The sequence below is a fragment of the Fictibacillus sp. NPDC058756 genome, assembly GCF_042746035.1.
Taxonomy (GTDB): domain Bacteria; phylum Bacillota; class Bacilli; order Bacillales; family Fictibacillaceae; genus Fictibacillus.
This window is the reverse complement of record NZ_JBHYPU010000001.1, coordinates 2,421,760-2,479,430: the sequence shown is the minus strand read 5'-3', so window position 1 is coordinate 2,479,430 and position 57,671 is coordinate 2,421,760. Positions and strand designations below refer to the sequence as shown.

The 57,671-nt window shown below is 41.0% G+C and carries 55 protein-coding genes, 2 pseudogenes, 1 riboswitch and 1 other annotated feature (2 of these 59 only partly in view); of the genes and pseudogenes, 37 read left to right on the top strand and 20 right to left on the bottom strand.

Annotation, left to right across the window (positions count from 1 at the left end):
* Together ACFW35_RS12480 and ACFW35_RS12475 are read right to left on the bottom strand one after the other, a co-directional pair.
* On the bottom strand, positions 1–819 hold the 5' portion of the coding sequence (locus tag ACFW35_RS12480; protein WP_379846102.1) for an alpha/beta hydrolase family protein. Its footprint begins 174 nt before the window's first position; 819 of the gene's 993 nt are visible here — the first part of the coding sequence; its start codon is at positions 817–819; the stop codon falls past the left edge of the window.
* A 149-nt stretch (positions 820–968) separates the two neighbouring features.
* Positions 969–2,006 (bottom strand): SEC-C metal-binding domain-containing protein, encoded by a 1,038-nt coding sequence (locus tag ACFW35_RS12475; protein ID WP_379846101.1) that lies wholly within the window; start codon positions 2,004–2,006, stop codon positions 969–971.
* Between the two features lie 194 nt (positions 2,007–2,200).
* On the opposite strand from ACFW35_RS12475, the gene ACFW35_RS12470 reads away from it, so the two are divergent.
* Positions 2,201–3,106: a DUF4349 domain-containing protein gene (locus tag ACFW35_RS12470; protein ID WP_379846099.1), complete on the top strand. Its 906-nt coding sequence runs from the start codon at positions 2,201–2,203 to the stop codon at positions 3,104–3,106.
* 136 nt (positions 3,107–3,242) lie between these two features.
* Here ACFW35_RS12470 and ACFW35_RS12465 read toward each other — a convergent pair whose 3' ends face one another.
* On the bottom strand, positions 3,243–3,473 hold the full coding sequence (locus tag ACFW35_RS12465) for an IDEAL domain-containing protein (RefSeq protein WP_245801995.1): 231 nt from the start codon (positions 3,471–3,473) through the stop codon (positions 3,243–3,245).
* A gap of 371 nt (positions 3,474–3,844) precedes the next feature.
* A riboswitch (TPP riboswitch) is annotated at positions 3,845–3,953 on the top strand.
* Positions 3,954–4,042: 89 nt separating this feature from the next.
* Between ACFW35_RS12465 and thiD the strand changes: the two genes are divergently transcribed.
* The 9 genes from thiD (at position 4,043) to ACFW35_RS12420 (ending at position 10,308) form a co-directional block, all read left to right on the top strand.
* Complete coding sequence (gene thiD, locus ACFW35_RS12460; protein WP_379847489.1) at positions 4,043–4,852, top strand: bifunctional hydroxymethylpyrimidine kinase/phosphomethylpyrimidine kinase; 810 nt, start codon at positions 4,043–4,045, stop codon at positions 4,850–4,852.
* Entirely contained in the window at positions 4,839–5,768 is a 930-nt protein-coding gene (gene thiM / locus ACFW35_RS12455) for a hydroxyethylthiazole kinase (RefSeq protein WP_379846097.1), read from the top strand. Before thiD ends, thiM begins: the two co-directional genes overlap by 14 nt.
* The gene (gene thiE / locus ACFW35_RS12450; protein ID WP_379846096.1) at positions 5,734–6,408 is read left to right on the top strand and encodes a thiamine phosphate synthase; all 675 of its coding nucleotides are present in this window, start codon (positions 5,734–5,736) and stop codon (positions 6,406–6,408) included. Before thiM ends, thiE begins: the two co-directional genes overlap by 35 nt.
* Before the next feature lie 6 nt (positions 6,409–6,414).
* Positions 6,415–6,924, top strand: a complete 510-nt coding sequence (thiW, locus tag ACFW35_RS12445; RefSeq protein ID WP_379847487.1) for an energy coupling factor transporter S component ThiW — start codon at positions 6,415–6,417, stop codon at positions 6,922–6,924.
* 72 nt (positions 6,925–6,996) lie between these two features.
* Positions 6,997–7,236 (top strand): hypothetical protein, encoded by a 240-nt coding sequence (locus ACFW35_RS12440; RefSeq protein ID WP_379846094.1) that lies wholly within the window; start codon positions 6,997–6,999, stop codon positions 7,234–7,236.
* A 168-nt stretch (positions 7,237–7,404) separates the two neighbouring features.
* Positions 7,405–8,007, top strand: a complete 603-nt coding sequence (locus ACFW35_RS12435; protein ID WP_379846093.1) for a helix-turn-helix domain-containing protein — start codon at positions 7,405–7,407, stop codon at positions 8,005–8,007.
* A complete protein-coding gene (locus tag ACFW35_RS12430; RefSeq protein ID WP_379846091.1) occupies positions 8,004–8,213 on the top strand; it encodes a hypothetical protein in 210 nt (69 codons plus the stop codon). The genes ACFW35_RS12435 and ACFW35_RS12430 overlap by 4 nt, the downstream gene beginning before the upstream one ends.
* 17 nt (positions 8,214–8,230) lie before the next feature.
* Positions 8,231–8,812, top strand: a complete 582-nt coding sequence (gene clpP, locus ACFW35_RS12425) for an ATP-dependent Clp endopeptidase proteolytic subunit ClpP (RefSeq protein WP_379846090.1) — start codon at positions 8,231–8,233, stop codon at positions 8,810–8,812.
* Positions 8,813–9,072: 260 nt separating this feature from the next.
* A complete protein-coding gene (locus ACFW35_RS12420; protein WP_379846088.1) occupies positions 9,073–10,308 on the top strand; it encodes an MFS transporter in 1,236 nt (411 codons plus the stop codon).
* A gap of 102 nt (positions 10,309–10,410) precedes the next feature.
* On the opposite strand, the gene ACFW35_RS12415 is transcribed toward ACFW35_RS12420, so the two are convergent.
* Positions 10,411–11,265: a DUF1206 domain-containing protein gene (locus ACFW35_RS12415; protein ID WP_379847485.1), complete on the bottom strand. Its 855-nt coding sequence runs from the start codon at positions 11,263–11,265 to the stop codon at positions 10,411–10,413.
* A 20-nt stretch (positions 11,266–11,285) separates the two neighbouring features.
* On the bottom strand, positions 11,286–12,374 hold the full coding sequence (locus tag ACFW35_RS12410) for an AI-2E family transporter (protein ID WP_379846087.1): 1,089 nt from the start codon (positions 12,372–12,374) through the stop codon (positions 11,286–11,288).
* A gap of 152 nt (positions 12,375–12,526) precedes the next feature.
* Between ACFW35_RS12410 and ACFW35_RS12405 the strand changes: the two genes are divergently transcribed.
* The 5 genes from ACFW35_RS12405 to ACFW35_RS12385 all read left to right on the top strand — a co-directional run bounded on the left by ACFW35_RS12405 (position 12,527) and on the right by ACFW35_RS12385 (position 17,674).
* Complete coding sequence (locus tag ACFW35_RS12405; RefSeq protein WP_379846085.1) at positions 12,527–13,543, top strand: LacI family DNA-binding transcriptional regulator; 1,017 nt, start codon at positions 12,527–12,529, stop codon at positions 13,541–13,543.
* A 90-nt stretch (positions 13,544–13,633) separates the two neighbouring features.
* Positions 13,634–14,356, top strand: coding sequence for a ThuA domain-containing protein (locus ACFW35_RS12400; RefSeq protein ID WP_379846083.1), 723 nt, complete (start codon positions 13,634–13,636; stop codon positions 14,354–14,356).
* Between the two features lie 257 nt (positions 14,357–14,613).
* Positions 14,614–15,651, top strand: a complete 1,038-nt coding sequence (locus ACFW35_RS12395) for a Gfo/Idh/MocA family protein (protein WP_379847483.1) — start codon at positions 14,614–14,616, stop codon at positions 15,649–15,651.
* Positions 15,648–16,709, top strand: coding sequence for a Gfo/Idh/MocA family protein (locus tag ACFW35_RS12390; protein ID WP_379846081.1), 1,062 nt, complete (start codon positions 15,648–15,650; stop codon positions 16,707–16,709). Before ACFW35_RS12395 ends, ACFW35_RS12390 begins: the two co-directional genes overlap by 4 nt.
* Positions 16,706–17,674 (top strand): sugar phosphate isomerase/epimerase family protein, encoded by a 969-nt coding sequence (locus tag ACFW35_RS12385; RefSeq protein WP_379846079.1) that lies wholly within the window; start codon positions 16,706–16,708, stop codon positions 17,672–17,674. Before ACFW35_RS12390 ends, ACFW35_RS12385 begins: the two co-directional genes overlap by 4 nt.
* A 153-nt stretch (positions 17,675–17,827) precedes the next feature.
* On the opposite strand, the gene ACFW35_RS12380 is transcribed toward ACFW35_RS12385, so the two are convergent.
* Entirely contained in the window at positions 17,828–19,231 is a 1,404-nt protein-coding gene (locus ACFW35_RS12380) for a LysM peptidoglycan-binding domain-containing protein (protein ID WP_379846077.1), read from the bottom strand.
* A gap of 192 nt (positions 19,232–19,423) precedes the next feature.
* Positions 19,424–19,637, top strand: a binding site (T-box leader).
* Between the two features lie 45 nt (positions 19,638–19,682).
* On the opposite strand from ACFW35_RS12380, the gene proS reads away from it, so the two are divergent.
* Both proS and ACFW35_RS12370 read left to right on the top strand, forming a co-directional pair.
* Positions 19,683–21,113, top strand: coding sequence for a proline--tRNA ligase (gene proS / locus ACFW35_RS12375; RefSeq protein ID WP_379846075.1), 1,431 nt, complete (start codon positions 19,683–19,685; stop codon positions 21,111–21,113).
* A 129-nt stretch (positions 21,114–21,242) separates the two neighbouring features.
* On the top strand, positions 21,243–22,496 hold the full coding sequence (locus ACFW35_RS12370; protein ID WP_379846074.1) for a dicarboxylate/amino acid:cation symporter: 1,254 nt from the start codon (positions 21,243–21,245) through the stop codon (positions 22,494–22,496).
* Between the two features lie 244 nt (positions 22,497–22,740).
* On the opposite strand, the gene ACFW35_RS12365 is transcribed toward ACFW35_RS12370, so the two are convergent.
* Both ACFW35_RS12365 and ACFW35_RS12360 read right to left on the bottom strand, forming a co-directional pair.
* Positions 22,741–23,391, bottom strand: coding sequence for a YdcF family protein (locus ACFW35_RS12365; RefSeq protein ID WP_379846072.1), 651 nt, complete (start codon positions 23,389–23,391; stop codon positions 22,741–22,743).
* 12 nt (positions 23,392–23,403) lie between these two features.
* Positions 23,404–24,672, bottom strand: a complete 1,269-nt coding sequence (locus ACFW35_RS12360) for an MDR family MFS transporter (RefSeq protein WP_379846070.1) — start codon at positions 24,670–24,672, stop codon at positions 23,404–23,406.
* Positions 24,673–24,774: 102 nt separating this feature from the next.
* Between ACFW35_RS12360 and ACFW35_RS12355 the strand changes: the two genes are divergently transcribed.
* Positions 24,775–26,526: an ABC transporter substrate-binding protein gene (locus ACFW35_RS12355; protein WP_379846068.1), complete on the top strand. Its 1,752-nt coding sequence runs from the start codon at positions 24,775–24,777 to the stop codon at positions 26,524–26,526.
* Between the two features lie 52 nt (positions 26,527–26,578).
* Here ACFW35_RS12355 and ACFW35_RS12350 read toward each other — a convergent pair whose 3' ends face one another.
* Both ACFW35_RS12350 and ACFW35_RS12345 read right to left on the bottom strand, forming a co-directional pair.
* The gene (locus ACFW35_RS12350; protein ID WP_379846067.1) at positions 26,579–27,583 is read right to left on the bottom strand and encodes an inorganic phosphate transporter; all 1,005 of its coding nucleotides are present in this window, start codon (positions 27,581–27,583) and stop codon (positions 26,579–26,581) included.
* An 11-nt stretch (positions 27,584–27,594) separates the two neighbouring features.
* Positions 27,595–28,212, bottom strand: coding sequence for a DUF47 domain-containing protein (locus tag ACFW35_RS12345; protein ID WP_379846065.1), 618 nt, complete (start codon positions 28,210–28,212; stop codon positions 27,595–27,597).
* A gap of 199 nt (positions 28,213–28,411) precedes the next feature.
* Between ACFW35_RS12345 and ACFW35_RS12340 the strand changes: the two are divergent.
* The 4 genes and pseudogenes from ACFW35_RS12340 to ACFW35_RS12325 all read left to right on the top strand — a co-directional run.
* Positions 28,412–28,633 (top strand): annotated as a pseudogene (locus ACFW35_RS12340) (ATP-binding cassette domain-containing protein); the annotation flags it as partial.
* Positions 28,634–28,840: 207 nt separating this feature from the next.
* On the top strand, positions 28,841–29,014 hold the full coding sequence (locus tag ACFW35_RS12335; protein WP_379846063.1) for a hypothetical protein: 174 nt from the start codon (positions 28,841–28,843) through the stop codon (positions 29,012–29,014).
* A gap of 84 nt (positions 29,015–29,098) precedes the next feature.
* Positions 29,099–29,251 carry a hypothetical protein gene (locus ACFW35_RS12330; RefSeq protein ID WP_379846061.1) on the top strand — a complete coding sequence of 51 codons (153 nt, stop codon included), beginning with the start codon at positions 29,099–29,101 and terminating at the stop codon, positions 29,249–29,251.
* Between the two features lie 241 nt (positions 29,252–29,492).
* A complete protein-coding gene (locus tag ACFW35_RS12325; RefSeq protein ID WP_379846059.1) occupies positions 29,493–31,364 on the top strand; it encodes a heavy metal translocating P-type ATPase in 1,872 nt (623 codons plus the stop codon).
* 117 nt (positions 31,365–31,481) lie between these two features.
* On the opposite strand, the gene ACFW35_RS12320 is transcribed toward ACFW35_RS12325, so the two are convergent.
* From ACFW35_RS12320 to ACFW35_RS12305, 4 genes are all read right to left on the bottom strand, one after another.
* Positions 31,482–32,042 (bottom strand): YtxH domain-containing protein, encoded by a 561-nt coding sequence (locus ACFW35_RS12320; protein ID WP_379846057.1) that lies wholly within the window; start codon positions 32,040–32,042, stop codon positions 31,482–31,484.
* Positions 32,043–32,199: 157 nt separating this feature from the next.
* Positions 32,200–32,388, bottom strand: a complete 189-nt coding sequence (locus ACFW35_RS12315; RefSeq protein ID WP_066288434.1) for a cold-shock protein — start codon at positions 32,386–32,388, stop codon at positions 32,200–32,202.
* Positions 32,389–32,455: 67 nt separating this feature from the next.
* Positions 32,456–33,409, bottom strand: coding sequence for a helix-turn-helix transcriptional regulator (locus ACFW35_RS12310; protein ID WP_379846056.1), 954 nt, complete (start codon positions 33,407–33,409; stop codon positions 32,456–32,458).
* A 218-nt stretch (positions 33,410–33,627) separates the two neighbouring features.
* Complete coding sequence (locus ACFW35_RS12305; RefSeq protein WP_379846054.1) at positions 33,628–34,071, bottom strand: MarR family winged helix-turn-helix transcriptional regulator; 444 nt, start codon at positions 34,069–34,071, stop codon at positions 33,628–33,630.
* Between the two features lie 225 nt (positions 34,072–34,296).
* On the opposite strand from ACFW35_RS12305, the gene ACFW35_RS12300 reads away from it, so the two are divergent.
* The 4 genes and pseudogenes from ACFW35_RS12300 to ACFW35_RS12285 all read left to right on the top strand — a co-directional run.
* Complete coding sequence (locus ACFW35_RS12300; protein WP_379846053.1) at positions 34,297–35,139, top strand: DegV family protein; 843 nt, start codon at positions 34,297–34,299, stop codon at positions 35,137–35,139.
* Positions 35,140–35,470: 331 nt separating this feature from the next.
* Positions 35,471–36,367, top strand: coding sequence for a phosphogluconate dehydrogenase (NAD(+)-dependent, decarboxylating) (gene gnd / locus ACFW35_RS12295; protein WP_379846051.1), 897 nt, complete (start codon positions 35,471–35,473; stop codon positions 36,365–36,367).
* A gap of 396 nt (positions 36,368–36,763) precedes the next feature.
* Positions 36,764–37,282 (top strand): acyl-CoA thioesterase, encoded by a 519-nt coding sequence (locus ACFW35_RS12290; RefSeq protein WP_379846049.1) that lies wholly within the window; start codon positions 36,764–36,766, stop codon positions 37,280–37,282.
* Between the two features lie 193 nt (positions 37,283–37,475).
* Positions 37,476–38,264: pseudogene (locus ACFW35_RS12285) on the top strand (GerAB/ArcD/ProY family transporter); the annotation flags it as partial.
* Here the strand turns inward: ACFW35_RS12285 and ACFW35_RS12280 are convergent.
* Positions 38,233–38,463 (bottom strand): hypothetical protein, encoded by a 231-nt coding sequence (locus ACFW35_RS12280; protein ID WP_379846047.1) that lies wholly within the window; start codon positions 38,461–38,463, stop codon positions 38,233–38,235. The pseudogene ACFW35_RS12285 and the gene ACFW35_RS12280 overlap by 32 nt on opposite strands.
* Positions 38,464–38,534: 71 nt before the next feature.
* On the opposite strand from ACFW35_RS12280, the gene ACFW35_RS12275 reads away from it, so the two are divergent.
* Entirely contained in the window at positions 38,535–39,167 is a 633-nt protein-coding gene (locus ACFW35_RS12275) for an SOS response-associated peptidase (RefSeq protein ID WP_379846045.1), read from the top strand.
* A 503-nt stretch (positions 39,168–39,670) separates the two neighbouring features.
* Entirely contained in the window at positions 39,671–42,100 is a 2,430-nt protein-coding gene (locus ACFW35_RS12270) for a DUF6359 domain-containing protein (protein ID WP_379846043.1), read from the top strand.
* Positions 42,101–42,459: 359 nt separating this feature from the next.
* Here the strand turns inward: ACFW35_RS12270 and ACFW35_RS12265 are convergent, their stop codons facing one another.
* Positions 42,460–42,666, bottom strand: a complete 207-nt coding sequence (locus ACFW35_RS12265; RefSeq protein ID WP_066288466.1) for an alpha/beta-type small acid-soluble spore protein — start codon at positions 42,664–42,666, stop codon at positions 42,460–42,462.
* Positions 42,667–43,237: 571 nt separating this feature from the next.
* On the opposite strand from ACFW35_RS12265, the gene ACFW35_RS12260 reads away from it, so the two are divergent.
* From ACFW35_RS12260 to ACFW35_RS12245, 4 genes are all read left to right on the top strand, one after another.
* The gene (locus tag ACFW35_RS12260) at positions 43,238–44,176 is read left to right on the top strand and encodes an EamA family transporter (protein WP_379846042.1); all 939 of its coding nucleotides are present in this window, start codon (positions 43,238–43,240) and stop codon (positions 44,174–44,176) included.
* 83 nt (positions 44,177–44,259) lie between these two features.
* Positions 44,260–45,036: a Cof-type HAD-IIB family hydrolase gene (locus ACFW35_RS12255; protein ID WP_379846040.1), complete on the top strand. Its 777-nt coding sequence runs from the start codon at positions 44,260–44,262 to the stop codon at positions 45,034–45,036.
* A gap of 473 nt (positions 45,037–45,509) precedes the next feature.
* A complete protein-coding gene (locus ACFW35_RS12250; protein ID WP_379846039.1) occupies positions 45,510–47,135 on the top strand; it encodes an SH3 domain-containing protein in 1,626 nt (541 codons plus the stop codon).
* A 130-nt stretch (positions 47,136–47,265) separates the two neighbouring features.
* The gene (locus ACFW35_RS12245; RefSeq protein ID WP_379846037.1) at positions 47,266–48,123 is read left to right on the top strand and encodes a patatin-like phospholipase family protein; all 858 of its coding nucleotides are present in this window, start codon (positions 47,266–47,268) and stop codon (positions 48,121–48,123) included.
* Between the two features lie 336 nt (positions 48,124–48,459).
* On the opposite strand, the gene ACFW35_RS12240 is transcribed toward ACFW35_RS12245, so the two are convergent.
* The 3 genes from ACFW35_RS12240 to ACFW35_RS12230 are packed head-to-tail and all read right to left on the bottom strand — an operon-like array spanning position 48,460 to position 51,007.
* Positions 48,460–49,428 carry an ABC transporter ATP-binding protein gene (locus ACFW35_RS12240; protein WP_379846035.1) on the bottom strand — a complete coding sequence of 323 codons (969 nt, stop codon included), beginning with the start codon at positions 49,426–49,428 and terminating at the stop codon, positions 48,460–48,462.
* Positions 49,429–49,438: 10 nt separating this feature from the next.
* Positions 49,439–50,224 carry an ABC transporter permease gene (locus ACFW35_RS12235; protein WP_379846033.1) on the bottom strand — a complete coding sequence of 262 codons (786 nt, stop codon included), beginning with the start codon at positions 50,222–50,224 and terminating at the stop codon, positions 49,439–49,441.
* A 3-nt stretch (positions 50,225–50,227) separates the two neighbouring features.
* Entirely contained in the window at positions 50,228–51,007 is a 780-nt protein-coding gene (locus ACFW35_RS12230; RefSeq protein ID WP_379846031.1) for an ABC transporter permease, read from the bottom strand.
* A 94-nt stretch (positions 51,008–51,101) separates the two neighbouring features.
* Here ACFW35_RS12230 and ACFW35_RS12225 point away from each other — a divergent pair, with 94 nt between their 5' ends.
* Positions 51,102–52,157, top strand: coding sequence for an EAL domain-containing protein (locus tag ACFW35_RS12225; protein WP_379846029.1), 1,056 nt, complete (start codon positions 51,102–51,104; stop codon positions 52,155–52,157).
* A gap of 144 nt (positions 52,158–52,301) precedes the next feature.
* Positions 52,302–54,392: a peptidoglycan D,D-transpeptidase FtsI family protein gene (locus ACFW35_RS12220; RefSeq protein WP_379846027.1), complete on the top strand. Its 2,091-nt coding sequence runs from the start codon at positions 52,302–52,304 to the stop codon at positions 54,390–54,392.
* A gap of 72 nt (positions 54,393–54,464) precedes the next feature.
* Here ACFW35_RS12220 and ACFW35_RS12215 read toward each other — a convergent pair whose 3' ends face one another.
* The gene (locus ACFW35_RS12215; protein WP_077361959.1) at positions 54,465–54,551 is read right to left on the bottom strand and encodes a YjcZ family sporulation protein; all 87 of its coding nucleotides are present in this window, start codon (positions 54,549–54,551) and stop codon (positions 54,465–54,467) included.
* Between the two features lie 220 nt (positions 54,552–54,771).
* Between ACFW35_RS12215 and ACFW35_RS12210 the strand changes: the two genes are divergently transcribed.
* From ACFW35_RS12210 to ACFW35_RS12200, 3 genes are all read left to right on the top strand, one after another.
* The gene (locus ACFW35_RS12210; RefSeq protein ID WP_379846025.1) at positions 54,772–55,302 is read left to right on the top strand and encodes a copper resistance CopC family protein; all 531 of its coding nucleotides are present in this window, start codon (positions 54,772–54,774) and stop codon (positions 55,300–55,302) included.
* Between the two features lie 399 nt (positions 55,303–55,701).
* Positions 55,702–57,465 carry an ABC transporter ATP-binding protein gene (locus tag ACFW35_RS12205; protein ID WP_379846023.1) on the top strand — a complete coding sequence of 588 codons (1,764 nt, stop codon included), beginning with the start codon at positions 55,702–55,704 and terminating at the stop codon, positions 57,463–57,465.
* Between the two features lie 2 nt (positions 57,466–57,467).
* Positions 57,468–57,671, top strand: the beginning of a protein-coding gene (locus tag ACFW35_RS12200; RefSeq protein ID WP_379846021.1) for an ABC transporter ATP-binding protein. The gene runs 1,605 nt beyond the window's last position; only the first 204 of its 1,809 coding nucleotides appear in the window; it begins with the start codon at positions 57,468–57,470; its stop codon lies beyond the right edge, outside the window.

Here is a 57,671-nt window from a genome sequence, read left to right as displayed (position 1 = left end):
AATAATATGAGTCTCAGAAGGTCCCTTTACTAGTGTGTGAAGCTCCTCTAAAAGGGCAGGGTCAACCAGTGCATCTTTGTCTCCACAAATTGCTATAACAGGATAATTTATCTTTTTTAAGCCATCTCTTGGGTTATAAGCAAAGTGCTCTCTGAACCACTTTGCAGGCTGTTTTAATAGGTAATAAACTTTGTAAACATCTTTATTAGATCCTGTAATTTTCTGTATTTGTTTTCGGGTTTTAATTTCTGCTTTCTTTTCATTAATGAGTAATCTCATAAGGAATCCTTTTAGACCTTTAGAGCTCTTTAATTCTTGGTAGGTAAATAAACGTTGATGTGTTGTGAATTCATCTAAATTACCAACTCCGCCAGATAGGAGCATCAATCCATTGATTGATTGTCTTTCCGATAATGCTGTACCTATTATTGTACCTTCACTGTGGCCGGCAACAATAATTCTATCCGGATCAACAAGAGGATGGTTTTTAAGGGTTTGAAGTGCCTGTTCCGAATCTTCAACAAGCTCCCAAAGACCGGTTGATAACCAGTCTCCTTCACTTTTACCTGTTCCTCTTTTATCGTATCGAAACGTGATAAAACCTAAATTTGTTATGTGTTCAGCAAGTTCTCTATAAACATTTAGCTGATATTTTCCCTTCGGACCATTTCCGTTGCGATCTAGAGGACCAGACCCAGAGATAAGCAGAACGGCTGGATATTTTTCATTGCTGTCGATCGTTTCGGGGATTGTAAGAGTGCCATACAATTTTTTATGCCCTGCAATTTCAATTTCTTTTTCTGTGAATAATGGAATCACATTGAAAACCTCCGCCTCAAAATGGAAAATACTTCTTAATATTGATATTAGTACAAAGGTTTACAAATGCAAACATTTATTTTCTTTAGTGATCCATAATAAAACCCGCCAGGAGAGTCCTGCCGGGAGAATATGAGATATATGATAGCTTATACGCTTAATAGTTCTTTCATTTCACGATAGCGAGATGAAAGGCTTGCTGGTGATACGCCGTATTTCTTAGCTGTTTCAGCTTGTGTGGAATTTATGCCTCTTATATCTTTTGATACGAGGTAGTCCAAAGCTGCAGCATAGATTTCTTCTTTACGAATGGCTGGCTTTGATTCGTTGATGTATTCACTCCAAAGTTTTTCAGCCTCTTTAACCACTTCTGTTTCCGCATTGGCTTTTACAAGTTCTGTTACAGCTGTGTACTTTTCATCCTTCTCTTCTGATTCCGCAGAAGCTTCTGCATTTTCCTCAGCTGCAGGTTTTTCAGTGCTAGCTTGCGTTTGATCTGTTTTAGGCTTTGGAACTCCTGCCGATATATCAATTAAAGAAAGCTGCAGTACAGCGGGGAATTGATTTTTGAAAATCTCTTTTGCGTCTGCTAATGGCTGCAGTTTCTCAATCGCGTTTTTTAGTGGAGGCAATTCAGAAATCGGCATCTCTACATAGCCGATATAAAATTCGTAATTAATGCCGTTCCATACGAGTGTTCCAAGCAATGCGCTGTCTGTTTTTGGCTTATCAGCAGCGTTGATCGTCACATCGTACACTTTCTCTGTCCAGATGTCTTTCACTGTAAAAATAAAGCCTGTTTTTTGTTCAACAACTTTATAAAGTGAAGGCACTGTATTGGTCCAGCCAGCTAAGATCTCAGCAACTTCAGGCTTCACTGAGTTCTTTGCCTTTTCGACATAAAGCTCAACCGCTGTTTTTCCGCCTTTTATCTCAGAACAGAAAACTTCCCAGCAAACAGCGATGTTCGCATACGTTTGTTCTTGGTCTTTGCCAACAGGATATTTTTTCACATACTCTGACGTACGTGCTGCTAAATCCTGCTGAAAGTTCTCAAGGGCAAATTTGATGAGTCCTTCCTGATGAAAGGATACTTCGCGTGTTTGCACTTCTTTATGTAAGCAACATTTCTTATATTTTTTTCCGCTGCCACAATAGCACGGATCGTTTCTTCCTATCATTGACATGCTATTCCTCCAGTTAAACCACTTACTTATTCTGTACATACTAGCATAAATCGGATTTTTTTCAAACAACTAATCACCAGACAATATTTTATCATAAAAAAGGTTAAGAAAAAATCATTCAATAGGTTGGTTTTTCGAGTCCTGAAACCTTTTTTTAGAAAAAAGCGTCTAAGCCAAAAAGGGGGATTTACGATATGTGGAAATTATGGAAAGTGTGGGTATTGATCTGTGTTTTATTATTAGGAGCGTGCAGCAGCAATGGAGGTAGTAAAAAAGAGCCTTCACATGACATGGCAGGAGGCGACAGTTCTGAAGCGAAGACGGAAATTTCTAAGTCTTCTGCTGATGAAGGGACAGCTTCACCAGAGAAAAGCGACAAGAAGCAATCGATTCGAGATCAGCGGAAAGTGATCTATAACGCAGATCTGCGGATTACAGTTGACAAACTGCAGAATGCGATGGAAAAGGTTAGGAAGATGGTTGAAGATAAAGGCGGTTATATCGTTGAATCCAACACGAATATCGGTGAGGAAGGCTATGAGGACGGGATGATGACGGTACGTGTTCCGATGAATGGATTCCGGCCGTTTTTGCAGGAAGTGAAGGATATAAGTGAAGGGACTCCGCATGAAAGTGTGCGAGGGGAAGATGTTACAGAAGAATATGTTGATCTGTCTTCTCGATTAAAAGCGAAGCAGCAGGTGAGAGATCGGCTTGAATCCTTTATGAAAGAGGCTGAAAGAACGGAAGACTTATTAAAAATCTCTGAAGACCTTGCTAGAGTACAAGAAGAAATTGAACAGATTGAAGGAAGGCTTAACTTTTTAAAAAATCAAAGCGATTACTCGACAGTTAGTATCCAGTTTGAAGTGAAGAATCTGAAAGCAGAGAAGCTGCAGACAGGGGATTTAAACACTTGGAAAAAAACGAAGATGCTATTCATGGAGACGGTGAACTTCTTTGTTTCTGCGATTTCATTTATCGTTGTTGCACTATTTGGATTAGCACCTGTGTGGATTGTGCTGATACCCGTTGTATTCTGGTTATGGAAAAGGAAAAAAGGGCAAAAGAAAAAGCCGGGTTCTCCGACATCCATGTAATAAGTAATTAAGTTTTGTTCATGTCAGATAACTGGTACGTCAGAAACACCCTCTGCAGCCCGGATTACAGTCCGGAAGCTGAAAGGGTGTTTTGGCTTTTACGGCACCATTTAATGGTGAACCGTGCGCAAAAGCCTTATCCGAGAAAAGCTTTGTATTCTTCAGTCAGTTTCATAAAACGCTTTTTATCTTTTTGATCCAAGGCATTGTCGATTTCTTTTTCATAATACTCTTTGTAATAACTGTGCAGGGCTTCATCCAGAACCATTTGGGCAATAAGGCTGAAGGCAAATGGGTCTCTTTTTTGTTGTTTGTACTGCACCATCTCATTTTGGTTTTTGTTGAAAGAAGTGTTTTTGTCTTTCATCCTGTTTCCCTCCTTGAAATTATCTCCCTATCCAATTTAACCTTTTATGTTTCTAGGTTTCTACTAGTATACTGAGCAAGGTGCCCAATGACAACCATTTTATTTGAAAATTCTGAAAAAAAATTGATAATCATTCCAATGTACTGCATTTTCACCACCTTTTGGTAATTCTTTAATAGTTTGTGACATTATTACGGTTGGCTTTCCCATTTGTTGCAAGTGTTATAATTTAGTGTTATTTATGTGTTTATATTGTGTTACTTACTATTTCCCCGTATTTTTGTAGGCTTAAACACTGAGAAACAAATATTTGAAAAAAACGTTGACTTTGTAGATGGTATGTGAGTAGGATTGTGTTAAATCAATATCGTCATTTCCGCTAGGGGTGCTTATGTTTTTAAGCTGAGAGAAGGTGATAGCCTTCGACCCTTTGAACCTGATCCGGTTAATACTGGCGTAGGGAAGCGGCGTGGTCCATTACTATCTACAATCGTAATAGCCACCCGCTTTTTATTTGCGGGTGGCTTTTTGTGTTTATAGCTAAGGAGGGGAACGTGATGGGACAATTAATCAAAGTATGCAAAGCACTGACAGTCGCTGGATCTGACAGTGGCGGCGGTGCAGGTATTCAGGCTGACATAAAGACATTCCAGGAATTTGGTGTGTACGGAATGTCTGTACTAACTGCCGTTACGGCTCAAAACACGACGGGTGTGCAAGGCGTATATCCAGTTCCTCAGGATGGATTGGAGCAGCAATTAACTTCAATCGGAAGCGACCTTAAGCCTGACGCAGTAAAAACAGGCATGCTGTTTTCGGGTGAATATATTGAAACAGTCGCCTTTTTTATTAAAAAGTTTGGCTGGAGCAACCTGGTCGTCGATCCTGTTATGGTTGCAAAAGGCGGGGCAAGCCTTTTAGGTGAGGAAGCTCTGGAAGCGATGAAAACGTTTATGCTGCCACTTGCAAAAGTAATCACACCTAATATTCCTGAAGCTGAAGCACTGACAGGGATTGAGATCACGAGTGATGAAGCAAGGCGTGAAGCGGCACGAATCCTGTTTAATATGGGTGCTGATTATGTGGTGATAAAAGGCGGACATATGGAGGAAGAGTTTGTTTCAGACCTCGTCTACAACGGTGTTGAATTGTGGGAACTTGTTGATAAACGTGTTTACACAAAAAATACACATGGTACTGGCTGTACATTCTCAGCTGCAGTTGCAGCTGAATTGGCTTACGGTAAAACGTTGGAAAATGCCGTTCGAAATGCGAAAAAGTTTATCCAGACGGCGATCGAACACGGTATTGATGTCGGTTCCGGACATGGACCGGTAAATCACTTTGCTTATAGGAGGATTCTTCATGAACAGCACTAGAGTACAAGTTTGGAAAGCATATGTGGAACAGATCAGTAAAGAGCGTCCGCTGGTCCACCATATTACAAATAATGTAACGATGAACTTCCTCGCCAACGGTGTTCTAGCTGCGGGTGGGAGTCCTATAATGGTTCACGACTTGATGGAAGTAGAAGACGCAGTTGCGGTGTCAGATGCATTGGTGCTTAACATTGGAACTTTGGAAGAAGCTTCAGCTAAGTCTATGAAACTTGCACTTCGTAAGGCTATGCACACCGGAGTGCCTGTCGTCCTCGATCCCGTAGGAGTGGGGCTGTCTTCATTCCGCCAGGAAACCATTAAAGAATTGTTGTCAGAATATTCACAATTGAAGGGGGTCAGTCCCCAAACAATTCTGACAATTTGCGGAAATGCGGCAGAGATGAAATTTCTCGCTGGTCTTGGCTGGGAAGGCCGGGGAGCGGACGGCGACCTCGGCTTTTCTGAAGGTGATTTACACCAGCTTGCAATAGCTGCAGCAAAACAGACGGGGTGCATTATAGCGATGACAGGTGAGAAGGATGTCGTTTCAGATGGGGAGAGGGTTATCGAACTTTCACATGGTCACCCGATGCTTTCGCTAGTGACAGGAACCGGTTGTTTTGCTACTTCAATGATTGCGCTGTATCAGGCTAATCAAAAAGATGAAACAGAAGACAAGCTATCGATTCTAGAGCGCACAGCTCTTGCGCTTCTGATGCTCACGAAAGCGGCAGAGGAAGCCGTGAAAACATCGATAGGACCTGGAAGTTTTCAAACAAAGCTTTTAGATGATCTCTTTTTATTAGAAAGTACGAAGTCCATCTGGGAGGATGAGATTAACTGGCTGGAGAGCACAGCAGCAATTAAAGAGGTGCACACACATGACAGCACTCTCACAAGTGAACCTGGCTCATAATCTATCACTCTATTTTGTAGCAGGCACGATGAACTGTCAGTCTCCAGAGTCTTTCCGTGAAATACTTCTTCAGGCTGTTGAAGGCGGCATCACAGCCTTTCAATACCGTGAAAAAGGTGCAAATTCTTTAAAAGGTGAAAAACGGTTTGAAACAGCAATGATGGCTAAAGAAATCTGCAGGGATCATGGTGTGCTTTTTATTGTGAACGATGATCTGGAATTGATGAAAGCAGTGAATGCTGATGGTCTTCACGTTGGACAGACAGATGGCAGCTTAGCTTTCATCCGCAAAGAGACAGAAGGCAAGATCCTCGGCGTTTCCGCGCATACCCTTGCTGAAGCAAAAGATGCTGATGGTCACGGGGCTGACTATATCGGAGCGGGTCCCATCTACGCGACTGATACCAAACCGGATGCGCAGGAGCCTGTAGGAACTGGGGTTATCCAAGAGTTCCGGACAAACCAGATAAGCATCCCTGTTGTTGGAATTGGCGGAATATCTTTGAATAATGCTGCATCTGTTATCAGAGCGGGTGCAGATGGAGCGGCAATCATCTCAGCAATCAGTCAGTCTGAAGATCCAAGAAAAACATCTCGTGAATTGCTACTCGGCATATTAAACGCAAAGAGGGGATTGTAAGTGAAGATTTCAGTTCAAAAGCTGACACTTATGGCAATGTTTGCAGCCATCGGCACTCTTGCTTCACATATATTTTGGATACCAGCAGGTGTCGCAAAGGCTTTTCCTGTTCAGCATGCGATAAATGTCATCGCTGGAGTAATATTAGGCCCGCTTCCTGCAGTGATTGTAGCATTCGCCATAGGGCTTTTGCGTAATTTGTTTGGTGTTGGTTCTCTGCTTGCGTTTCCAGGGGGGATGATTGGAGCTTTGTTAGCGGGGTATTTTTATAGAAAAGCTAAAACTTATGGAGCAGCAGCGGCAGGTGAGTGGATCGGAACAGGTCTTATAGGAGGGGTTATTGCAGTTCCGGTCGCAGCCCTTTTCTTAGGATCAAAGACAGGCGCATTTTTCTTCGTCCTTCCGTTTCTCACAAGTTCTGTCGCCGGTGGAATCATTGGATGGATGGTGCTCAGGTTGATTAGAAAAAGTTCATACGTAAATCTCAATGCAGAGTCGCACGAAAAATCTGTTTAAGCTATGCACCGAATAGGCCTCCACGCCGTACACTGAGTACTATCACCCGGTGAAAAGGGGGTCTTTTATCAGATGAAAAAACGACCAAAACAGTGGGTTTATACCGAAATGCTGCTTATGTTCTTGGGGCTGCTGCTCGCCATCTATAACGGAAAGTATTGGGAGAGCCCTTCTGTATTATTCTCGATCTTAATGGCTATCTTTATATTCCGTGCAGTGGAACGAAGAATATTTAAACAAAAAACAGAATTTTGGTTTAACGTCGGGATGGCCGGGATTTTCCTTATCCTTGGCGTCATACCTCTTTTATAAAATGATCAGAATGCAGACTGTTATTGATAGGCAGTCTGTTTTTTATGTTTATAGGCAGGTGTATATTTTGAGTAAATCTTTGACATAATGAAGCCTATCGTAATAAAATAATTTTACGTAAAGTATTATTTTTACGTAGGGTCAAATTCCAAAAGTGAGGTGATGTGAGTGAATAGGAATCAAACCGTACCAGAAACGTTTATCGTCACAGAGCCAGAACAGGCTGCAGCACTTCTGCATCCTGTCAGGTCAGAGATCATAAGCTTATTGAAGGAGCCGAGATCTGCGACAGAACTATCAAAAGTGATGAATGATTCCGCTCAAAAGGTGAATTATCATCTAAAGACACTGGAAAAAGTCGGCCTTGTTATGCGGGCAGGCACAAGGAATGTCAGAAACCTTGTAGAAGTTCTTTATAGAAGTGCAGGAAAGACTTTTCTGTTATCTGATTCACTCGGTCTGTCACAAGAAACCATCCGAAAACTGAAGGATCAGACTGCACTAGCTCATGTATTATCTTTAACGGAGAAAATAAAACGAGACGCCGTATCGCTTATGGAAGAGGCTGAGAATGATGAAATTCCGAGTGCAGTCATGGAGATGGAGCTCTCACTTTTAGGCGTAGAAGAACGGCAAGCTTTTTTACAGGATTACTCAAACATGCTTTCAGAACTGATTAAAAAACACCATGATCCAAAACAGGGAAAATCCAGAACATTTCATGTTTCAATGGCGATGTACCCAAAACCTGAAGGAGGCGGCACAACGTGAAAGAGGAACAGAAGAGTACGGTTACACCAATAAAAAAAGATTATGTTACGGAAGAAACAAATGTGATCCCGGTGAAAAAAGAAGTGCAGGTTGAGGGTGCTGACAGTCAGCAGCAGCCGGCGAAGATTATTTTTATTACATCAGGATTCGGGAAAATAAATGTTCCAAATACAACAAGCACAAGCCCGATGGCAATCGCGGCATAAATAGGAGGAAAAATAGAATGAACTTAATACCAATGGTAGTTGAATCCACGAACCGCGGTGAGCGTTCGTATGATATTTATTCAAGACTGCTAAAAGACCGTATTATCATGCTTGGAAGTGCTATTGATGATAATGTGGCGAATTCAATCGTCGCACAGCTACTTTTCCTCGCAGCTGAAGATCCTGATAAAGATATCTCAATCTACATCAATTCACCTGGGGGCTCAGTAACCGCAGGCCTTGCGATCTATGACACGATCCAATTTATCAAACCAGATGTATCCACGATCTGTATCGGCATGGCAGCATCGATGGGTGCCGTTCTATTAGTGGCAGGCGCAAAAGGCAAGCGTTATGCGCTTCCGAACGCTGAAGTCATGATCCACCAGCCACTCGGAGGTACACAAGGGCAGGCATCAGACATGGCCATCCATGCAAAACGGATCCTGCAGACACGCGAGCTCTTGAATAAAGTCATCTCAGACCGCTCTGGACAGCCGATTGAAAAAGTAGAAAAAGACACAGACCGCGACTACTTCATGTCTGCAGAGGAAGCAGTAAAATATGGAATCATCGACAAAGTGATCGAGAAGATCTAAGCATATATAAAGCTTGTAGTAAGCAAAATTATATAAGAAAAGCCAGCCCGATTCGGGCTGGCTTTTCTTTGCGGGAAATGGGGTCTGACCCCTAACAATTTATTTCCCGCATGCAATATTCATTTTTTCTCTTGGCGGTTTGCTCGATTTCACGTGTCGCAAATCGCTATTTTAGTAATGGACTTGTTTGTTGTGGTAATCTATTGAAAAGATACATAGTCAGGAAGTTTTTGAGTAGATAAAGAAAGAAGGAATGCAGCATGGCCACATCAACTGAGAAGACGCCAAGCTTAGCGTCTTCGCAGCAGAAGACCATTTATTCAATTTTATTTGCTATTAGTTTTGTTCACTTGTTAAATGACTCGATGCAGGCTGTTATTCCTGCGATTTTTCCAATCTTAGAGAAATCGATGGGGCTTACTTTTACACAGCTCGGGTGGATTGCTTTCACACTCAACATTACTTCATCTGTAATGCAGCCAATCGTAGGCTGGTATACGGATCGAACGACCTCACCGTATTTACTGCCTTTTGGAATGATGGCTAGTTTAATAGGTATGCTGGGGATTGCTTTTGCTGATTCGTTTTATATGATAATCATTTCTGTTATTGGGATTGGGCTTGGATCTGCGGTATTTCATCCTGAAGGTTCACGAGTTGCTTATATGGCAGCAGGAAATCAGCGAGGTCTTGCCCAGTCAATCTACCAGGTTGGAGGGAACTCTGGGACTTCACTGGCACCTGTGATGACTGCTCTCGTTTTTGTTCCGCTTGGTCAGTTTGGGGCAGTATGGTTTACTTCTTTTGCGGCGATCGCTATTTTTGTCCTGTTTTATGTATCAGGATGGTATGCTAGACAGCTTGCTCATTTTCCTCGCGTAAAAAAACAGTCCGGTGAGAAAAAAGCGATTGATAAAAAGCGTAAAAATCAAGTCATTATGGCGATGGCACTTCTTGTTTTTCTTGTGTTTGGACGGTCTTGGTATTTCTCAGGAATCAGCAACTATTATCAGTTCTATCTGATTCAAGATTACGATTTGACCATCCGCCAGGCACAAATTTATTTATTTGTATTCATGGCGTCCGGGGTGCTTGGTACATTCTTCGGCGGACCGATTGCAGACCGTTTAGGAAAGAGGAACATGATTTTTTGGTCGATGGTCGGAACAGCACCATTAGCGCTTCTTTTGCCGCATATGGGATTATGGGCAGTAGCGCCACTGTTTTTCATGATCGGATTTATTTTAAACACAAGCTTCTCCGTTACAGTGGTTTATGCGCAAGAATTAGTTCCTGGAAGGATTGGAATGGTTTCAGGATTAATTGTAGGTCTTGCATTCGGAATGGGGGCACTTGGTTCAGTTGTGCTCGGAAAGGTAGCGGATGTTACAAGTATCTCTTACACCATGCTGCTCATCAGCTTTTTGCCTTTGTTAGGTCTGTTGACCGTGATGCTGCCAACTGACCGTACACTAGAGAAGTGGTCTAGAGAGTGATAAAGTGATGGGGTCTGTCCCGGGTCTGTCCCGGGACAGACCCCATACAAAATCCAATCAAACAAAAATCCTTGCCGCGGTATCGGCAAGGATTTTTATTCTTTATTGGTTATTCAATCTTCGATATTTGGCGCTTGCAAACATAAACACGCCATAAGCGATAAAGCCTAGGGCTACGATTGCGAGCAGAACCGGTCCGAATGGCTGGTTAGAAAGCTCTAGAAGAGCACCGTCCAGTCCTCTTGTTTCTTCAGGATTTGCGAGAATAGCGGTGCGTATAAGGAAAAAGCCAATAATCATAAATACAATCCCGCGTGCTATCATTCCAAAGGTACCGATATAGCCGCTCCATTTCCATTCCTTCTTGTTCATTTCGTTTTTCTTAAGGTTCTTTTTGAATTTTCGTGACATGGCTCTGAACAGAAAAACAACTCCGATTATGCCAAAAACAAGTCCGCCGATTGCAACCAATAACTGTCCGAAAGGCTGCGCCAGCATCTGTGCAGATAGAGTCTGATACGTTTTATCCGACGATTCTCCTCTTGCACGGAATAGAATACGCAAAGCACTAATGCACATTGCCGTATAAACACCTGCAATAATTAAATATCCCAGTCTGCTGAACCACCTCTTCCAGCTATGGTTCACGCATTCGGGATCAAAAACCGCTTTCATGATCTGCCAGAACGCATATGCGCTCAAACCAACGGCAAGTATAATCAATAAAACAGGTCCAAACGGCTGCTGAGCAATCGTGTAAAGTGCACCTTGCGAGCTTGCTTCATTCAAATGTGTACCTGTGGAAGTAATCAATGCAAGAATCCCGATTACAACATACACGATACCCTTTGACAGGTATCCTATTCTTGCAAAGCGATGTATCCACGGCTGGAAAGACTCAAAATGATTCTTAATCTTATCCTTATACGTTTCTTTTTTTACGAATGGCTGTTTCACAGTCAAAATCGGCTCTCCTTTCAGAGCAAATCACTTCTCGTCTCTGGTGGGTTATATAACAAATAAATCCGGTACAGATTACTTATGATGGTTTTTGTAACTGCATATGCCGGAATAGCCAGCAGCAAACCGATAAAGCCAAACGCGGCTCCAGACATCAGTACGACCAGGATGATTGTAAGCGGATGTATGCGAAGTTTTCTTCCCATGATCTGCGGAGATAGAATGTTACCTTCCACCTGCTGAACAATAAGTGTTACAAAAGCTACTTTTATCGCCATCATCGGGTCTTGGATAAGCCCGACTAAAAGAGCAGGGAACACTCCGATGAATGGTCCGAGAAAAGGAATAACATTCGTCAAAACAGCAAAAAGAGCAAGAACGAGTGCGAACTTAAGGCCGATTATCATATAGCCGGCATACATAAATACACCGACAAACAATGCGACCAATATTTGTCCTTTTATATAAGAAGACAGCGTAGAATCGATATCCCGCAGAATGGCAGCGACGTCATGTTCCATGTGACGAGGTACTAGCCTTAGAAAATAATTAAAGAACTTTTTGTCATCCAGCAGTAAATAAAATAGTATAAACGGTACCACCAATAGAACGAGAGCGATATTTGTTAAAGTAGTAACGAGAGCTATTACATCTTTGGAGATGGAGCTTGTGAACTTTTCGAGGCGCTCGGTTGCAAGTTTTGCAACCTGTGTGCTGTCTATGAATGATTTGTTTTCACCTGTGACCATTTTTCCTGTTTTTTCAGTGGCTTCACCTATTTTTTTAGGGAAGTCATCTGTAAGGTTTGTTAACTGATCCGCGACTACAGGAATAGCAACACCTGAAATTCCGGTGAATGCTAAAATTAATCCCAGCATGACAAGGAATATAGCTAGGAATTTGGGCACCTTCTTTTTGATCAGAAAACGGATGAGCGGTCGGAGCAAGTAATATAACAATCCAGCGATAAACACTGGAAAGAAGACGCTCGAAATAACAAGATATAGGAAGTCAATGAGATAGTCGATTTTCCCTAGCAAGAATAAAATAGTGAGTACGAGTACGGCACCTGCCCCGTACTTAAAGAATGAGTGCTGATACCACATAAGCAGTGACCTCCATTTCATATTAGTATTCTTTTCCCTTTTTCAAAAACTGTAATCTTTTTATGGAAAATATAATTGACTTTTTTAAAGAGCGCTGATAGATTGAAAGGGTAAATGTAAACGTTTACGTAAGAAGAAAGCAGGTAGATTTTTTGAATCCGACAATTAAAGATGTAGCCAAGTATGCAAACGTTTCAATTGCAACGGTTTCCCGTATCGTTAATGGGCTGCCTGGCTATTCGGAGGACACGAAAAAAAAGGTGCAAGAAGCTATTGAAGTTTTAGGCTATCAGCCGAACGCCATCGCCCGCGGACTGATCAATAAGCGGACCCAAACGATCGGTGTCCTGTTTCCCGAAGTGTCCGGGATGCTTTCATCAGAAGTACTTGAAGGTGTCGAGAATGCCGCTCACGACGGCGGATTCAGCGTCATCGTCTGCAATACGACATCCAGCGGAAAGCGGACAGTCAAGTATCTGCGATTGTTGCAGGAAAAAAGGGTAGACGGCATCATCTTTGCTTCTGAAGATGTGAAAGAAGAGTACTATACTATTTTTCAAGAGATGAAAGTTCCAGTCGTACTTGTCTCAACTGCTTCATCAAACTATGATCTGCCTTTCGTGCGTGTAAACGATTTTGAAGGAGCTTTTCAGGCAACTGAGCACCTGGTAAAAAAAGGACATAAACAGATTGGGATGATAGGCGGCAGCAAGAATGATCCGATTGCGGGAGTTCCCCGAATGAGAGGTTTTAAGGAAGCACTTCAAAAGCATTCCCTGGCCTTTTCAGAAAATCATATCACGACTAATGAAGGCTACCGTTTTCAAAATGGAAAAGAGTCATTGCCTTTGCTGCTGAAGCAGCTGCCGAATATGACCGCTCTGTTTGCTGCGAGTGACGAGATGGCCATTGGAGCTATGTCTGCCGCACATCAGCTGGGCATAAAAGTACCAGAAGAACTGTCGATCATCGGATACGATAATTTGAAGATCGCAGAAATGTGTTATCCTGCACTTACAACAGTCTCACAGCCTTTAAAAGATATGGGGCAAACTGCAGGCGAGATTTTAGTGAAATTGATTAAAGGTGAAGAAAAAGAAGCAGAAAGCCGTTACATGCCATTTACGATTGTAGAGAGGCAGTCAGTCTGTGATTTACATGACAAGTAAAAAACGGAGGCAACATTCGCTTCATTTTTATTTGAGAAATACGTAAACGTTTACGTAAAACGCTTACACATATATAGGAGGCATATACAAATGATTAAAGTTACAGTATGGAACGAGAACCGACATGAGCAGAAGAATCCGACAGTGCAGGAAATCTACCCGAAAGGAATTCACGGTGCCATCGCTGAGTTTTTAGAAGATGCAGGCCATGATGTGAAGACTGCAACCCTTGATGAGCCAGAGCACGGTCTTACAGAGGAAGTGTTAAACAATACAGATGTTCTTGTATGGTGGGGGCACCTTGCACATGACGAAGTTGATGATGAGATTGTAAACAAAGTCCAGCAGCGTGTTTTAGATGGAATGGGTCTCTTAGTTCTGCATTCCGGCCATTTTTCTAAAATCTTTAAAAAGCTTATGGGCACGTCATGTGATTTAAAGTGGCGTGAAGCCGACGAAAAAGAACGTATTTGGATTGTGAATCCTAGCCATCCGGTAGCAAATGGTCTTGGTGAATACATCGAACTTGAAAAAGAAGAGATGTATGGTGAGCACTTTGATATCCCGGCTCCTGACGATCTTGTTTTTGTGAGCTGGTTTGAAGGAGGGGAGGTGTTCCGCTCAGGATGTGCTTACAACCGCGGAAAAGGGAAGATCTTCTACTTCCGCCCAGGGCACGAGACTTACCCGACTTATTACAACAAAGACGTTCAAACCGTAATTACAAATGCCGTGTCATTCTTAGCTCCAACTGGAAGCCAGGCTCCTGTATACGGAAACGCAAAACCGCTTGAAGTAATTGGTGCAAAATAAATTATTTTGGCTGCAGTCTAAAATAGATTGCTGCTTGGGGGTTAAGGCTTCATTGACAAATTGATTGAAGTGCAAGGTGCGAGACTCCTGCGGGACGAGTGTGACAGGTGAGACTCCTAATGGCGCAAAGCGGCAGGAGGCTCACCGCACGCCCCGCGGAAAGCGAGCATCCTGGAACGGAAGTCAATTACCTTCAAGACCATCAAAGTTTGCTAAAAAAGCAATTATTTTTAGAAACCAATCATGAGGAGGAAGTTATTATGACAGTAAAAGTAGGAATTATCGGATGTGGAAGCATCGCCAATCACCGCCACTTGCCGGAGTATGTGGCAAACCAGGATGTTGAGATCGTTGCTGTATGTGATGTTGTAAAAGAACGTGCTGAAGCTGCACAAGCTATTTACGGCGGGAAAATTTTTACGGACTATAACGAGCTGCTTGCACTTGATGAAGTAGAAGCAGTAAGTGTTTGTACACCGAACTACCTGCATGCACCAGTTTCAGTTGCTGCATTAAAAGCAGGAAAGCACGTTTTATGCGAAAAGCCGATGGCCACATCTTTACAAGAAGCTGAAGAGATGATTGAAGCAGCTGAAAAAAGCGGAAAGACTCTCATGATTGGGCATAATCAGCGTTTCGTTCCAGCACATCAAAAAGCGCGTGAGATCATTGCGAACGGTGAACTTGGGAAAGTATACAGCTTCCGTACGGCGTTCGGCCATCCAGGACCTGAGGCGTGGAGTGTTGACGGGAAGAACAGCTGGTTCTTTAAGAAGGATGAAGCATTTATCGGTGCGATGGGAGACCTTGGCGTTCATAAAACTGACTTGATTCGTTATATCCTTGGGGAAGAGATCGCAGAAGTCGGAGCGTTTGTAGAAACAAGTGCGAAGGAATTCGCTTCAGTTGATGACACAGCGGTTTGTGTATTAAAAACAGACAGCGGTATTATCGGAACACTCGCTGCAAGCTGGTCATATACGGCAAAAGAAGACAACTCAACAATTATCTACGGGGAAAAGGGAATCCTTCGCCTAGAAGACGACCCGCAATATTCACTTGTAGCACAATATACAAATGGGTCGATTGTTCGTTATGAGATGGGTGCGATCCAGACGAATGAAAATCAATCAAACTCTCATGTTGTTGACCATTTTATTGAAGCGGTTGAATCAGGTGAAACACCGCTCATCACTGGTGAAGAAGGCAAACGTTCACTTGCAGTAATTCTTGCAGCGTTAGAATCAAACGAAAAGAAGACGATCGAAAAAGTTAAAACAGGAGTACACGCATGAAATTAAGAGTCGGCATAATAGGGGCTGGCGGCATCGCACAGGGCCGTCATATCCCCGCATTTCAACAACTTGGAGATCAAGCAGAAATTACTGCCATAAGTGATGTGAACGTGGAAGTTGCGAAATCGGTTGCTGAAAAATTTCACGTACCGAACTACTTCACAACCTTTCAAGAGATGTGGCCGCATGTGGATGCTGTTGTCATCTGCACGCCAAACAAGTTTCATAGAGAAATAACAGTGGCTGCTCTAGATGCTGGTAAGCACGTACTCTGTGAAAAACCGATGGCGATGACTGTAGAGGAATGCGCCGAAATGGTTGAGGCTGAAAAGCGTTCCGGTAAAGTACTTTCAATTGCGTATCACTATCGTTATATGAAAGAATCTCAAGCAGCGAAACGTGTAATTGAGGCCGGTGAAGTGGGAAATCCATTCGTTGTTCGTGTTCAGGCTCTCAGAAGACGCAAGGTGCCAGGCTGGGGAGTTTTTACGAACAAAGAGCTTCAGGGCGGAGGAAGTTTAATAGATTACGGCTGTCATCTGCTTGATTTAACTTTGTGGCTGCTTGATAACCCGGCTATAAGTGAAGTTTCAGGTCAAACGTATAACACGGTAAGCCGTGAAGCGGAGCAGGTGAATCAATGGGGTACTTTTGATGCCGATACTTTTGAAGTGGATGATCACGTTACGGCTTATATCCGTTTAGCGAACGGCGGAACGATCCTGTTTGAAACGTCATGGGCTGCAAACATTCCAGATGATGCGGAAATGGTTCGGATCTCAGGTGACCGCGGCGGACTTGATGTATTTCCTTTCTCGGTCAATAAAGCAGAAAACGGTATGATGACGACAACTAAGGCAGATTGGATTCTGGGAGAAGATGATCCTGGACTTCCGCAGGCTAAAAATTTTGTAGACAGCTGCCTAGGAAAAGCTGAGCCATTAGTAAAAGCGGAAGAAGCGATGAACACGTCGCGTGTTATTGAGGCAATCTATGCAAGCAGTTTGATGGGGAAAAGCGTCCCTGTTGAGAACGGAAAAGGAGTGGAGAAAGCATGAAACTAGGAGTATTTACAGTTCTTTTTTCGCAAAAGTCATTCACGGAAATGCTTGATTATGTAAAAGAAGCAGGCGTTCAAGCTGTTGAGATCGGAACAGGGAACTATCCTGGCAATGCACATTGTCCGCTGGATGAATTATTAGCGAGTGAAGCAAAACGCAATGAATATCTACATGAAGTAGAAAAGCGCGGTTTAACGATTTCTGCATTCAGCTGCCACGGGAATCCGCTGTCTCCAGATGAGGCGTTCGCGAAAGAATCACATGATACTTTTGTAAAAACAGTAGAACTTGCAGGGTTGATGAATGTACCTGTCGTGAACTGTTTCTCAGGTGTTCCTGGGGATTCTGAGAGCGCGAAGTATCCGAACTGGCCGGTATCACCTTGGCCGAACGAGTACAGCGACGTACTGAAGTGGCAATGGGAAGAGAAGCTCATTCCTTATTGGCGTACATGGGGTCAGTTCGCAAAAGAGCATGGTGTTAAAATCGGTTTAGAGCTTCACGGCGGTTTCTTAGTTCATACGCCATACACGCTGTTAAAACTGCGTGAAGAAACATGTGATGCGATCGGTGCGAACCTTGATCCTTCTCACTTATGGTGGCAGGGAATCGATCCTGTCGCTGCAATCAAAATCCTAGGAAAAGCTGGAGCGATCCATCATTTCCATGCGAAGGATACGTACTTAGATCAAGACAACATCAACATGCACGGCTTAACAGACATGCAGCCATACGGCGCTGTTCAAAACCGTGCATGGAGCTTCCGTTCAGTAGGATGCGGTCACTCTGTTCAGGACTGGTCTGATATGATGAGTGCACTTCGTACGTATGGCTACGACTATGTTGTGAGCATTGAACACGAAGATCCAATCATGTCGATCGAGGAAGGTTTCTCTCGCGCTGTGAAGAATCTGCAGTCGATCCTCATCTCTGAACAGCCAGCCGAGATGTGGTGGGTCTAGTACAAAAGTAGGGGTCTGACCCCAGACAAATACAAATCGCCGATTTGTATTTGTGGGGTGCACAACCCTTTGATTAAGTAAGCATGATATCCGAAGTTGCGGATTTCATGCTTTCTTTTCTTCATTCACTAACCAAAACAATAATGACCCCTTCTAAATCTTCCTTACCCGCATCGTATCACGAACGACTGGCCAGTTCTGCGGGAACGGTATACCCAATACCCAGAAGCTGACTCCGCGGAGGCCGTAATCGATGGCAGTTCGGTATTTTGCCTGAACGCTCCTGGCATCTTCAAACCAGACTTCATGTTCTTTCCCTTGTGCATCGAAATACTTGAACCAAGGTGATTGATCACCCTCATCAAATTCAATGGATACATTCTCTTGGGCTGCCAGATTTACCGCTGCAACTGGACTTAATGTACGTGCGAAAGTGCCTTGTACGAAAGGCAGCGTCCAATCCCGTCCATATGTGGGAACGCCCATCATTATTTTATCGCGTGGAATTACCGTAACGGCATAATCAAGCACTTTTTTAACTTCATCCAAAGGAGCGATAGCCATGGCGCGTCCGCCTGCCCAGCCCCATTCATAGGTCATGACCACAACAAAATCAACAATCTCTCCATGTGCTTTGTAATCGTGGGCTTCATACAAGAGACCAGGCTGTTCTTCCTTGTACTTTGGAGCAACGGCAGAAGAAACAGAATAACCTAAGGGCTTAAACTTGGCGACAGCCTTTCTTAAGAAATTATTGTAGTCCTCTTTATTTTCTGGATATACGTATTCAAAATCAAAGTTTACTCCGCGGAATCCTTTTTTTTGCATCGTGCTAAGAATATTGTTCAGAACGGTTTCCTGTAAGGAATCACTGTCCAATATCGTTTTAATCAAATCTGAATTAAATGCTCCATTTTCAATATTAGTAATCCCCATAAGAGGAGCAACCCGGTTAATTCTCGCAGCTGCAAGAACGCCTTCGTCCTGAAGAGAAGTTAATCCGCCAGACTTCGTAACCGAATAACTAAACGGTGTGATATAGGTTAGATAGGATCCAACATTTCTTACTTCGGTTTGAGCGGCGGTTCCCATATTCGTTATATAAGCATTCACTTCTTTTACAGGTCTTTTATAAGGGATAGAAAGCCGAGTTCCCGTATAGATCAGAGCAGGATTTGCAATGTTATTTTCCCTTTGTATATCAGCCACAGATGTGCCGTATCGATTCGCAATAGCATAAAGGGACTCACCCTGTTTCACGACATGTACGGGTATATCAATCACTTGACCGATATAGATAACGGAAGCAAGAGGAATGTTGTTCCAGCCTATTAAACTTTCAACCGTTGTCCCGAAACGGCTTGCAATCTCGTAGAGTGTATCTCCTGACTGAATTGTATAAGTCGGAAATTCATTTGGTATAACAAGAGCCTGACCAACTACTAAAACATTTTGATTCTCAATTCCGTTAATCTTGACGATAGATGCTATCTGAACACCGTAGCGCTGAGAGATCTGCCAAAGAGAATCACCCCTTTGAACCACATGAATATACATAAACACAACGCCTCCTTTTACCCTGTATCTAATGTATTAAAAATTCACCCATTTTATGAAAAAGACAGAAGGGGGACAGACCCGGGTCTGTCCCCCCTCTCACTTTAAAGCTGTAAAGAGTAATCGCAGAAATTAGAAGTAAAACTCTAATTGACAGTTCATGGCAGTATCAACTATAATTTTCAAAAACAACCAGAAACATCGATGAGGATTAGTACATTGATCCTGTCTTTTCCAGAGAGGGAGCCATCTGCTGAAAGGTTCCTGCTGACAGCCAATCGAACCTGCCTCTGAGTTCTGATTCCGATACTAGTGGAAGATATCAGCGGTTCAAGACCGTTATCATGAAAGAGTGTAAAGCTATGCTTTGAATTAGGGTGGTACCGCCATGCAAATGGTCCCTAATAATAAGCATAGCTTTTTTTATTTACTAAAAAGCGGGGTGCATCTAATGGCAAAGGATTTTGTAAAAGACGTAACAAGTATGAATGATGATTTTGCACAATGGTATACAGATGTAGTAACAAAAGCTGAACTGATTGATTATTCCAGTGTCCGCGGGTCTATGATTCTTAGACCTTACGGCTATGCGATCTGGGAAAACATTCAGAAACAGCTGGATAAACGCATAAAAGAAACAGGACATGAGAATGTCTACATGCCGCTCTTTATCCCTGAGAGTCTGCTGCAAAAAGAAAAAGATCACATTGAAGGTTTTGCACCTGAAGTTGCATGGGTTACCCATGGCGGGGAAGAGAAGCTGACAGAGCGCCTTTGTGTCCGGCCCACTTCTGAAGTTCTTTTTGCTGAGCATTTTAAAAGCATCATCCATTCTTACCGTGATCTGCCTAAGCTGTATAACCAGTGGTCGAACGTAGTAAGATGGGAAAAAACGACGCGTCCTTTCCTTCGTACATTGGAATTCCTTTGGCAGGAAGGGCATACTTGCCATGAAACAGATGAGGATGCCCATGAGGAAACGGTTCGCATGCTTAATGTTTACGCTGAACTTTGTGAACAGTATCTGGCAGTACCGGTCATTAAGGGGCAAAAAACGGAAAAAGAAAAGTTCGCCGGAGCTAAATATACGTACACGATTGAAAGTCTGATGCATGACGGGAAAGCTTTGCAATCCGGAACTTCCCACCATCTGGGAGACGGATTCGCAAAAGCGTTTGGCATCGAGTTCACAAACAGTGAAGGCAAGCTGCAGACTGTGCAGCAAACCTCTTGGGGCTTCACAACACGTATAATTGGAGCAATGATTATGGTCCATGGTGATGACAGAGGACTGGTTGTTCCACCAAAGATCGCGCCAACACAGCTGATGATTGTGCCAATCGCTCAGCATAAGGAAGGCGTACTTGATTTTGCATACGACCTAAAAAAAAAGCTTTCAGCCACAATCCGTACAGGAATTGATGCGAGCGATAAAAAACCAGGCTGGAAGTTCAATGAGTATGAGATGAAGGGAATTCCGCTCCGTCTTGAAGTTGGACCGCGTGACATCGAAAAGCAGCAAGTCGTACTCGTCCGCCGTGATACAGGAGAGAAACAAACCGCATCAATAGAAAACTTAGAATCGCAAATTCAAGAAATCTTAACCGGCATCCAACAAAGCTTATTTGAAAAAGCCAAAAAGCACCGCGAAGAAAAAACATCTGTTGCAGTTACTTTCGATGAATTCAAAGAAAGTCTTACAAACAACGGAGGTTTCATAAAAGCAATGTGGTGCGGGGATGAAGCATGTGAGAACTTCATAAAGGATGAAACAGGTGCAACATCCAGATGTATGCCATTTGAACAGGAAAAGCTGTCAGACAAATGTGTATGCTGTGAACAAGAAGGAGAGCATCTTGTCTACTGGGCAAAAGCATATTGATCTATAGTACAAAAGAAGGGGGACAGACCCGGGTCTGTCCCCCTATCTTTTTATCTCCCCTCTATGCAAAAAAAAATTTCCGTATAAAATAGATAGAGTGACAATGAATCTAGTAAGGGGAGTAGTTTTATGAAAAATACGTGGAAAGCTTATCGTTCTCCGATCATTTTACTCATTTCGATTATTATTGGAAGTGTGATCGGTTCTGTTATGGGCAAGGATGCGGCGGTTCTTAAGCCGTTTGGGGACTTATTTTTAAATGTTATGTTCATGATCGTTGTTCCGCTTGTTTTCTTTTCAATCTCAGCTAGCGTCGCGAACATGGCTGGAGCAAAACGATTTGGTAAGATCATAAGCTCAATGCTGATTGTGTTCACTTTAACAGGTACAATTGCTGCTGTTACAAGTATGGCAGGAATCAAACTGTTTTCACCATCTGAAGGGGTAAATATTGATCTGGTTAAACCTGATGCGGCAAATGAAGATGTTTCGATCGGTGATCAGTTAGTCAGCACGGTTACCGTCCCTGATTTTGTTGATCTGTTAAGCCGTGCGAACATGCTTGCACTTATTCTTTTTTCTGTATTATTAGGGCTTGCTACATCAAAAGTGGGAGAGAAGGCTAAGCCTCTTGCGAATTTCCTCACAGCGGGAAGTGAAGTAACCCTGCAGATGGTGAAATACGTCATGTATTATGCACCAATCGGGCTAGGAGCTTACTTTGCGGCACTAGTTGGAGAATTCGGACCAACTTTGCTCGGTTCCTATTTTAAAGCAGTACTATTTTATTATCCATTCTCTATTATTTATTTCTTTGGATTCTTTACGCTTTATGCTTGGATGGCACATGGAAAGCTTGGTATCCGAACGTTTTGGAAAAACATGCTTTCTCCGTCTGTTACAAGTCTTGCTACATGCAGTTCAGCTGCCAGTATTCCGGTTAACTTAGAAGCGACGAAAAAGATGGGAGTTCCTGATGATATTGCAGAAACAACAATCCCTCTTGGTGCAACGCTTCATAAAGACGGATCTGTCATTGGCGGCGTACTTAAAATCACGTTCCTATTCGGTATCTTCGGGATGGATTTCTCAGGAATCGACACATACTTCCTGGTAGGTGCGGTAGCGCTCTTAGTAGGAATGGTAATGGGGGCGATTCCTCAAGGCGGGTTGATTGCTGAGATGCTGATTCTTTCGTTGTTTGGTTTCCCGGTTGAGGCTCTCCCTATCATTGCAGCGATTTCTGCTATTATTGACCCTCCTGCAACATTGCTGAACGCTACGGGCGACAATGTTGCAAGCATGATGACCGCGCGTTTAGTGGAAGGGAAGAACTGGCTTGCAAAGAAAGTTTCTCCGTTAAAAGAGCAAAAAGGCGCGTAAAATATAAGGCTGTTTTTGTAAACTCTGTTTCTCAAGGATGTTATTGATTTCCGTTCCAGGAGTCTCGCTTTCCGCGGGGCGTCCGATGAGCCCCCTGCCACGTTGCGCCTTAGGGGTCTCACCAGTCCCGCTCGTCCCGTAGGAGTCTCGCTCCTTGCACTCCAATCAACTAGCTAAGAAGCGACTTTACAAAAAGCATCACAACAAAGCCCTTCAACTCAGGTTATGAGTAAAGGGCTTTTCTTTATAGTAATCTCTCTTCTACAGGAATACCTCTTAAGTGGCCTGCATCACCATACTTGCAAATACGCAGATACTCACCCCAAACACGAGATCTTCCTTCATGTGTCAGGTGCCAGTTATCACGCCTGATTCCTTCACCGTTGTAAACAGCAGGGAATCCATATGAAATAAACCTAGTTTCCTCTGGCAAGTATTTCTGCAATGTCCGAATCTGCCGTCCAGCACCATGTGCTTTACTTACAACAAGCAGAGATTTCACCATTGTAAAATCAAATACTTCAAGCGCATGGGCAACATTTTCAGCAGAGTTTCTGGATGTCTCTTCATAAAGAATACATTCCTCTGGTACACCTGCTTCAATCATTTTTCTACTTATTACGAGTGATTCTGGAATCGTTCTGTCTTTCCATGCTGCATGCTTTGTTCCGGTCGGACTCACTCCGCCCGTTACAACAAACGTGCTGCTTAATCCAGTATGATAAGCTTCAATCGCTTTTTCCCAATGTCCGGGATGCGTTCCGCCAAAGACAAACACAGCGTCACACGGTCCTGGCTTGTCATCATAATAAAAAACTATATCAGTGAGCCAGTCAATCTGCTTCTTCGTCAATTCAGGTACATTTTCCGGTTCTTTCGCAATAAGCGGATTCATTCCAATTCCTCCTTAAGCTGTTGCTTTCACGGCAGTTTTACTAGTATAAAACCGGGTGAATGCCATTTGGAACAGGAACATGCCCATTACACCTGACAATAAATACAAACTTCCCATTGTCCATGATGGTAAAAATGCTCCGATTGTAAGCCCCAGAGAACCAGCGATTTTTGCCGCTTGAAAAACAAGCCCGTTCATCGCCATATACGAACTTCTCTTAGTCTCATCAGCCAAATCTGCCAGGAACGCCTGGCGAATCGGAACGTAAAGCAGTTCACCGATCGTGTAGAGAAGAACTGCACTCATAAGAATACTCATAGAGTTGGATGCACCAACGACAGCGTAGCCGGTGGTATATAGGGACAACCCAATAAAGAAAACTTTCATATCATTGAACCGTTTCATCTTTTTTGTGAGCCAGATCGTTAATAGAACGACAAGCACCGTGTTTTCCGTAGATAGCCAGCTCAGCATTCTAATGCCTGTCATCTCAAACGAAAAGCCGTTCCAGAAGGTTAGAGTGCGCACATCAAACTCCTGATCTAACCGGACACCGATATAGTTATGCATCTGGAACTCTAACGACAAAATACAGATGCTGCCTGCTACATAGAGCATGAATGTTTTATCATGCATGACAGACCGGTAGTTTTCAATTACGTCACGCAAGACATTTCGCTTTTCTGAACTGACCGCAGCACGTTTTGATTCAAACGACTCGGTCATCCAATATGTAACAAGAATCCATGTAAAAACAGAAACAAAGGTAAGCACTAAAAACAGCTCGAACCGGTGAGATTTGAACAGCAATCCGCCGACGATAGCTCCTAAAGCAATCGATAAATTAATAGACCAATAATTTAAACTGTACATGAATTTCCGGTTTTCCGGTGTGCTCACATCGATCAGCATTGCTTCAGCTGCAGGATTCATCAGTCCAGAGCTGACACTTGAAACTAACATCATAGAAAATGTCAGCCAGACTGAATCAAGAAAAGGCGAATTTGCCAGTGCCATTACAGCAAATGCAGCTACCTGTATGCCTTGTGCAGTTACCATCACTTTTTTTCTGCCGATCCTGTCAGAAATATAGCCTCCATAAAAACTAACAAATAGTGAAACTAGCACGTTGACGATCAAAAGAATACCAGCCATTACTTGGCCTACCTTCATAGAAAAGTAGATCGCCATAAATGGAAATATCATCGTACCAACAATTCGCGTTAAAAAGGATGTTATGATCCGGATCTTTATATTCCGGTGTAATTCCCTAAACCCCATAAAAGTCACTCTCCTTATTTCCAATTTTATCTAGAAAAAGGAGAAGAAAAAGGGTAAACTTTTTATTATTATTTCCCCTTTTAATAATTTGGAGGTAACCCTATGAAACTGTTGGACTATTATGTGAGTCTTCGGCTGCATCAAAAAGAAAATGACTTTACTGATACAATGAAGATAACCATTCAGGAACTTGCTGATGTTTTGTGCTGTACGGAGCGGAATATTAAGATTCTTTTAAAGCGGATGGCGGCAGAAAACTGGCTCACCTGGCAACCGGGGAGGGGGAGAGGCAATACTTCAACTCTAACTTTCCATAAAGATATGCGTACAAGTCTTCTTGAGATTTTTCATCAAATGCTGCAGAAAGAGGACGTGAACGCGGCTATTAATCTTTTAAAAGAAAATCTTCCAGAGGATATTAAAGAAGAACTTCATCACACGCTCAACACTTATTTTGGCTATCAGGAGAAAGGACCCGAAACGGCGAAAGATGTTCTGAAGATTCCGATGACACGAAAGCTATCCACACTGGATCCTGCCTTTGTTTCAGTATCCTCTGAATCACACTTTGCCCGGCAGATTTATGATACGCTTCTGCAATATGATGAGAAGAAAAAAGTATTTACCGCTCATCTGGCACATGATTACGATGTATCAGCAGACGGAAGAACGATTACCTTTTACTTAAGAAAAGGCGTTATGTTCCACAATGGCAAACACATGACATCTAAAGATGTACTTTATACCTTCCATAGGTTAAAAGACCAGAACGCGAACTCGCCATGTCAATGGCAGACAGCACTTGTATTAGATGTTAGGTGCATTGGTCTTTATACGATCCAATTCTGCCTGAAAAGAAAAACCAGGATGTTTCTGCATTTTATGAGTTCGATCTCGATGGCTGTTCAGCCTGAAGATGAAGAGGAATTGATCGGAACCGGCCCGTTCTCCGTCACGGACTTTCGAGATGATGTCCTCATATTAGAGGCGAATACTCATTATTTTAAGGAAAGAGCATGGCTTGACCGGATCGAGATCTGGCAGATTCCGCAGAATACAAAAGTAGATCTTCATTATGAACTGCCGGAATCGGAGAATGAACAGATTGGTGAAGCTGTTGACCTTTTGCAGATGGGCAGCAACTATATCACGTTTAACCTAAACAAAGATTCTATCGTTCATAATTGGCACTTCAGAAATGCCATCTACCATTTGTTTGATATTCATTTGATGATAAAAGAGCTAAAGAAAGACAAGCTATTAGCCGCAACAAGTCTTTTTCCAGAAAAGAGTCTTGAGAATCCACCTTCTGAAAAAACTTTGAAACAGGCTGCAGAATCCCTTCATGCATCAGGCTATAAAGGTGAGATCCTTAAAGTAAGTTTTTTTGATATGAAATACAGCAATGAAGATGCAATGTGGCTTAAGAAGAGAGCAAAATCAATCGGTCTGAATCTGATGCTTCACCCTTTTCCACTCACGGAATATTACAAAGAGGAAGTGACAGCAAACTCAGATATGATTATTATGGGTGAGATGTTTGAGAACAATATTGTACTTGCTTTTATTAATTTCTTTAAGCATAAAGCAAGTTTCGTTAATCGTTTTTTGGCAGGGCAAGAAGAAGAGCACATTCAGCGAATTGTCGACCTTCTCATGGACGAAGAGGATGAGGATAAACAAAAAGGTTACATGGACGAAATTGAACATTATCTGCATGAGAGGAGACTTGTTCTAAATAGTTATCATACATACCGGAAAAAGAATTTTCCGGCTAGCCTTAAGAATGTTTCCATGAACACGTTCGGATGGGCGGATTTCAGGAAGATTTGGATCAAGCCTGCTATCGAATAGCTCCATCAAATTATAAAAAAAGAAGCTCGGTTTCCCGGGCTTCTTCTCTTTTTTAGAAAAATAAATTCAGTACAAAATATGATAATGCAGCGATTGTTGCAGAAATAGGAAGCGTGATACACCAAGTAATTAACATGGTCTTAGCAGTTCCCCATTTAACGCCTCTTAAACGGTGAGAAGCACCAACACCTAGAATAGAAGATGTAATTACGTGAGTTGTACTAACAGGAATCCCAAGAACTGATGCACCAAGGATTACTGAAGCACCCGTTAAATCAGCAGAAACACCGTTAACTGGACGGATCTTCATAATCTTTCCGCCAACTGTTTTGATAATCTTCCATCCGCCGACTGAAGTTCCAAGTCCCATTGCAAGAGCACAGGAAACCTGAACCCACAACTGAATATCTGTACTATCTGTGTAGCCGTTCGCGATTAAAGCCATAGTAATGATACCCATCGCCTTTTGAGCATCGTTTGTACCATGTGAATAGGCTTGGAAGGCAGCCGTTATAATTTGGACTTTACGGAAACCATTGTTTGTTTTCGATAAATTAGCATTTTTAAAGATGCCTTTGATCAAATGATAGAATACAAAACCAACCGCAAACGCTAAAATCGGTGAAAGCAATAATCCGTAAATAATTTTAAGGAACCCAGAGTAATGCAAAGCTTCAAACCCTGCAGCCGCGATAGCTGCACCAGCGATTGATCCAATAATTGCATGGGAAGAAGAACTAGGAATTCCGTAATACCACGTAATTAAGTTCCAAGCTATTGCTGCGATTAATGCAGCTAAAATTACTACTGAACCGTTTTGAAGAGTAAATGGATCCACGATATCTTTCGTAATCGTTTTTGCTACACCTGTAAACGTCATAGCTCCGACAAAGTTCATGACAGCAGCCAATAGAATGGCTTTACGAGGTGTTAGGGCTTTTGTTGAGACCGATGTTGCAATTGCGTTTGCTGTATCATGGAAACCGTTGATAAAATCAAACGCTAGTGCACCGATAACAACGAGAATAGTAAGGATTAATATAGAATCAAATTCCATAACAAATACCGTTACGCGTTTTTCATGATAATGGATTCTAGTGTGTTTGCAACGTTCTGGCAGCTGTCGGCGATGCCTTCAAGTACATCATACATTTCTTTGTACTTAATTACTTTAATTGGATCCGTTTCAGTTGCAAACAATTGACGCTGTGCTTCGCGATAAAGATCGTCACATTTTGATTCATAATCTTTAATCTTGATAGCATGTTCACGCATATCAAGAAGTTTTTTATCAGCAAGAAGATTTACTGTCAGCAAAATCTCGTCTGCACTTAATTTAATGTTTTCAACAAACTTAACCATGTATTCATCAGGATTCGTGATTGCATAAATATCAAAGAGGGCAGAAGCCTGTTCGATGCCATCTAAAATATCATCCATGCTCATAGCCAGTGATAAAATGTCTTCTCTTTCAATTGGTGTAATAAATACTTTGTTCAGTTCCATGATAACGGTATGAACATAAGAATCGCCTTTTGACTCAAGTTCTTTCAAATGGTCAGCAAACTCACGCAAGTCATTTTCGTTATTGATCTTGAAGTCGTAAAAATAACCAGCAGATTCTTTAAGATTGCTCGCAATATCAGTTAGCATTACAGCAAACTTATCCTTTTTCTTTGTAAACATAAGTACCCTCCAAAAGAAATGTCTTTTATCCTTTTTTTTTAACCTTTATATAGGCAGTTATTTTTTGTCTTTTTTAACCACCCAACACATTATACAAAAAAATGAGAGTTTTTGTCGAAAAAGAATGAATTGTAATGAATAATTTACAAAACTATTACTGGTTCATTGTTTTTTTTAGATTTCCCTAACTTATCATAAGATACACCTTCTTGTTAAAAAGCTTACTAAACGTTTTACACCTGAAAAAGGCTTGTTTGATTTGAATTTTGAAGTAAAAAAAGGTGAAGTATTTGGCTATATCGGACAGAGCGGAGCAGGCAAGTCTACAACGATCCGCCATTTAATGGGCTTTATGAAACCGGATGACGGAAGTTCCCGTATCAATGAATTGGATTGCTGGACAAAGTCAGCTGAAGTTCAAAATATGCCATGGAACCTTGATCCACTAGGCGCGCCATTAACCGGGTAGAGGTTAGGATGACATAGATCATAAGAATGATTAAAACAGCATACCGTAAAATTCGCCTGCAATATAATCAGCCAGTGAGTTGATCCCATTTTCCATGCCGATCAGCTTGCGAATTCCTTCTGGGCTACTCAAGCTGCAGTAATCATTACCGGGCTTGGATTGATTGTTGCTTTTACAACACTAAGCGGTATTGCCGCAAGTGAATGGCTGATTTCAGGTTATGAGCTTGATATTGCATCATTTATTACACTTAATGTTTTAACGTTCCTCATTTTTCTGGTGATCGCCGGATATTGTTTCTTCATTTCATCTTCGTTTAATGATGAGAAGTAGGCGCTTGGTATTTCTGCAGGGTTAACCCTGTTTTTTTATATGCTGAATATGGCCGGAAAGCTGAGTGAAGAAACGGAGTGGCTATTGAACTTTACGATATTCAAATTGTATGACCCTATTAAAATGATTAATAATGAAACGGATGCCATGTTAACCGGTTCAATGCTTGGACTGGCAGCGATACTTTTATTTGCTGGAAGCTTAATTGTCTATAAGAGAAGAAATCTTCCCTTGTAAATCCTGAAGCGGAAATCAACCACTTCTAGACAGAGGAATTCATTTCAATCTTTGAAATAAAGAAGTATAATAAAAATAACAATTTATGTGTAACATTTTTTAACAGTCCCACATAGAATAGTAGGGCTAGGAACCGAATATTGGATAGTTTTCAGGCTGCTGTCGTTTAGACGGCAGCATTTCTGCTTTTATAAGGGTAATGAGGATGATTGTTATTATCAATACGTAGGAGGGAAGTTAAATGGAACTCTCTGCACGGACTCAGCTTATACTTGCTACCACGGCCGGATTTTTGATTCTATCCGCCTGGCTGGTCGAAACTTATACCCAGTCACCATTCTATGTACTGTTCTATATACTGGCTTTTATTGTTGGAGGTTATGCAAAGGCTGTTGAAGGCATACAAGGAAGTATCGAGGAAAAGCAGCTGAATGTTGAACTATTAATGATGTTTGCAGCGATTGGATCGGCGGCCATTGGCTATTGGGGAGAAGGAGCTGTCCTCATACTGATTTTTGCATATTCTGGTGCGCTCGAAAGTTACACGCTTCAAAAAAGCGATAAAGAAATCAAGTCACTGATTTCCCTCCAGCCTGAAGAAGCATGGCTTATCTCAGGAGATAAAGAATCTCGGGTAAATGCATCCAGTCTAGAACCTGGTAATGTGATTAAAGTAAAACCTGGAGAAAGAATTCCAGCAGATGGCGTCGTGCTGAAGGGCAACTCATATGTTAACGAATCAGCTTTAACAGGTGAATCATTTGCAAAAGAGATTGAGCCCTCATCAGAAGTATTGGCGGGTACACTAAATCAAACAGGACTTCTCGAGATTTTCGTAACGAAGCATATGAAAGATTCAGTTTTTCAAAGAATGATTGACCTTGTAAACAGGGCTCAGAGCGAAGCACCACCGGTTCAGAGGAAGATAGAAGAATTTGAAGCGAAATATGTTTTATTTGTACTATTAGCTGCAGCATTGACGGTGCTAGTACCTGGTTCGACGGGAATATGGAGTTATTCAGAATCGTTATACCGTGCGTGTGTGTTATTGGTTGTAGCATCACCATGTGCGCTTGTTGCCTCGACTATGCCGGCATTGCTGGCTTCACTTTCAAATGCAGCCAAGCAAGGGATTCTTTTTAAAAGCGGTGTGTTCCTTGAGAAGCTAAGTATGGTTAACGTGATTGCATTTGATAAAACAGGAACTCTTACAGAAGGTAATCCCTCCGTGACGGCGGTAAAGTACGTCCATCCTTCAATAAAAGAAGAAATCTTGATCCCGATTATTTATACGATAGAAAAAAACAGTACTCATCCATTAGCAAAAGCGATATTAAACAAATTAGAACCGGACTATAAGGATAACGAGAAAGAAATCATTTCATATGAAGATATCCCAGGCTTAGGTGTTAAGGCGGAAGCTGCAGGTATTCATTGGAAGATCGGCAGCAGGGAACTGACAGGTATAAATGATAAAAGGGAGTCAAAGTTAATCGCGGATCTAACGGAAAATAATGAAGTTACTGGTCAGACGGTGGTATATGTCACCGCTGATGATGAACTTGCGGCGTACTTTTTAATAGGGGATACCGTTCGCGATGAGACAATTGATGCTATTGAGGCTCTGAAACAAAAGCAAATATTAACGCTGATGTTAACTGGTGATTCCAAACGCGGAGCCGAAATGATAGGAAGGCTCGCAAAAGTAGATGAAGTGGGCTACTCCTGCATGCCTGAAGATAAAGTGAATACGGTCATGAGATGGAAAGAGCGCTCGGCTGTAGTGGCTATGATCGGTGATGGTGTGAACGATGCTCCTGCTCTGGCAGTTGCAGATGTCGGTGTTGCGATGGGAATGGGAAGTGACGCCGCGATTGAAACAGCAGATGTTGTTCTAGTGAAGAATGATCTTAGCAAGTTGTTATATGCCATGAGTTTATCAGAGCGGTTATCAAAAATCGTTAAACAGAACATTGTATTTTCGATTGGTGTCATACTATTCTTGCTGTTTGCAAATTACTTTCAAGTTCTGACACTGCCATTTGGGGTGATCGGACATGAAGGGAGTACAATACTTGTCATTTTAAACGGGCTCCGGCTGTTGAAAGGATAAATATTCTTTTCAATGCTTTGTTGCATGTGAAACGAGGGTTAGTTGATTTCCGCTCCAAGGGCACAGTCCAAAACATAAAGAAAAAGCCGGACATCGCGTCCGGCTTTTTAACCTACATTAAAATTTATTATTTACATCACTTTGTTTTTTCTCATAGGAAGTGGAGTCTGTTCCTGTCATTGTACGGGGTTTTACTACAGCAGTTGTTTTTGTTGAAGATTGAGTGCTGTATCCGTCTCGTTCAGCTTCCTTTTTTGCTTCATCGATCGCTGTTTTTGTTTCGCTCTTTGCTTCTTTAATCGTATTTTTCGCTTCCTGCAGCTTTTGTCGGGCAGAAACTGACATGCTGCTTGATTTGTCTTTCATAGATTCAACAGCATCTTTTGCGTCCATCTGGCCTAGCTTAGCTTTTAGCATCGTTTCGTCTTTCTTTTGCAATGTACGCTCTTTAAGTTTGATAGAAGTGTCACGCAAATCGTTTCTGAACTCATTACCTTTCTTTGGTGCATATAAAAGTGCTGCAGCAGCACCTACTAAACTCCCGACTACAAGTCCAGTTGTAAAGCCTGATCCAGAACCTTTTTTGTTATCATATGTTTCACGTGTTTGGAAATCGGAATGCGTAAATACCGGCTCCGCTGTTGTAGTATATGTTGTGTGTGTATTTTCGTTATGCATAATCAATTCCTCCTTTTTTTGCTTGTATATAAAACGTACCCGGATGTGCTATAAGTTAAACACTTTATGCTTAATTGTATAGGAGATTGAAGGGACTTGTCCAAATGAGGGCATAGAAAAAGCCGGGATATACCCGGCAGGTTTTCTATTTATTTCATTAGCTTTTGAGTTCAGGAAGCATTCGGATTTCCTCATTCATTGCTGATTTACAAATGGGGCATTGAGGTTCTTTTTGCAAAGAAAAGTCAGCGCGCATCCAGCATGAGCAACCGTCACTCGAACATGCCCAAACCTTCGTTTCTACGTCTGGAATCGGCTCTGCAGGTTGTTTTGAAAAAAAAGCCATAGATATCCCCCTTTTCTGTTCTACTTATAGTATACGCCTAAAAGAGGAAAAATATGTATCAATTTGATTACATATTTAAAATAAGTTCATTTTTTGCTGAGATTTCTTTCGCCCAGCGAGCGTGAATCGCCTTTATTTCATCGGGTGAGTGAATGGTTATATCTGATTTCAATAACCACAAATAGTCTGCTATTTTATTTATGTGATTCAATAAAACACGACCCTTTAACATGATGTTGCCATCTTCAAGTTTAACGATAAACTGTTTAAGAAATGGATGTGAGATGCAGTAATCCGTTTTTTCAGGTGCAATTTCAGCAACAAGCTCTACATAGGAACGCGGAGTAATCTTTGCTGCCCAGTTATGGATTGTAATATCAGTAAAGTCTTTTATATCCATAGGTTCATAATTAATCACGGCTTGATGGATATCCGAAAGGTTAAATACATGAAAATCTGTAAGTGAGTAGCAATAGGCTGGACAGAACCACTCTCCATTTTCATTGTAGATACCTATAGGCTGGACGTTGCAATATGTCTTGGAATCTTGTATATGATAAAGAACAGTAACGATTTTTTGTTTTATTGCAGCTTCAAGCATTACGGGTGCATGCAAACTTTGTTCGGGAATGGGAAGTTGAACAGAAAGGCGTTTTTGAACGTGTTCCCAATTATCTTTAGCATCTGCTGGCAAGTATTGAAGAAGTTTATTAGAGACAGATCTGCTTTGAATTTGAAAAGGGAAACTTTCTGCCTCATATGAGTGAAGACCATATAATATAGCAGAAGCCTCCATCTCAGTAAATCCGATAGGCGGAAGAATCCGATCGTTTTCAATCCGGTATCCGCCATGTGGACCAAACTCAGAAATGATCGGCAATCCCATCTCCATAAGTCTTATTAGATCACGCTGTATGGTACGGGTAGAAACTTGAAATTCTGCCGCTAATTCTTTTAAGGTAAATTGTTTTTTAGTATTAATAGAAAGTAGTAGTCTTTCTAATCTTTTTATCTTTGACATGTTTGACCCCTATTTGTTGTATTCAACTATTGTACTACTCGGTTGTTTTTTATATCGTACATAATTACTGAATTGTTAGTGTTTCACCGAATAAAGTCGAAATAAGAGCTTGAAAACAAAATAACACGTTATCCATTTCAGATAACGTGTTAAGTGTATAGTATGAAAAGTAGTAAGACTAAGCTGCGATAATTGGTTAGGGCAGGGTGATTGAAGGATTAGTTTTTTACGATGGAAGAAAGATGTTCGATACATTCAACCATGTCAGCCAGCTGCTTATCCGTAAGCTGTGACACGTATTTTGATAAAACACCATTTCTTTTTTCCTGAATCATCTCGAATGCATCTAAACCAGCTTCATTCAGATGAACATAAACGATTCTGCGATCTAATTCCGAACGATACCGATCAACTAATCCTCTTTTAACAAGTCTGTCAATGATGACGGTAGTAGCACTTGCACGAACTTTCATAGCGTCGGCAATTTCTGAAACGGTCCATTTTTCACGAGTAGAAAGTGTTTTCAAAATTTGAAACTGAGTAGAGGTAATCTCTTCTTCTTCCCAAATTTCGGGTTTTAAAACGTCCATGATTTCTACAAAAGCCTTCTCTATCCGCTCTACTTCTATTAAAACATTTCTACTTTCTGCTACCACTTTCACAGTGCTGCCTCCTTAGCTTACATTACTCCTATTTTAATATAAATTTCCGATAAGTTCCATTAATATGTAGTATAAAGTATCTAGTTCCCAATGTGTATCTCTGCGCTAGTATTTAAACTATTGAAATATAGATTTAATTTAGCAATAAAAATATATTCCTGTCAAATTAGAGGAATTCTTTCATGAATATCTAATAGAAAAAGAGAGAAAAAAGGGGGAAGAATGATGGCACGTATTGCTTGGATAACAGACAGTACAAGCTGTATTACACAGGAAGAAGCGAAGCAGCTTGGCATACATATTATACCAGTATCGGTTATTATGGGAGAAGAGGTATACAAGGATGGTGTTGACATCACACCAGATGAATTTTATACAAAATTGGAAACAATTACCAAACTTCCGAAAACAAGCCAGCCAACTGTTGGTGAATTTTCTGATTTCTATGAAGTGCTTAAGCACGATTATGACTGTGGAATCGCTGTACACGTATCAGAGAAATTCAGTGGTACTATTAACGGATCTAGGCTTGGAGCAGATATGGCAGATTTCCCTGTACATATCGTAGATTCGAAAATCACTTCTGAAGCTATGAAACAACTTGTTTTAAAAGGAAAACGATTAGAAGAAGAAGGACTTGCCCCAGAAGAAATCGCTTCACAATTGAGAGAATCTGCAGATCATGTTAAAGGATATGTGTGCATCGGAAGTTTAGAGCAGCTGAGACGTGGAGGCAGATTATCTGGTGCAAGTTTCTTGGTTGGAAACCTCCTGCAGATCAAACCAATCCTGACATTTGATGATGGATCACTTGTACCTTTTGAAAAAATAAGAACGCTAAAAAAAGCAGAGTCCCGTGTGCTAGCTCTGTTTGAAGAGGCAGCGGCAAGAACATCTGTAAATGGAGTAAGTGTCGTTTATAGCGGTTCATCTGAAAAAGCAGAAGATTGGCTGCACCTTTTAAAAGAAAAATATCCAGACATTACGATTAACCTGGGACAGCTTAGTCCTGCGATCGGAGTACACGTGGGAGCAGGTACTCTTGGCATCCTCTGGTTTGAGGGATAAGATTAAACCACAAAAGGCATAAGAGTGTAAAAAGTAACAGGGGACAGACCCGGGTCTGTCCCCTGTTACTTTTTACGTATTGTCCTACAACAAACCGATATATCATTTAGATTATGTGGACAACAAACGTGATTCTGTTTAGGCAAGACCTTGAGAGTGATCAGATTCCTTGTAAAATAGATAAAACACCCGTAAAACATGATTAAATAATTGTTTTTTTGATCATTTTTCGATAAGGTAGTAGACAGTGTTGCAAGTAAAGGTTAAGAGCCTTTATTTTGTGGAATAATACCAAAGAGTACGAAATACATAAAATGGAGTGATTAGAACAATGGAAATCGGATTAATCGGCCTAGGTAAAATGGGCTTTAATATGGCATTGAACATGAACGATAAAGGCTATACCGTTATCGCTACTGATGTTAACAAAGACACAGTTAAAGAGATTTCTGAACAAGGGGTTAAAGGAGTAGAATCAGTAGAAGAGCTCGCAAACTCATTCTCAGGAAGAAAGGCTGTCATTCTTCTTGTACCGGCAGGTGAAATTGTTGACCAAGTAATCAACGAGCTTAAATCGCACCTTACAGAAGGGGATATTATTGTTGATGCTGGGAACTCCATGTACAAGCATACACTGCGCCGTTACGAAGAGTTAAAGGCTGATGGCATCCACTTTGTTGACGTTGGTACTAGCGGAGGAACAGATGGAGCTCGCTACGGTCTTTGCGCGATGATGGGCGGAGATGATGATGCAGTAAATTATCTTGCTCCACTCTATGAAAAAATTTGCGTTGAAAAAGGTTTCTTAATAACAGGTCGCGCTGGTTCTGGCCATTTCTTAAAGATGGTTCATAACGGTATTGAGTACGGTATGATGCAAGCGATCGGTGAAGGATTTGAAATCCTGGACAAGAGTGATTTTGATTATGACTATGAGGCTGTTTCGAGAGTATGGAACAACGGATCTGTTATCCGAAGCTGGCTTATTGAATTGATGGAGAATGCGTTCAGCAAACAACCTAACCTGGAGGATATCCGCGGCGTTATGAACTCATCGGGTGAAGGGATCTGGACAATTGAAGCTGCACTTGATTATCAGGCATCAGCTCCAGTTATCGCGCTTTCACAATTCATGCGCTTCCGTTCATTAGAAGATGACACGTTCCATGGTAAAGTAGTTGCTGCACTGCGTAATGAGTTCGGCGGACATGCTGTCGTGAAAAAATAATACTTTGTTTAAAGACCTCTGTGCCCGGGAAAAAAACAGAGGTCTTTTACTATTTTTAATTAAGGCTCTTCTCTAAAAGATTGTTGTTTTTGAATAATTTTTTGAAATGCCTTCATTGATAAGTTGATTGGAGTGTAAGGTGCGAGACTCCTCGAAGATAAAAATCAATTTTCTTCGTGCGATGTAATGCTGCCGAAGCCTTCCTTGTCCTGCGGGATCAGCGTGACAGGTGAGATCCCTGAAGGGCTTGAATAGCCTAGGGGGCTCACCGCACGCCCCGAGGAAAGCCAGCATCCTGAAGCGGAAATCAACCACTTTCAAGAGCAACAAAGTTTGCGTAAACAGCCTTAATAAACATATACTATCAATGACCTGAAAGGGATAGGAGTTTAGATTATGGAAAAGAAATATGTACGCGAGTCACGCACTGTTAAATCATCAGTTGTTCTTCCACCTGATTTAAACAATCATGGAACGCTCTTTGGCGGCAAGCTTATGGCTTATATTGATGATGTTGCTGCCATTTCTGCGATTCGTCATGCGCGCAAACATGTAGTTACAGCCTCTACTGATTCAGTGGACTTTCTACAACCAATTAAAGAAGGTTATTCCGTTTGCTTAGAATCGTTCGTGACATGGACGAAAACCACTTCGATGGAGGTTTTCGTTAAAGTCATTGCAGAGAACCTATTAACTGGAGAACGTAAAGTGTGCGCCGTTTCTTTTTTAACGTTTGTAGCCATGGGAGAGGATGGAAAGCCTACACCTGTGCCAAAAGTCATACCTGAAACAGAAGAAGAGAAATGGCTGCATGAACACGCGCCAGAACGAGCGATTGCAAGAAAAAAACGCCGTGAAGAAAGCAAAAAGTTAGCAAAAGAATTCGGTGTGAAAAAGCCGTGGGATTCAATTTGAGCATAAAGATATATTTTTAAAAATTATATATGTTAAGATTCGCAAAATGAGAATAAGGTGATATAATAAAGTTAACCTTTTTCCAGCCAGGGATACAGAACCCTGGCATTAATCTTGTTAAATTGTTTTAAGCCCTTAATTTGTTGATAAAAACGAATTAGGGGCTTTTTAGTGCTGTAATGTTTTTGTACAAACACCAATTATCGTAGTGAACACCTTAATGATTGCAACGGTCGTGTATGTTTTAAAGCTGGGATTTGAGGTCCTGGTTCGGACAGGTGAAATATTTTTTGGCTTGGTTGCATTGTTAGGGATTACATTGGCCGTATTGGTGTTATCGGCAGATCTTATGGAATACAACTACTTGCTTCCTATTTTTGGAGATGGAGTTTTGCCTGTATTAAAAGCAGCTTTCCCTGTAACACCGACCTTTCCGTTCGGGGAGATGGTTGTTTTTACAATTCTGCTCCCATATTTAAAAGTGAAAAACAAAAATAAAGCATTAAAGGTAGGTTTATTAGGGATGGGAGTAAGCGGTGTGGTATTAAGTACAACAATCGCAATGGATATTGCAGTTCTAGGCGGACACGTCGCAAATCATGTTTACTTCCCTTTTTTAGCAGCAGTAGCAAAAATCAATCTCGGAGAATTTATACAGAGACTTGATGCATTAGTTGTATTTACATTAATCATCGGTGGATTTTTCAAGGTTGCTGTCTTCTTATATGTATCTGTAAAAGCCGCGCAGGATGTATTTGGAGTGAAGGAAGAAACCACGATCATCGGACCAATAGGAGTTGTAGTCATTTTATCTTCAATTGCGATTGCATCTAATTACGTAGAACACATTAATGAAGGTTTGAATGTTGTGCCGCATTTTATACACATTCTTTTTCAGGTTGTTTTACCTGCAATCTTTATTATTGTATTCTTAATTAGAAAAAAGCAGCTTAAGCATTTTGCTTCTTCTTCATCCAGTTAGACCACATGAAAGTAAGCATTGGAAGAACGAACAAAACGATCACCAGGAAAAATTCGACTTTATCCACATATTTAAAAAATGAAAAAAATGATCGTTTTAGGACGGATAAAGGCGGTGTGCCCATAAACCAGTCAATGCCAATTAATACGGCAATCATTGCAGTAAGTGTTATCAAGTAGATGGATACGGGGTTTTTCATTTCTATCGCCTCCTGAAGAATAGTTTTTACAGTATTCTTCCGCTTATCCATCATTAAAAGGGAGTGGGGAAATGTGCGGCAGGTACTTTCTTTATTATGACAAGGATTTTATCATTGATGCTTTTAATATAGTAAATGAGTTTGATTATGAAGACCGCTTTAACATCGCTCCCAGTCAGGATGTGCTTGCTATTGTTAAAGGCAGCTCAGGTAATCGGGCAGGGTATATGAAATGGGGGCTTATCCCGAAGTGGGCGAATGACCCTAAGATCGGCAACAAACTAATCAATGCCAGAAGCGAAACAATAGAAGAAAAACCAAGCTTTAAAGAATCTTTCTATCAAAAAAGATGCCTGATCCCTGCAAGCGGCTTTTACGAATGGGTAAAAGAAGGCAATAAAAAACAGCCTTTTCAGTTTACCTTGGAAGATAACGAGCCTTTTGCTTTTGCAGGAATCTGGTCCAGGTGGAATCAAGGACCAGCTGGTGCGGGTGTTGAGAAAATAACGTGTTCGATCTTAACAAAGGAATCTAATTCGTTCATGGGCAACTATCATCACAGGATGCCAGTGATGCTGAAACCAGAACAAGGGGATTTATGGCTAGAGCGCGGAACAGATAAAGACATACTCCTGGCGATGCTAAGTGAAAATAACCCTGAACTTTTAGCAGAACCTGTGACAAGGAATTTAAATACGAGATAAAACCGGCTTCTTAAAGGCTGCACCAGCTTTTTGGGATGCCGATTTTTTGTTCTTTTTTAAATGCTGTTTTTGCAAACCTTGTTGCTTTTAAAAGTAGTTGATTTCCGCTCCAAGCTGCTCGCTTTCCACGGGGCGTGCGGTGAGCCTCCTGCCGCTTTGCGCCATTAGGAGTCTCCACCTGACCGCTCGTCCCGTAGGAGTCTCGCACCTTGCGCTCCAATCAACTTGCAAATGATGAGAATAGAAAAAGCTACTAAAAGCAACAATCCTTTAGAAAAGAAACTACATTTTTCTAGAGCAAAAAAAATTGTGAGAAAGTTCTTGTATTTAAAAGTCCCGAAAACGGGACAGTGGTTTTGGTAAAACAGAACTATATTGTAAATTCTTTGTAAGTCTTTCTAACTGTTTTAACATAAAACTAACAATTGAACCGACAAACTTGTGTTATATTCTTCATGGATTTACTAAGTTTTACATAATAAAACATAGGCAGGTGGACGGTTGTGTTAAAAAGAAAGACGAAAAAACTCACAAATATAAGTATCATCTTTGCTATGGTAATCAGTTTAATATTACCTATGCAGCAAGCATCAGCCGATAACGTAATTTCCGTAAGCGAGGCTATTGCAAATAACAGTGGTACTGCAACTGTTGAAGGTTATATTGTTGGGATCGTAAAAAGTACAAATAATTATCAATTCGAGGGAACTTTTACAACTGCAACAAATTTAGCTCTTGCTGATTCAGCAGATGAAAGAGATCCGAAGAAAATACTACCAGTTCAACTGAAAAATGGGACCGATGCAAGAGCGGCTCTAAATTTATATGATCATCCTGAAAACTTAGGTAAAAAGATTCGAATTGCTGGAACATTAAAAGCATATTTTAGTGTGCCAGGTCATCAGGAAAGTACAAGTTTCTCTTTCGTAGATGCAGCACCTCCTGAACCTCAAGTAGAAGAAGTAAGTTCTTCAGTAGAAGGACAAGTTATTTCTAAAGGAACTCAAGTAACACTTTCAACTGCAACACCTGATGCAGCAATCTATTACACAGTAGATGGGTCAAACCCAACTGCGGACAGCACACTTTACACTGCTCCAATTACGATAAATGAAGATATAACAATTAAGGCGATTGCTGTAAAAGAAGGTCTTAAGAACAGCAGCATTGCTGAATTTAAATATCAAGTAGCACTTTCAGGACTTCGCATTCATGATATCCAAGGTGCCGGTCACAATTCTCCAGTTGCAAATAAAGTAGTTGAAGGTGTAGAAGGCATCGTTACAAAAGTGGTAGATGACAGGAACTTCTACATGCAAGATCTACAACCAGATAACAATTCTAATACATCTGAAGGAATTCTTGTATATCAGCCAAATCATGGACAAACGGAAGGCAATGTCGTTTCTGTAAATGGACAAGTTAAAGAATGGGTGCTAGAAGGATACTCAGATAAATTGAAAACTGATTTAGCAATGACTGAAATTAATGCTCAATACGGAAGTATCTCAATTTTAGAAGAACAACATGTACTTCCAAGTGCTTTAGTAATCGGCATGTTCGGTCTGCAGCCACCGACAAAAGTTATTGATAACGATAAATTTACAGAGTTTGATCCTCAAGAAGATGGAATCGACTTTTATGAAAGTCTAGAAGGTATGCTTGTAGAAATTAATAACCCGGCTGTTATTGCGCCTCAAAAATATGGAGAGCTAGTTGTTCTTCCAGATCGCGGAGAATACAGCAGACTTAATTCTGCTGGCGGGTTAAACATTACTGAATTCGATTACAATCCTGAACGTATTTTTGTAGATATGGGCGATGAAGATTTTGTTGCCAAATCAGGTGATTATTTTGAGGGTGCTATTACTGGTGTTGTAAGCTATGGTTTTAGCAACTATAAAGTATTAACGGATGTGGAAGACCTTCCAGCGTTTGTTGAAGGCAACACAGAACGAGAAATCACTCGTATTCACGAAAAACATAAAGAACTAACAATTGCGAGCTTCAACGTTGAGAACTTCTCGGCAAATGAAGAGGGCAGAGATGGTACATCAGATGAAAAAGCAGAACGTATTGCTGTATCAATCGTTCATAATTTAAATGCGCCTGATATTGTAGGGTTGGTTGAAATGCAAGATGGAAACGGCCCAACGAATGATGGGACTACAGATGCAAAAGAAAGTGCTGATCGCTTAATTGCAGAAATCACTGTACAAGGCGGACCAGAGTATGTATACACTGATATTGCACCTGTTGATGGAGAAGATGGTGGAATTCCAGGCGGTAATATTCGTGTAGGTTTCATCTATAACCCTGAGCGCGTTTCACTTGTTGAAGGAACAAAAGGGACGGCAACAGAAGCTGTAGGTTACGAGAATGGAAAACTTACACTTAACCCAGGGCGAATCGATCCAATGAATCCTGCGTTCGAAGACAGCCGTAAACCTGTAGCTGCTCAATTTGAGTTTAACGGTGAAGATGTAATCGTGGTTGCAAACCACTTTAACTCGAAAGGCGGTGACCAGCCGCTGTTCGGTAAGAACCAGCCTCCTGTTTTAGGAAGTGAAGTTCAGCGTAAAGAAATCGCAGCAATCGTAAACGGTTTTGTTAAAGATGTAAAAGAAGAGGACAAGAATGCAAAAGTAGTTCTTCTAGGAGACTTCAACGATTTTGAATTTACAGATTCACTTGAAATATTAAAAGGCAATGAGCTTACTAATATGATTGAAAAAGTACCGTTTAATGAGCGCTACACATATTCATACCAAGGTAACGCACAAGTACTTGATCATATTTTAGTAACGAACAATATGGCCAAGAAAACAAAGGTTGATATTGTTCATATCAACTCACAGTTCATGGAAGAACACGGACGTGCGAGTGACCATGACCCTGTACTGATTCAAGTTAAGCTAGATAAAGTAAAATAACAAAGAAACTGGCCAAACAGGTAGAAATACTGCCTGTTGGTCAGTTTTTTTTGATATTTTGTTAAGTTTTGTACGTTCATTGGCTTAAAATGTTGGGATGCAATCATATTAGGGTGGTAGTCGGGGAGAAACTCAGCGTTTCACGGGTGAAACTCCGTATGGTTGGGGTGCAGTTAAGGTGTTATGGAGTGAAACGATTGCTATACGGGGTGAAACGGCTTCATTTTGGGGCGAACGTGTAATAAAAACACGTACCTTAAAACAACCTAACGCCTAAATCATCTAACTTCAAAAGCTTTCTAAAATATGAAAAGGACTGTCTCTTTGGAGAACAGTCCAATGTAAATTAATAACTGCGATTAGCGACGGTATCCGCCACCTAGTTGCTGCTCAGCCATTTGAACAAGACGTTTAGTGATTTCACCACCAACAGATCCATTCGCACGGGATGTTGTGTCTGGTCCAAGTTGAACACCAAACTCAGAAGCGATTTCATACTTCATTTGATCCAAAGCTGCTTGTGCTCCAGCTACTACTAATTCATTAGAGTTGTTGTTACGTGCCATATGTATCACCTCCTTGTAATACTAGTTTGTATATCTTTTGCAAAAATATGCATCTATTGGAAAATATTTTTATATGTCATCAATTAGATAGGTATTCGCATATTTTTTGAATTACCGACACAAAAACCCTAGGAATTCGTATGATAAATCATCCCCCTATTTTTATTTTCAAGAAGAGCACTGTACTGGTTTCCAGTCAGTGTTTTTCTTTCGCTCTTTTCTAAAGGATTGTTGCTTTTGCATTTTCGATTCTCATCATTTGCAAGTTGATTGGAGCGCAAGGTGTGAGACTCCTCGAAAAATAAACTACAATTTTTCTTCGTGCGATGTCTCGCTGCCGGAGTCTTCCTTGTCCTACGGGACGAGCGGACAGGTGGAGGCTCCTAATGGCGCGGAGCGGAAGGAGGCTCACCGCACGCCCCGTGGAAACCGAGCACCTGGAGCGGAGAATCAACTACTTTCACTAGCAAATATTTTACACCTGCTATTTTATGATTTTGGATTTATAATAGAGAAGGAATTTTACAGATAGGTATAGAATATCGATGCATTTAAGAGAGCGGGTGGAGAGATGGGACTTAAGAACAAAGAAAACATCACGAAATGGAAAGGAATTGCATTAGCTTTAGCCGGTGCTTCGCTTTGGGGATTTTCAGGAAATGCAGCAGAGTGGATTTTCTCTCATACCGCAGTTACAGCGACATGGCTTGTATCCGTTCGAATGGTGATGGCGGGGCTGCTGCTTTTAATCTTAGTCTCCCTCAACAATAATATTTTTTCAGTTTGGAAGAACAAAAGAGACCGCTTCGATTTGCTTGTTTTTTCTTTAACCGGAATGCTTGGTGCACAGCTGACGTTTTTCTTAAGCATTGAGGCTGGAAACGCACCGACAGCGACGCTTCTTCAGTTTTTAGGTCCTGTATTTATTACGGTTTATTTTGCTTTAAAGTTATTAAAATGGCCGAAGCGTAAAGAATGGATTGCGGTATTGATGGCACTGACAGGGACATTTCTGTTATTAACAAATGGAAAGCTGGACTACATAACTGTTTCTAAAGAAGCGATTTTCTGGGGTGTGCTTTCCGGTGTTTCAGTTGCCGTTTATACGGTATTTCCAGTCAGGTTATTAAAACTTTACCCATCTGCTGCAATTACGGGCTGGGCGATGCTTTTAGGCGGTTTAGCTGTTTCGGTATGGACACAGCCTTGGCAAGCGGGATACATTGATTGGACACCATCACTTTTTTGGATGCTTGCTTTCGTCGTTATTTTTGGAACGTTGTTGCCGTTTTATCTATATTTAGATAGTTTGAAATACATTTCTTCAACCGAAACAAGCCTGCTAGGAAGTGCTGAACCATTAGTAGCCACAATTGTTTCAGTTGTCTGGCTCGGTACCGCTTTCGGCAGTTTCCAATCTGCAGGCGGTATGCTGATCATATTAACTGTGTTCCTATTATCTATGCCGGAAAAAGGAATTCTCAAAATTAATCAGACGGTCAATAAATAGCTTTTTTGTATCGCATTATTTGACTTTTTTTCTGAATCGTACCACTATGGTAGGGTACGACTTACAACAGGAGTAGATGCGAAATGAACGATAAAATTGTATTTTTTGATATAGACGGAACATTAGTAAACGATGAAAAAAAGATTCCGGAAAGCACGAAAGAAAGCATCAGCCAGCTGCAGAAAAATGGTGTGCATGTAGCGATTGCTACCGGACGTGGACCATTCATGTTCCAGCCTATTCGAGAGGAGCTAGGTGTTGATTCATTCGTTAGCTTTAACGGTTCATATGTTGTTTTTAAAGATGAAGTGATCCATAAGACACCGCTGCCTGCAGAATTCATTACTAAAATTGAAAAAGAAGCAGAAAGTGCAGGTCATCCTCTTGTATATCTTGACCATCAAAAAGCAACATGCAACGCAGATGATCATGAAATTATTAAAAGCTGTACGTTTAACCTTATGCCAAATTATCCGCTCTATCAACCTGGCTTTTATAAAGACAATGAAGTCTATCAAGTGCTATTATTCTGTCAAGAACAGCATGAAAAAGCTTATCGTGAAGGGTATAAAGGAACGTTTGATTTTATCCGCTGGCATGAGGATGCACTGGATATCCTGCCTACTGGCGGATCAAAAGCAAAAGGGATCGAAGCCTTTATTAAACAGATGAACATGAAACCTGAAAATGTATTTGCATTCGGTGATGCATTGAATGATATTGAGATGCTGAATGCTGCAGGCACAGGTATTGCGATGGGAAACGGAATGAAAGAAGCGAAAGAAGCAGCTGACTTTGTAACAAAATCAGTAGATGAAGACGGAATCTATTATGGACTCAAACATTTTGGACTCATTTAATAGTAGGTAAAACCTTTGCAGATGCAAGGGTTTTTTCTTTTGTCTGGGCTGCAGACTTTGTTGCTATTGGAAGGTGTTGATCTCCGCTCCAGGTACTCGCTTTCCGCGGGGCGGGCGGTGACCTCCTTGGCACAAGATTTTTATTCATTGAAGCATTTGTGCTCCTGCGTCTACATGCAACTCCTGTCGATGCGGGCTTCCTCGTCGCATGCCTTTCGAGATGATTATTCTGGTAGTTGGCACGCTCCAAACAACTTGTCAACGAAGTGTTTTCACAAAAGAATCATAAGCAACTATCTTTAGAAAAAAGCCTGTGTCTAACAATGTTGAAATATATTGAAAAAAGTATAAATTTTGGTAAATGTGTTGAAGGGATTTCTCCTATTTTGGCGAAAAAAGGCTTTATGATAGCTGGAGCAGTGTCGATATAAGCTATACAGCAAGAAAACACGTCCAAATAGGAGTTGAAACAGGTGAAAGCAAACGTTAAACTGGTAAACTTGATTTTGTGTACCTTCCTCATACTGTCATTGATTCCGGCTATTTCGGCATCTGCTGAGAGTAAAGCAACTGTAAATGCTACGAGCTTGAATGTTCGTTCAGAACCAACTCTTTCAGCCAAAAAGATAGGTTCACTGAAAAACGGAGATACCGTAACAGTGCTGAAAACGGAAAAGGGATGGGCAAACATAAACTTCAACGGTAAAAAAGCGTGGGTGAGCGCAGAATTTTTGAAGATGAAAAAGGATTCAGCATCATCAGCTCAGCCGCCAAAAACAGAGAAGCCTGCAGCTAAACTAGCAAAGGTAACAGCTACTTCTTTAAATGTAAGAAAAGGTCCAAGTCTTCAGCATACTATTGTAGGATCACTTAAGAACGAAACAGTCGTAACGATTCAAAAACAAGATGGCAAATGGTCATCGATTACATATGGAAAGATATCCGGCTGGGTAAGCAGTGCATATCTGCTGGAGCAAACCTCACAGCCTCCTGCTGCCCAAAAACCGGTCAACAATAATTCAGGAAACGCCAGCAATAATAAGAGCACAAAATGGGGAACGGTAACCGCTACCTATTTAAATTTCCGATCTTCTGGAAACTTAAATTCACCTATCATCGGTTCATTAAAGTATGGGACAGCGGTTCAAATATTATCTGAATCAAATGGATGGTCTTCTGTTCAAACTTCTGACAGAAAAAAAGGCTGGGTTTCTTCAAAATATATTTCGATTCAGAGCGGAAGTTCACCGGTTGCACCAGCACCTAAGCCAGAAACAAAACCGCCTTCCGCACCGCCTGCTTCGGTACTGAAAAAAGTAGTGGTTATGATTGATGGAGTGAACATTCGCCAAGGTCCATCTACAGCTTACCTCATTGTCGGGAAAGCCAATCAAGGTGATGAATATGCTTATATTCAATCAAAGAATGATTGGGTGCAGCTGAAGCTGCCTAATGGAAACTCTGCATGGATTGCAGGATGGCTCGTTGCCATTCAGCAGAACACGTCTTCACCTAACAGCAATTCAGGAACAACAGCACCTAAACCTTCAACTAACGGATTAAAAGGAAAGCGCATCGTCATTGATCCTGGTCATGGAGGGCACGATCCAGGTGCTCTTGGGAAAGCTCATGGAACGCATGAATCAGAACTTACACTCATGAGTGCAAGACTATTAGCAACAGAGCTGAGTAAAGCGGGTGCTGTGGTTATTCTTACACGAAGCGACAGCAATTATCTTTCTTTAAATAAGCGTGTGGAAATAAGCCATTATCACTTTGCAGATGCTTTTATTAGTCTTCATTATAATTCAGCACTGGATGCAAGAGCTTCGGGCCTTTTAACGTTCTATTACGGTCAAAAAGACATCAAACTAGCAGATTCCGTTCATTCTGGGCTCCTGCAAGCAGGTACTGGTCTTCCCGGCGGGAATGTCAGATTTGGAAACTTCCATGTATTGCGCGAGAATAAACAGCCTGCAGTATTAGTTGAGTTAGGATTTCTTTCAAATTCATTCGACGAAATGACAGTTAGAACTGATTCCTTTCAATCTAAAGCGGCTTCTGGTATTACGAACGGACTAGCAAAATATTTTCAGTAACACATTCAGCTGTCTCTAATTTTAGAGGCGGCTTTTTACATTCAAACTTTTCGCTGGATTTTACAGGTGGATTTTTTCTATAATTAAAAGCACAAATAATAAAGTTTGTTAACAATAGGTGGTGCAGGGTTTGGAAAACTCCGGATTAATTCTTGAAGGTGGGGGAATGCGCGGCGTTTATACCGCTGGTGTTCTCGATGTATTTATGGAAAACGATCTTTATTTTCCTTATGTGATCGGGGCTTCTGCAGGAGCTTGTAATGCGGTGTCCTATTTATCCAGGCAGCATGGAAGAAATCGTACGGTGAACCTGGAATATAGCTCTCATCCAGAGTATATTTCTTATAAAAACTGGCTGTTTAAGAAAAAAGGTCTGTTCGGTATGGATTTTATTTTCAATGAACTTCCGAACCGTCTTGTCCCATTTGATTATGAAGCGTTTAAAGTATCCCAAGAAAGATTTGTGGTCGTTGTTACGGACTGCAGAACAGGTGAACCGGTTTACTTGAGCAGAGAAGATTACAATAAAATGGACATTTCAATGGTACTAAGAGCATCCTCTTCCATTCCGTTCATTGCCCCTATAGTTGAGCTGGAAGGTAAACATATGATGGATGGCGGTATTGCGGATCCGATTCCAGTTCATAAAGCGATGAAAGATGGAGTTAGAAAAGGTGTAGTCGTTCTTACTCAAAATTATGGCTACCGAAAGAAAAAGCCTAAAATGACGTGGGTCACTAAGCGCTTTTATCCAGAATACACAGGATTGGATGAAAGTTTGCGAGGACGCTACCTCAAGTACAATGAAACGCTGGATTACATCGAAGAAGAAGAGAGAAAAGGAAACCTGTTCGTACTGCGGCCTATAGAAAAGATGAAAGTAAAACGTATAGAGCGTGACCCGAAAAGGCTCGGAGTTCTTTATGAACATGGCAGAAAAGACGCAATCGACCAGCTGGACAACTTAAGAAACTGGCTTAACAACTAGTCGCTCTTGTAATTGGTTGATTTCCGTTCCAGAATGCTCGCTTTCCACGGGACGTGCGGTGAGCCCCCTAGGCTAATCAAGCCTGCCAGGGTCTCACATTCAAAGAAGCATTTGTGCTCCCGCGTCTTCAAGTAAACTCAGCGAAGCGTGGTTCCTCGTCGCATGCCTTGCGAGAAGTAATCTCAGGTGGTTGGCACGCACCTTGCACTCCAATCAACTTGTCAATGAGGAAGGCTGCAAAATACTTAGAAGCAATAATCTTTTAAAAGAGCCATTAAATAAGAAAGCTGGCATGCGGGGTTTCTCTCAGAACCTTGCAGCCAGCTTTTGTTTTTCTTAATATATTTTTTGAATCACTTCTTCTATATCCGGTTCTTTCATCTGAATATCAACCGGTTCGCCCCACTTTGCAACCTCTTGAAGTAATGAAGGTGAAGAAAGAACAGACCGGTCATACATGAGTATAAGTTTGTCATCTTCCCAGCGCATCTTTTCAATACCGTCTAATTCAGCCGGCAAATGTTTGGGCTTCTCCCTGTATTGTACTTCAATCACACTCGGTAATCCGATATTATGTCTTAGATCTGCAAGAGAACCATCAAGCACAATCTGACCATGATTGATCACAATTACCCTGCTGCACAGCTGTTCAATATCATCCATATCATGTGTCGTTAATAGAATGGTTTTGTTTTCATTTGTGTTGAGTTCTTTCAAGAATGACCGGATGCTTGTTTTGGCATTTACATCGAGACCGATCGTCGGTTCATCCAAAAACAGTACATCTGGATTATGAATCATTGCCGCAGCAAGATCTCCCCTCATGCGCTGTCCGAGGGAAAGCTTTCGCACAGGGGTATTTATAAACTGTCCGATCTGAAGCATATCATCATACAGCTTTAAAAATTCTTGATATTTTGCATCAGGTACTTTGTACATCTCTTTTAAGATATCAAAAGAATCCCGTAGCGGAAGATCCCACCAAAGCTGTGTCCGCTGACCGAAGACGATGCCAATCTTTTTGGCCACTTCTTTTCTTCTTTTTTGAGGACTGAGACCTGCCACCTTGATGCTTCCGCCAGTTGGATGCAGAATACCAGACAGCATTTTAATTGTTGTTGATTTTCCTGCACCGTTCGGACCAATGTAGCCGACAAATTCACCTTCTGGGATGTTAAAAGATATATCGTTTACGGCTTTTACAACATGATGTTTGGTAGATAGAAGGGAAGTAAATGAGCCGAGGAATCCTTTTTTTGTTTCATAGATTTTAAAGTGCTTGTTTAATTGATCTGCAACTATCATATGTTCCTCCTTAACTGCCTGTACTGTGGTAGTGCCGAATTCCGAAATGCCAGAAACGTAATGATAAAAATAAAAAACCGAGAGCAACTGCCGGCGGCCATGCCAGGTTCCAAATGCTGCCGCCTTTATCTAATAGGAAAAGGATAGGCGTGTAGTTCATAAACCCAACTGGAATGACAGTGAAGAAAATAATCTTTAACCATCCGGGATAGATGTTCATCGGATAGTTTGCTGCGTTAAAGGGTGCATAAAGTGTGAATGTCTGAAAATCCTTTATTCTCTGCGTCCAGAATGCGAAAGTTGCTGTCAGGAGTCCAAGAGAAAAACAGATCACTACACCTGATGCAATAGAAATAGGCAAGTACAGCAGCAGCAAGAACATATCAAAACTATCCATGTTGAGTCCGATAATAGAAATAACCAGAATGATAACCCCTTGAGCGGTTCCTCCGATCCGTGACAGGTCAAGGTTCTTGGTTAAGAGCAGTGAAAGTGGAGAGACAGGGCGAATGAGGAGGCTATCAAACTCTCCTTCTACCATGTATCTTTCAAAATTATGAATCTCTACACCAAACACCCTGTAAAGCGTTATTGCTACTGAAGAAATGCCGTAAAGCAAGCCTACTTCATAAAGATTCCAGCCTTTCACATCATCAAAACGCTGTAAGATTGCCGCGAGCAAAACGAAATCAACGGCCATGATCAATCCATATGAAAGCGAGGATACGAGAAAATTCATTTTATATTGCATACGTGAACGCAAGCTTCCTGATAACAGCTTCAAATAAAGATTCATAGCTTACCCTCCTTGAATCTCTAATTTTTGGCGTGCTCTTTCGGTAATCCATAGATTCAGCAAAGTTAGTACTAAAGCCCAGAAAAGCTGAATCCAGATGACATCATGGGATGCTTTTTCAAGGAAAACCATGACTGGATAATAAATGGCTCCTGCAAAAGGCAAGTACTGTGTCAAAGTTGATAAAGGTGCCGGAAGAAAATCGATAGGTACCATCTGTCCGCCTAGACCGGCCAATAAGGTGAAGTTTACAAAATGTGCCCAGGCGACTTCAGTTGTCCAGCAAGCACTTATTCCTACCAGATAGTGTAAATTAACAGATATAATAATAGCGAGAAGTACTGAAATACATATGAAAAGATAGCTTGAAAAATTTTGAGGTACATAGAAGCCAACGGTTAATGCAAATACGAATCCGATAGGAATCGAACGAAAGAAGAAATTATAAACGAGCCGGCCGGCTTCTTGTGAGGTAACGTACAGAAAAAAGTTTGCAGGTCTGGCAAGTTCTAATGAGATGGCTCCGTTTCTGACACCGTTTTGGATGTTCAGTCCTGCTGTTAAAAATCCGGAAAGCCAAAGAATGCATTGTGCAGCAGCTATGTAATATGTCATGTCCATTACATCATAAGGACTGCTCTGTTCTTTTCCTTGCAAAACGCCTGCCCAGATCGCAATGAATACAAAGCCAAAGATTGCACTTGCCGCGTTGTTAATTAGATGGGCAACCTTATATTGCATATTAGTCATAAAGCTTTTTTGTAAAAGAATCCAATAAACCATAAGTCCCCCTTTATAAAGTTGTAATTTCAGAGCGCAGAATTATAAAATAGCAAATTTTACAAAAGTTTGCAATTCTTTTTTTGGAGGTTTTTTTATGTCTTGTTCCCAGTGTCGTCCATCAGGTGAATTTCCTAGAGAAGGTATTTTTCACATCCGGACGGATCATCCTGTACTTTTACAAAGTTTGCAGCAATTTTTGGAATCACATGAATTTACCGTAAACGTAAACCTAGAAATTTTGTCTGCAAACTATAAAAATCTATCAAGCTTGCAAACTATTCTTGAAGGCATGAAGAGAGAGTTTAACAAACAGGCATTACATTCTTTCTTTTGTTCTTTAGAAAATGCATCAATTGAATCAAATCCATTCAAGACCTGGATTCCTTTTGGTCATTTTTATGAAAGAATTGCGCACCCTGAGCTTCACCAAGTGATTCAGCAGCAATTATTTACGACGTATTCTCAGCCCATCATTCATTTAGCATCCAATAAGATTTACGGATACGAATTTCTGCTTCGTCCATTAGCAGATAGCCTTGACTTCAAACCTTATGAACTTTTTCAGATGGCAGAACGCTCAGGTTTTCAAGCTCTCTTAGATGGAAAAGCTCGTATAGCTTCTATCCAAAATAGTGCAGATGCTGTACCTCCTGGTGTAAAACGGTTCATCAATTTCTTGCCGTCATCGATCTATGATCCGAAGCATTGTCTGGCAACGACTTTTAGAGCAGCTGCAGAAGCAGGTGTCGATCCACAGGATTTAGTGTTTGAAGTAGTAGAGACTGAAGAGATTGCAGATATCGCTCATTTAAAGAGTATCCTTACTGCTTATCAGGAAAAAGGGATGAAAGTGGCGCTTGATGATTTAGGAGCAGGACATTCAACACTTTCTGTATTAAAGGAATTGCGTCCAGATTATGTAAAAATTGACCGGGAGATTATTTCGTTCTGTGACGACGATATAGAAAAACAACATATGATTAAACAAATTGTGCAGGTCGCAAATGAGATTGGAGCGATCGTTTTGGCTGAAGGAATCGAGAGAAAAGAAGAAGCGGATGTTGCTCGCCATTATGGAGTAGAGCTAGCACAAGGCTACTATTTTGGTAAACCTGTACCAACGGAAAAGTTAATGATTTCAGCTGAATAAAGAACGCCAAAACCTTATCAAAAAAAGATAAGGTTTTTTTCATGAATATGTTGGAATTTCGGTCAACATCTAGTAATCTATACATAGATGCTTTTGTAATATAATTGTAAAATTAACGGGAAAATTTCCAAAAGGAGCGGAATGATGGTAACGAAAGCGGATCCAGAAAGAAAGAAGAAAAAAACGCAAGTACCCTTTCGTTTAAATGTCTTGTTTTTAATCGTATTTTTTCTATTTTCGATTCTTATTCTAAGGCTTGGTGTACTCCAGATCGTGAACGGAGAAGAAAAACGATTGGAGTCTGAGGCTGTAGAAGAAGTTATTGCTAGAAAAGAAGCCCCGCGCGGCAAGCTGCTGGACAGCAACTTTCGTGAAGTAGTAGGCAACAAACCATTTTTCTCCCTTACGTATACAAAGACGGTAGATACAAAAGCCGATGACACAATGCGTATCGCAAAGTGGCTCGCTAAAAGACTTGGTGTAACAGAAGAGCAGGAGAAAAAGATTACAGAACGTGATAAAAAAGATTATTTTATCGCACAACATGATATCACGGAATTAATGAAAGAACGCTTAAGCAAGAAAGAAAAGAAATTAAGCGACAAGGAACAATACAAAGCGCTTGTTGATAAGATCACAGAGGAAGAAATTAATAGTCTTACAAGTGAAGATATTAAAGTGCTAGCTTATAAGCGGGCGATGGACACAGGCTATGCGTACTCAGCGCAAAGAATTAAAACAAACTTATCAAACGAAGAAGTATCTATCATATCTGAAAACCTTGGCGACCTGCCGGGCATCGATATTATGGCTGACTCTGAGCGTATTTATCCTTATGGGGAATCAGCGATATTTGGTGCTGTAAAACAAATTCCAAAAACTAAAATGGATTACTTCTATAGCCTTGGCTATGACAGAAGTGACCAAGTAGGAGTCAGTGGTCTCGAAGTTCAATATGAACAAGTGCTTAGAGGAATGAAGGAAAAGTCTGTATATCTGACAAACCCAAAAACGGGGCAAACGATTGGTGAACCGAAATCAATTGCAGGTCAACGAGGAAAAGATATCGTTCTGACTTTGGACATGGAGCTCCAATTTAGATTAGAGCGTATTTTAGAGGAAGAAATCTTAAAAGCTAAACCACTCCCAGGCAATGAACTACTTAAATCTGCTTATATCGTTATGATCAATCCGAAAACAGGAGAAGTCAAAGGTATAGCGGGTAAAAAATATGAAGATGGTAAATTCACCAATGATGAATACGGAGCGTTGTTTAATTCCTATGAAATGGGATCGACTGTAAAGGGAGCAACTGTATTATCAGGGCTGCAAAAAGGTCTGATCAGTATGGGAGAACGAATTTACGATACGCCTTACACAAAATATGGAATGAATAAATCTTCCTGGAAGAACATGGGGTCTATCACAGATTTAGACGCTTTAAAAATGTCTTCCAACGTATATATGTTTAATATTATGGACCGTATGATTGGGCCTGAACATTATACTGATACGTATGCAGAAGCACGATATATGTATAATCAGTTCGGATTAGGCGTCAAGACGGGAATTGACTTTCCGAATGAAGCAACTGGTTATGAAGGAAAACCGCCAGAAGGGGAGATGGGTACCCTTTTTGACTTAGGAATCGGACAGTTTGATACATATACAACGATGCAACTCGTACAATATGTATCAACGATTGCAAATGGAGGATATCGCGTAAAACCTCAGCTTGTTAGAGAAATACGTGAACCTGCTACTGATGAAGATAAAGAAGGAAAATTACTGAAACGATTTGAACCTGTCATCCTAAACAAACTCGATGTTGATGAAAAATACATCAAACGCGTGCAGCAAGGGTTCTGGCAAGTCATGCATGCTCCGGGCGGTACGGCAAAAAGTTATTTTGATGATGTTGAAAAGTATCATAACCCTGCCGGAAAAACCGGAACAGCTCAGCGTATAATCAAGCACCCCCAAACAGGGCAGCTGACAGAAAAACATAACTTAACGCTAGTTGGATACGCTCCATTTGAGAACCCGGAGATTGCATTCGCAGTCGTAGTTCCAGAGGGTACACCGCGAAACGGTAATCAGCGAATCAATAAATTCATTGGTCAACGTGCGTTAGAGGCTTATTGGGACCTTAAGAAAGAATACGGTGAAAACGCGGCTACCGTTAACGGAAATATGGAAAAAGAAAAAGAAGAAACAGAAGGCTCAGCACAATAATGCTGAGTTTTTCTTTTATAAACACAAAACAAGCCGGACGAATCCGGCTTTTTTCCTGTTTGCTATTTCTTATTAGCAGAAGCAAGCTGCCCCTACAATAATCAATAGAATAAACAACACTACTACCAACGCAAAAGAATTGCCATGAGCAAAACCCATCGATTTTTCCTCCTTTAATTCTTGCAATTGTTAATTCCATACATTCTATGCCTGTTTTTATTTTCGAAGTGGGCAGGAGCGGAGAATACAGCAAAATAGGCTTGAAATGTATGTTTATCACTTAAAATGTCAACGATTTGTAAAGACTGAATACTTGTGAGGGTATTCCATCTTTGTTTAAATGTAGGTAGAAAGAAAATTTTAATACAGGGAGCCAAATATGAAAAAAACGGTCTTATCCTTTCTTTTATTATTTATGATAGTTTTGAATCTGCCTTCATCTGTATTTGCTCACTCTGATCTTGAGTCTGCGACACCAGCAAAAGGGGAGAAGGTTACCACAGATCTTGAAGCAGTGATTTTAACGTTTTCAACTAAAATTGAATCGTTAAGCACCATGAAATTGAAAAACGAAAATGAAGAAATTCCCCTCCAGATTAGTATTGAAGATAATCAAATGACGGGAAAAATGAACAATCGCCTTGAAAACGGAAAGTATACAGTTGAATATAAAATAATCGGAGCAGACGGTCATGTAATCGAGGGGAGTTACTCGTTCTCGGTGGATCGGCCGGAGCAGGCCCAGCCAAAAAAAGAACCAGAACAAAATACAGATAATACAGAACAAATCCTGCCTGAGCAAGATAAGGAAAAACAGCCTGGAAATCCAAGCTATTTTGGTCCATTGACGATTGGATTAGTTATTTTAATTGCCATAGTTTCTTTCTTTGCTTTCAGAAGAAAAAGATAGGTTGTTAGAAGTGGCTAATTTCCGCTCAAGTATGCGAGAAGAGGGACTTTGAGCCAAAAAGGAAAATCTTGAGCGTAACTCACGTTTTTTAGCGAAACTTCAATGATTTTGAGCGAAGGTGTAATAAATATAAGAACACGTACCGTAAAATTGCATCGAAGTGTATTCACAAAGTGTATCCACGCAGCAACCTTTTGGAAATTAAAAAAGTTAAGCAAAAAGCCTCGAATAATTCGGGGCTTTTTTTTGTAGGATAGGAAAGTGAAATTAATTAATAAAGTTTATTGTTAACATATAAACTTTTTTACAAAAACTCGAGCAAATGTATAGTTTTTTCCAACTATTCTGTTATATGATGTATATTGTCTTTTATTTTTTCAGAAGGGGGAAGATGAAGATTTGGATACGTTTAGAAGATTAAAAGACTTTTATTGGCCTTATAAAAAATATTTTTACTGGTCGATTCTGACTTTGATTCTGGTATCAGCCATTACAGTTGTATATCCGATGGTTCTGCAGTTTACCATCGATGAAATCATTATAAAAGGAGAATATTCATTCGTACCTTATGTGGCAATCGGCTTTATCGTACTTATGGGAATAAAAGGAGCAGCTACATATTGTCATCAATATTTTGGGGATTTGTTTGGCATCAGCTCCGTTTTCCAGCTCCGTGAATCTCTGTATGAGAAGCTTCAATTTTTGCCTTTCAGTTATTATGATAATGCTAAAACGGGGGACCTCATGTCCCGGTTAACAGCAGATGTAGAGGGTTTTCGGTTTTTCCTCTCATTTGGATTTTCCCAGCTTATCAATTTCGTTCTAATCATTGCATTCAGTCTTTCCGTAATGTTCTTCTATTCGATCCCGCTGGCAATCATTACACTTTGTATGATGCCATTCCTCGCAATCGTTGTTTACAAGTTTGATAAAGAAGTACATCCCGCATTCAGGGGTATACGAAAATCAATGGCTAACCTTAACACGAAAGTTCAGGAAAACATCAGTGGAATCAACACAGTTAAGTCATTGTCGAGAGAAGATTTTGAGATTGGTAAATTCGATACGTCGAATGAAGACTACAAATCTCAGTTTCTGAACACATCACATATCTGGGCCCGATATTTTCCAATCATGGAGCTGATCGGGAACTTGTCAGTCGTTCTTTTGCTCGCGTATGGCGGTTATCTGGTAATTAACGGTGACCTTACTGCAGGAGAGCTTGTCGCTTTCTTCAGTCTTGTATGGTACATCATGGGTCCTATCATGAATCTCGGGTTTATCATGAATACCTTCTCACAGTCAAAAGCTTCCGGGGAACGCCTTCTTGAAGTATTAGATGAACCTCTTGAATTTGAAGGTGAAGATCGTGATACAGCCATGGTTCGTCTGAATGGAGAAGTAACGTTTGAAGCAGTGACGCATCGTTATAAAAATGAAAAAAAGGATGCTTTAAAAGATATTACTTTTACTGTTAAACAAGGTCATACGATAGGGCTGATCGGTGCGACTGGTTCTGGAAAGACATCCATCACTCAGCTTTTATCCAGGTTTTATAAGCCGGAGTCTGGAAGAATATTAATCGATGGCAAGCCGTTAGAAAAATACTCGATTAATACGTTAAGAAAAAATATCGGAACTGTACTTCAGGAGTCTTTCTTGTTTTCATCGACGATCAGGGACAATATTTCCTATGGCAACCCTGACGCTGATATGGATGAGATTATGGATGCTGCAAAACGGGCACAGGCTCATGACTTTATAATGGAACTCCCTGACGGTTACGATACGATTTTAGGGGAGAGAGGACTTGGTCTATCGGGAGGACAAAAACAGAGGATTTCCATTGCAAGAGCCATTCTTATCGATCCTGCCATCCTCATATTAGATGATGCAACAAGTGCAGTTGATATGGAAACAGAGTTTAAGATTCAGCGCGCTTTAAAAGAAGTCATGGATGATCGGACGACTTTTATTATCGCTCATCGTATTTCATCTTTAAAACATGCGGATGAAATATTGGTCCTTAATGAAGGGGCGGTCGTTGAGCGTGGAACTCATGATGAACTCATCCAGAAAGAGTCAGGAAACTATCGCAGAATCTATGACATCCAATATCAAGATAGAAATAAAGTGTTTCAAAATAACGGGCAGGGGGTGTAGAAATGGATAAGAGAAAAAAATCAGCCCGTTTCCGTTATTCCTCTGAACTGGTGATCGACAAACCGTTTAACTGGAGTCAGATCATCAGGCTATTCGGTTATATGAAACCATACAGCAAGAACCTGCTTCCTAAAGCGTTTTTAGCAATGATGGTCACAACTGCTGTCAGACTTGCTGTTCCTGTATTCATTGGGGTGCTGACGTTT

Excerpts from the sequence above, each read along its gene's own strand:
- ACFW35_RS12385 (WP_379846079.1), top strand. The coding sequence starts at position 16,706 with ATGAAACTAGGAGTATTTACAGTTCTTTTTTCGCAAAAGTCATTCACG.
- ACFW35_RS12315 (WP_066288434.1), bottom strand. The coding sequence starts at position 32,388 with ATGGCTTTTTTTTCAAAACAACCTGCAGAGCCGATTCCAGACGTAGAA.
- ACFW35_RS12280 (WP_379846047.1), bottom strand. The coding sequence starts at position 38,463 with ATGAAAAACCCCGTATCCATCTACTTGATAACACTTACTGCAATGATT.
- ACFW35_RS12235 (WP_379846033.1), bottom strand. The coding sequence starts at position 50,224 with ATGAATCTTTATTTGAAGCTGTTATCAGGAAGCTTGCGTTCACGTATG.
- ACFW35_RS12260 (WP_379846042.1), top strand. The coding sequence starts at position 43,238 with ATGGGACTTAAGAACAAAGAAAACATCACGAAATGGAAAGGAATTGCA.
- ACFW35_RS12420 (WP_379846088.1), top strand. The coding sequence starts at position 9,073 with ATGGCCACATCAACTGAGAAGACGCCAAGCTTAGCGTCTTCGCAGCAG.
- ACFW35_RS12240 (WP_379846035.1), bottom strand. The coding sequence starts at position 49,428 with ATGATAGTTGCAGATCAATTAAACAAGCACTTTAAAATCTATGAAACA.
- gnd (WP_379846051.1), top strand. The coding sequence starts at position 35,471 with ATGGAAATCGGATTAATCGGCCTAGGTAAAATGGGCTTTAATATGGCA.
- ACFW35_RS12265 (WP_066288466.1), bottom strand. The coding sequence starts at position 42,666 with ATGGCACGTAACAACAACTCTAATGAATTAGTAGTAGCTGGAGCACAA.
- ACFW35_RS12400 (WP_379846083.1), top strand. The coding sequence starts at position 13,634 with ATGATTAAAGTTACAGTATGGAACGAGAACCGACATGAGCAGAAGAAT.
- ACFW35_RS12380 (WP_379846077.1), bottom strand. The coding sequence starts at position 19,231 with ATGTATATTCATGTGGTTCAAAGGGGTGATTCTCTTTGGCAGATCTCT.
- ACFW35_RS12310 (WP_379846056.1), bottom strand. The coding sequence starts at position 33,409 with ATGTCAAAGATAAAAAGATTAGAAAGACTACTACTTTCTATTAATACT.
- ACFW35_RS12255 (WP_379846040.1), top strand. The coding sequence starts at position 44,260 with ATGAACGATAAAATTGTATTTTTTGATATAGACGGAACATTAGTAAAC.
- proS (WP_379846075.1), top strand. The coding sequence starts at position 19,683 with ATGGCAAAGGATTTTGTAAAAGACGTAACAAGTATGAATGATGATTTT.
- ACFW35_RS12390 (WP_379846081.1), top strand. The coding sequence starts at position 15,648 with ATGAAATTAAGAGTCGGCATAATAGGGGCTGGCGGCATCGCACAGGGC.
- ACFW35_RS12230 (WP_379846031.1), bottom strand. The coding sequence starts at position 51,007 with ATGGTTTATTGGATTCTTTTACAAAAAAGCTTTATGACTAATATGCAA.
- ACFW35_RS12370 (WP_379846074.1), top strand. The coding sequence starts at position 21,243 with ATGAAAAATACGTGGAAAGCTTATCGTTCTCCGATCATTTTACTCATT.
- ACFW35_RS12470 (WP_379846099.1), top strand. The coding sequence starts at position 2,201 with ATGTGGAAATTATGGAAAGTGTGGGTATTGATCTGTGTTTTATTATTA.
- ACFW35_RS12360 (WP_379846070.1), bottom strand. The coding sequence starts at position 24,672 with ATGGGGTTTAGGGAATTACACCGGAATATAAAGATCCGGATCATAACA.
- ACFW35_RS12365 (WP_379846072.1), bottom strand. The coding sequence starts at position 23,391 with ATGAATCCGCTTATTGCGAAAGAACCGGAAAATGTACCTGAATTGACG.
- ACFW35_RS12345 (WP_379846065.1), bottom strand. The coding sequence starts at position 28,212 with ATGTTTACAAAGAAAAAGGATAAGTTTGCTGTAATGCTAACTGATATT.
- clpP (WP_379846090.1), top strand. The coding sequence starts at position 8,231 with ATGAACTTAATACCAATGGTAGTTGAATCCACGAACCGCGGTGAGCGT.
- ACFW35_RS12475 (WP_379846101.1), bottom strand. The coding sequence starts at position 2,006 with ATGTCAATGATAGGAAGAAACGATCCGTGCTATTGTGGCAGCGGAAAA.
- ACFW35_RS12225 (WP_379846029.1), top strand. The coding sequence starts at position 51,102 with ATGTCTTGTTCCCAGTGTCGTCCATCAGGTGAATTTCCTAGAGAAGGT.
- ACFW35_RS12465 (WP_245801995.1), bottom strand. The coding sequence starts at position 3,473 with ATGAAAGACAAAAACACTTCTTTCAACAAAAACCAAAATGAGATGGTG.
- ACFW35_RS12220 (WP_379846027.1), top strand. The coding sequence starts at position 52,302 with ATGGTAACGAAAGCGGATCCAGAAAGAAAGAAGAAAAAAACGCAAGTA.
- ACFW35_RS12410 (WP_379846087.1), bottom strand. The coding sequence starts at position 12,374 with ATGTGGTATCAGCACTCATTCTTTAAGTACGGGGCAGGTGCCGTACTC.
- thiM (WP_379846097.1), top strand. The coding sequence starts at position 4,839 with ATGAACAGCACTAGAGTACAAGTTTGGAAAGCATATGTGGAACAGATC.
- ACFW35_RS12440 (WP_379846094.1), top strand. The coding sequence starts at position 6,997 with ATGAAAAAACGACCAAAACAGTGGGTTTATACCGAAATGCTGCTTATG.
- thiE (WP_379846096.1), top strand. The coding sequence starts at position 5,734 with ATGACAGCACTCTCACAAGTGAACCTGGCTCATAATCTATCACTCTAT.
- ACFW35_RS12210 (WP_379846025.1), top strand. The coding sequence starts at position 54,772 with ATGAAAAAAACGGTCTTATCCTTTCTTTTATTATTTATGATAGTTTTG.
- ACFW35_RS12290 (WP_379846049.1), top strand. The coding sequence starts at position 36,764 with ATGGAAAAGAAATATGTACGCGAGTCACGCACTGTTAAATCATCAGTT.
- ACFW35_RS12320 (WP_379846057.1), bottom strand. The coding sequence starts at position 32,042 with ATGCATAACGAAAATACACACACAACATATACTACAACAGCGGAGCCG.
- ACFW35_RS12350 (WP_379846067.1), bottom strand. The coding sequence starts at position 27,583 with ATGGAATTTGATTCTATATTAATCCTTACTATTCTCGTTGTTATCGGT.
- ACFW35_RS12300 (WP_379846053.1), top strand. The coding sequence starts at position 34,297 with ATGGCACGTATTGCTTGGATAACAGACAGTACAAGCTGTATTACACAG.
- ACFW35_RS12355 (WP_379846068.1), top strand. The coding sequence starts at position 24,775 with ATGAAACTGTTGGACTATTATGTGAGTCTTCGGCTGCATCAAAAAGAA.
- ACFW35_RS12325 (WP_379846059.1), top strand. The coding sequence starts at position 29,493 with ATGGAACTCTCTGCACGGACTCAGCTTATACTTGCTACCACGGCCGGA.
- ACFW35_RS12275 (WP_379846045.1), top strand. The coding sequence starts at position 38,535 with ATGTGCGGCAGGTACTTTCTTTATTATGACAAGGATTTTATCATTGAT.
- ACFW35_RS12215 (WP_077361959.1), bottom strand. The coding sequence starts at position 54,551 with ATGGGTTTTGCTCATGGCAATTCTTTTGCGTTGGTAGTAGTGTTGTTT.